The sequence below is a fragment of the Bradyrhizobium sp. Mp19 genome, assembly GCF_029952935.1.
Lineage (GTDB): Bacteria > Pseudomonadota > Alphaproteobacteria > Rhizobiales > Xanthobacteraceae > Bradyrhizobium > Bradyrhizobium elkanii.
Genome location: NZ_JASAUT010000054.1, coordinates 1 through 53166, shown reverse-complemented (window position 1 = coordinate 53166; position 53166 = coordinate 1). Strand labels below are relative to the sequence as shown.

Here is a 53166-nt window from a genome sequence, read left to right as displayed (position 1 = left end):
CTCCTCAACTCAGGCCAGGAGCAAAATAAATGAGGCAACTGATCGCGCCCGGGAGCATCGATATGTGAGGCAATACGTCTTCCCACCCAGATCGTCGCGCTATACCGAGAGCCCGGCCCAACGAACTCAATGGTGATTGGCTCTCTGACCCGGCGATTGCGAATCTCCGCTTCCGCGATCAAGCCTCGGCAACACGCCGCGCTCACGAGAGTCGTTGGCCGTGTCTGTGATCCGCCGCCGCTTGGTCGATGCCCCTCACAATGACCGCCACGAACCTGCCTGTCTGCGATGATCGGTCGAGCCTCGACGCTTAGGTCGCTCTCAGTCCAGCTTCAAAGACGAGGACCGCGAGCACTCGGGGTGCCTGATCCAGTCCAGCCCCTTCGGTGTGACGCTAGCAGCTCCGCGGCAAGATCTGCCCTGTTGGCTAGGGCGCGGTCAGCCCGTGAAGTGGATGAACGCCGTGGTGCTGACGGCAATCGTGCAGACGGCCGCAGATATTGTGTACGAAGTCGGTGAAGGCATCGCCATCTGGACGATTCCATACGTGACGCCGTGCCGGCGTCGGTGGCGGGCTCGACGTAACCTCACGAATACCCTTCGTGACACGGATATCTTATACCGGACAGGGTGAACGCGCGGATGGAACAGTGTGTGATCGCGATTGATTGGCGCGACATTCAAGAGCGACGGCCGCAAAAGGTCACATTTTCTTTAAGAACCAAATGCAATCTGTCGCCTGATCGTCACGGCCGGATGTACGCCGTGGCATCACGGGGCCCCGGCTTTCATGCCGGGGTTTTTCGTTGTGTGCCGAGTATGAGCGACAGCTTGGAGGTGGAAGTCCTCTATCCAGCCTGATGGCGGCGAAGGATTAGCGAAGCGCAAGGGCGTCATCGTGAGGTGGGGTCTGAAGAAAGCGTGGAGCAAAGCCGCGGCCCGATGGACAAACACCGGATAACGAGGCCTACCCGGCCGGACGAGCGAGCAATTGATCGCGAAGTCCAAGGTCATCAAAGGTCGGGGTGGTAAATTCGGCGGGCGTGCGGTGAAGGCGGTCGGTCTTACCTCGGGAGGTCTGCGCTGTGTCTCGGCAACGAGACTGAGACCGTCGCAAGACGGCCTGACCGCAGCGCAGAAGTCAGCCGAGGGCGTAGTAGGCGGCAGCGCGCCGCTGAAGGCCTGAACGGTGGAAGTGGTCAGTAGAGCGGCGATCTCGTGCGAGCCATGCGGCAGAAGAATCAGGTCGAGCTGAACTTGAGCCCCGGAGCGGAGGGTGAAGCCCGAAGCGCCGGCGCCCGAGAGCCTGAAGCGCGTGCGGCGGAAGTCTGTCTCGAACGCCCGGCGGTCGCAGGACCGTCGATGGAAGACGTTGTCGAGAGTGAGAATCTGAAGGCAGCGTTGGCGCAAGTAAAGCGCAACAAGGGCGCGGCGGGCGTCGACGGGATGACCGTCGGCGAGCTGTCAGCCCACCTGAAGGAGCACTGGCCTGCGATCCGAGCCCAGTTGCTTGACGGCACCTACAAGCCACAGCCGGTGCGGCGGGTGGAGATACCGAAGGCGTCGGGCGGCCTGCGGCCGCTCGGCATTCCGACGGTGCTCGACCGCTTGATCCAGCAGGCGGTGATGCAGGTGCTGCAGGCGGATTGGGATAGGACGTTCGCCGAGACGAGCTTCGGCTTTCGGCCGGGGCGCTCGGCACATCGGGCGGTGGAACGGGCGCAGGCGTACATTGCGGCCGGCCACAGCATCGTGGTGGACATCGACCTGGAGAAGTTCTTTGACCGGGTCAACCACGACATCCTGATGGGACTGGTTGCCAAGCGGGTTGCTGACAAGCGCATCCTGAAGCTCATCCGCGCCTTCCTGAATGCGGGTGTGTTGGAAGGAGGGCTGGTCAGTCCGACGGAAGAGGGCACGCCGCAGGGCGGTCCGATGGCTCCCTGAACGCAAAAGATAACTTCCGCTTTGAACGCGTCATCGTCGGCTGGCGTGATAGAGCCGTTGTTGATTTGAGACGCAAAAGGTAATACCGTTATGTCATATGATTCGATCGACGCAAGCGCAGAAAGCCGAGCGGCTGAGGGCGGCGCGACGCTTGCTCGCGAAGAAAATCGGCATGGCGGAGGCGGCCTTGGTGCTGTCGCGCGAAAGCGGCTTGTCGCTGCGGCAGGCCTATCGCTATCTCGAAGTGGCCAAAAGCAGGGAGCGGCTCCTTCCCGCGCCGCAGCCATCAGTGACGCTCTCCCTGAAGATGCCGGCCGATCTTGCCCAAAAACTCCAGACGCATGCGACGGCTTCCAGGCTTTCGGCAAGCGAGGTGATGCGCCGAGCGGTGGCCGCTTATCTCGCGTCTGTCCGCGAAGATGGCTGAGCGGCGAAAAAAACGCGACGTTCGACTCGAATTTGCGTTCGATCGCCTCGTCGCCGTCAAACTTGAACAGGTTTACGAAATTCTCGTTCCAGATCAGGTGCGCTTCGCGCGCGCTGGCGCCGATGTGACGGGAGGCGAAGATGAAGACCGCCGCGATTTACGCCAGAGTGTCGTCGGACAAACAGAAGGAGGAGAACACGATCGCCAGTCAGACGAGCGCGCTGATCGCTTTCGCGCGCGAGCAGAACTGCGACGTGCCGGCGGAATGGGTGATCGAAGACGACGGCTATAGCGGCGCGAGCTTGTTGCGCCCCGGACTTGAACGACTGCGCGACCTCGCCGCAGAAGGGCGGATCCAAGCCGTGCTCGTCTACGCTCCCGATCGGCTGAGCCGGCGCTATGCGCATCAAATCCTTCTTATCGAAGAGTTCGCGCGCGCCGGCGTCGAAGTCTTGTTCATTCGCTCGAGACGGGCAGCGACGCCGGAAGACGAGCTGCTGCTGCAGTTTCAGGGCATGATCGCCGAATATGAACGCGCGCAAATCCTGGAACGGTCGCGGCGAGGGAAGCGCCATCGCGCCCTTCAAGGCCAAGTGAGCGTGCTTTCCGGCGCTCCGTTTGGCTATCGCTACAAGCGCAAGACCGATCACTCTGCCGCCTATTATGAGATCGACGAGCGACAGGCCGGTATCGTGCGCTGGGTCTACGAGCTTTACACCGCAAAAAGCCACAGCATCGGCGCCATCACGCGCCTGCTCAATGAGCGCCAGATTCCGACAGCCAAAGAAACAGGCCGCTGGGAGCGCTCGACGGTCTGGGCGATGCTGCGCAATCCCGCGTATAAAGGAACGGCCTGCTTTGGCAAGACGCGGATCGCGCCGCGCATGCGTGTGACGCGGCCGTTGCGATTGCGCGGCGGCGTCGCTCCTCGCAATAGCGCAAATCATGAGCTTCCTCGCACAGAGTGGATCGAAATCCCTGTGCCGACCATCATCAGCGAAGAGACCTTCGCATTGGCGAACGAGCTTTTGGAAGCCAACAAGAAGCATGCCCCGCGACGCACGATCACGCCGAGCGCCCTGCAAGGATTGTTGAGCTGCGCCAAATGCGGCTATGGGCTCTATCGCACCTCGACCAGGTCGAGCGCTCGAACCATCCATTACTACCGCTGCTTGGGCTCGGATGGCTGGCGCCGGCTCGGCGGGCCGGTCTGCGACAGTCGCCCGACGCGCCAGGATTTGCTGGACGAGGTGGTATGGAAAGAGATCGCGCGTTTACTTGAAGACCGACAGCTCATCGAAGACGAACTTGAGCGCCGGCTCAAGGCGGCGCGCAACTCCGATCCCACACAGCGCCGGGAGGAAACGCTTCGCCGCGATCTTGCGCGCTCCCGGAAAAGCATCGAGCGTCTCCTCACGGCCTATCAAGAGAGCCTTCTCTCACTTGAAGAGCTGCGCAGTCGCATGCCCGATTTGCGTAGCCGCGAACAGGCTTGCTTGTCGGCGCTGCAGGCGATCGAAGACCAATCGCAGGAGCAGGAGGTTTGTCTGCGTCTCGCTGAATCCGTGACTAGCTTCCTCGAGCGCCTCCGCTCGTCCGTCGGCGCGCTCGATATAATCGAACGCCAACGCGTGCTGCGCCTTCTCGTGAAGGAAGTCCTCGTTGGCGACGACAAGATCGTCATCCGCCACTCCATCCCCCTCCCACCCACCCCTCCCGGTGGAAAGGCGCCCGGCGCCGCCAATAGCTCCGTGACCGCTCCCCCACCGCAAAGTTATCTTTTGCGTTCAGGGAACCATCTCGCCGCTGTTGTCGAACCTGATGCTGGATGTGCTGGACAAGGAACTGGAGAAGCGCGGCCACCGCTTCGTGCGTTACGCCGACGACTGCAACATCTACGTGCGCAGTCAGCGGGCGGGCGAACGGGTGCTGGCTGGCGTCGAGAGGTTCCTCGAAAAGCGCCTCAAGCTCAAGATCAACAAAGCGAAGAGCGCGGTTGCCAAACCGAGTGTTCGCAAGTTCCTGGGCTTCAGCTTCACCGGCGGGCAAGAACCGCGGCGGCGCATCGCGCCGCAGGCACTCGCCCGCTTCAAGGCGAAGGTTCGGGAGCTCACGCGACGCACGCGTGGTCGATGCCTCGTGCAGATCGCCAAAGAACTGTCGACCTACCTGATTGGGTGGCACGGCTACTTCGGCTTCTGTCAAACCCCGTCGGTGTTGCGCGTGCTTGACCAGTGGATCAGGCGACGGTTGCGCGCCGTTGCCTGGAAGCAATGGAAGTATGGACCCGCTCGCTTTGCCGAGTTGCGACGCCGCGGCGTCGGCCGGGATCTGGCGGCGCAAACCGCCGGCAGCCCACGTGGCCCTTGGCGGCTCGCGAACAGCCCCGCGCTCACCATTGCTCTGCCAAACGGCTTCTTTGCCTCACTCGGCTTGGCTTCCGTCGCGGCACGGCGACCCGCATAATCCGCTGAACCGCCGGATACGGACCCGTATGTCCGGTGGTGTGGGAGGGGCGGAGCCGCGAGGCTTCCCCCTATCCCGATTTCAGGGAGTTCGAAAGTCTGCCACTGCAAGACATTTTGGATTGGCCGTTGAAATCGAACTCGCCGATGCCAAACGCGCGCTACAAAAGAGCCGCGCTAATTAGTCGTCCGTGAAGAAGGACTAAGCCACTGATCGGGAATCTCGATTTGGGCTAAGGGGCATTTCCAGATTGCAAGGTTTTGATGCTTTGGGCGTCAGAACCTTGCGATTTGGTTTTCGTGGATTCCCTCGAAGCGGGAAGCATGATTCCTTGTCTGCATCGGAGGGAACGATGCGGCCGAAGAAGCACAAGACGACGGGATCGAACGATCTGTTCCGGGCTCGGCTCGACCAGATCATCAATATGAAGCACGAGCTGGTTCTGCTCGCCGGCAAGGTCGATTGGGACTGGATCGACGGCGAGATCGCGCCGCTCTACAGCGAGAACGGCAGGCCCGGGATCGAGACGCGCTTCATGATCGGTCTGCTGTTGCTCAAGCACATTTACGGGCTGTCCGATGAGGAGGTGTGCGAGCGCTGGGTCCATGACCCATACTTCCAGTTCTTCACCGGGGAAGAGTTCTTTCAGCACACGTTCCCGCACGAGCGCTCGGACCTGAGCCATTGGCGCAAGCGGCTTGGCGACAAGCTGGAGTTGCTGCTGGCCGAGAGCTTGCGGGTAGCGCACGAGGCCGGTGCATTACGCAGCCAGGACCTCAAGCGGGTTACGGTCGACACCACGGTGCAGCCGAAGGCCATCACCTTTCCGACCGATGCCAAGCTGCTGCATGCGGCCATCAAGGGGCTCAACCGCCTGGCGATCAGGCACGGCGTCAGGCTGCGGCAATCCTATGCTCGCATCGCCAAGGCCGCCGCGATGATGGCCGGCCGCTACGCCCATGCCAAACAGTTCAGGCGGCATCAGCGGCAGTTGCGTATCCTGCGTAGCCGGCTGGGCCGGATCATCCGCGACATCCGCCGCAAGATCGAAGGCCAGCCAGCACTGGAGCAGGCGTTCGCCCTCCCGCTCGGCCGGGCCACGCAGATCCGCTCGCAGCAGCAGCGCCAGCGCGGCTGGAAGCTCTATTCCTTCCATGCCCCGGAAGTGGAGTGCATCGGCAAGGGCAAGGCCAGCGCGCCTTACGAGTTCGGCGTGAAGGCCTCCATCGTCACCAACAACCGCCGGGCTCCCGGTGGCCTGTTCGTGCTGCACGCCAGCGCACTGCCCGACAACCCCTACGACGGTCACACCTTGCGGGACGTCATTGACCGCACCGAGACACTCACCGGCTGTCCGATCGAGCGGGCCTATGTCGACAAGGGATACCGCGGCCACGACGCACAAAATCCCCGTCGCGTCTTCATCTCCGGCCAGAAGCGCGGCGTTTTCGGTGTCATCAAGCGCGAGCTGCGCCGCCGCTCCGCCATCGAGCCCATCATCGGACACCTGAAGGCGGAAGGCCACCTCGGGCGCTGCTACCTCAAAGGCCGCGCCGGCGATGCCGCCAACGTCGTCCTCTCAGCCGTCGGACACAACTTCCGCCGCATCCTCGCCTGGCTGAGATATCTCTTGTGCCTGTTCCTGGCCCAGCTATGGCGCACGCTCGCCCGGCCAGCCTCGATCAATCCGGCTTCTTAACGGACGACTAATTATGACGAGTTCGCTCCGGCCATCACCCAGAAGAATGCAGCCAATCGCCGGCTTGCGCGCCAGACCCGTTCGCGAAAGCTGCTCACGTAAGCCGAATCCATGGGATAATTCGCGCAAGCGGCCAGGCCGCGTCTTGACGTGGCTGCGATGCGCGCTCCTCTATGCTTAGAGCGCCGAGGCTGCGCGCAGCCAATTGCAACCGACATCCCCGAGGAACGTCACACCATGACCACCGCCACTGAAATCGCCGACGAGATCGCCAAGGCGTACAATCTGCCAAAGGCGCAAGCCAAGGCCATCGTGGACGGTGTCTTCAAGTCTATCGCCGATGCAGCAGCGAGCGACGCTGAAACCAATGTGCCGGGCTTTGGCAAGTTCAAGGTGAAGCACACCCCGGAACGCGAAGGCCGCAATCCCTCGACTGGCGCGACGATCAAGATCGCGGCGGCGAAGAAGCTGACGTTCGCCCCGGCCAAGGCCCTCAAGGATGTGCTGAACGGCTAAAGGCAGGAGCGCAGGCCGGCCCCCTTGTCCGAGGGTTCTCGATGCGAGACGGGCCGTGCCTTGACGTTGAAGGCGAGCGTGCGGATCGGACCGGTCAACTCGTTGTTGCCGGTCTTCCGGAAGATGCTGATGGTCGCCACGGTGTCCTCCATGATCTCTGTTTCCGAGCTCGCACCATCGGCGCTAAAGCCGCGGTTAGCGCAGGCTCGATGATGAAGGCTTGGTGCCAGTCTGGATGCCTGGAGCGGCCCCACCGTCCTACCGATATCAGCCGCGCGTCAAGCGGTGTTTGGCTGGTCCGCCTGCGGCCATTCCGGTGAGTCGGACGAAGGCCGTGATGCTGACGGCAATGGCCCCGACGACCGAGAAAATCGTCTGCGAGGCGGGTGAAGGTATCGCTATCTGGGCGATTCCACGAGGCCCACCGCGATGCCGCCGTGCAGCGCTTAGTGGCGTCCGGGTCAGGGGATGATTGGAGCGATCTCGTCATCCTGTATAGCTATCAGCTCATCGGGCCCAAGCCGAGCCTTTGCAACTGTTCCTCTTCGATCGGGCAGTTTAGGGTTGCAGCCTTGGCGCCGCAGTCTTTCATGGTCAACTTCCCGGCTGCCAACGGATCGGTGGCCGCAACCGCGCAAGTTACGTGCCTGAATTCCTCTTCGTCGTCGTCGCTGCCTTCCTTGAAGATGGCGACCGTCGGATTGAGAGAGACTAGTCGCCGTCAGTCACGATAGGCGCTGCACAGGTGTGTCTGGTTCAAGCTCTTTTGTTCGAGACTGGACACCGAAGCGCAAGCCTCACCTCCTCGCGGTCCGGAGCGCGTGTTTGCGCCTGTTTTCAAGCAAGCGTTGCCCATCTTTGATGGCACGTCGCTTGCTGGAACACGGTGACCGATCCGCCCGACCGTGGCGGTCTCTCCGTCGTCGGCCCAGGGATTTAGATGAGACTTGCTCGACTGATCAGAATAAGTGCAATTGCCGCGACAACGTGGAGTTGGGGGCGGCCCGAACTTTGCCGGGCGCAACGCCGGAGTCGTTGCCGTCATCCAAATTGGCTGACGCTCAAGACGATCGGATCGACCTACCATTCGGCTCAATTAGTCCCGAGCAGGCCCGAACCAGTGTGGCTGGCTGGAGCTGTCATGCGGCATGCGGAGGATCCTGCAGGGGCAATCTCGGCATCGCCCAAGAGGCAAACGAGGTTTGGCGCCCTGCGAAAGTGGCGGCTGCGGAGAAAGGAGCGAAGGGAGGTCGCGCGAAAGCTTCGTGGCTCGGAGCGAATTCGCCGAGACCACCTCCGCTTCCAACACGTCTGTGGGGAGCGCATCATTCTCTCGACGAATGCTCGCGCCCGTCGGCGCCGCCGCGCGCACAATGTTCGCACCGACAGCGACATCCTTACGTCGTCGCCGAACGAACAGAACTGCCATCGCACCTTTGCCTTAACGCAAAATCCTAAGGAGCACGAAAGATGAGTACGCCGACCTATTCCGAGGCCCTGGAATTCGCGATCGACCGCTCGTACGACATCAACATTGACATGTTAAGGTCGCGCAATTTGCACCTCGACACGTTTAACGATTACCTGGTCGGCACATATCCCCCCCTTAAGGCCATGGGGGAGATCAATCCAGACATATTGTTGGATCGCATTGCGCCGTCGATTGACCTCTATTTCCACATCCCCTTCTGTCATCAGAACTGCACCTTTTGCCACTTCGGCAAGGAGATCAATCCTCCTCCCCGACGAGTCGAACGCTACTTGGCGGCCCTGGATAAGGAGATGAGTTGGTCAGACGCGGCGCTGGCCGGCAGCGCAATTGAGACAGCCTTCATTGGAGGCGGCACTCCCTCATTCTTGACGAACAATCAGCTCAAAGCATTGTTCGGTATGATTGGGAAGCGCTTTGACTTGTCCAATTCGGAGGTGAGTTTCGAGTTACATCCGTCTCTTGCCAAGCAGGCAGACGCTGCCGATCGCATATCTACTCTCCTTAAAGGCGGCGTAAACCGCTTCGTGCTGGGTGTTCAGACTCTAGATCGAGATATTTTGCGGATACTCAACCGCGGGCATGGTGTGGACGAGGTGATGCAAACCGTAAAGTTGCTGAAGGGGATGGGTGTCGAGAACCTGTCGCTCGACCTGATGTACGGATTGCCGCAGCAGACGCTCCGGAGCTGGTACGGCTCTCTGATCGGCCTCCTCGATATGGAAGTTGAAAAGTTCAATATATTTCCATTGATGTTCAAATCGACCGACCCCATAGCTCGTCACTTGGCGCGCGGACGATATCAATTCGCCGGGGCGAAGGAGCGCGTCATGATGCATTTTATGGCCGAGCATATGCTCACGAGTCTCGGCTACCGCCATGGACCGATTTTCTATTGGACTAAGATGTCGCAACCGCACTCCTTTCAACAAGCCCGAAAATACGATTCCTGGAACGATAATAATCTGGTCCCGTTTGGGGTCAGCGGATTTGGTTTCATGAGCGAGTGTCAGTTCTACAACGAAGTGGATTTGGATCGCTACTTGTCCAGGGTCGAAGCGGGCGAGAAACCGGTGTGGAAAGGCGTCGTCCTATCGCAGGATGATCTCATGCGCAGGACGTTAATGTTCGCCCTGCGAAGCAGCGGCGTGTTGCTCTCCCGCTTCGAACGGGAATTTGGCGTATCCCTTGAAGTATACTTTGCTCGCGAGCTAAGGGCCTTGAAGGAGGCAGGACTCATCTGCATTTCGAAGGATGGCGTCCTTTCGTTAACTGATGCCGGCACTATCAATTCGGGTGCAGTGTCACTGCTGTTCTTCTCGAATAATGTGCTTGAGCAGGTCGCATACAATGACGGTCGGATAGCAGACAAACGAACGGATCTTATCGAAAAACATGATTACTCGCCGGCGGCGAGATACGGCTCAAGTGTTCAGATGAAAGAGGTCTTTCAATGACATCGGTGGTGCGCCCGACTGCGGTCGATAGTGGTTCGCCAGTCGCCCCTGAACGGTCGCCCAACCGTTCGGAGGACATTTTTTCTCATCTAACTGATAGCATTGATCGAAGTGAACGAAAGCGTCCGCTTGGACCAGTGAGCAACTTTACCGTCGAACAACTGCCGCATTGTGTTGCGGAGATCCAACGTAGTGAACGACCAAATGGAGCGATAAAGGCGTTCGGGCGTAGCGTCAACGCAATGATTGGTGAGGCAGACTACAGCGGGCTGCTGTTGAGGCTGCCGCAGTGCGATTTCGAAATAGCCAAAACAGACATCCAGTATCTCGTCAATTGCACTTATCAGATGTCGGCCTTTGCCGGCCTCGATCCTTCTGACGCCGAATTGACCGTGGGAGCGGAATTAAGCCGCCTGGCGAGCTTGACGTGCCAGCGTCAGCCTAGCGTTGGTGTCCTCTCCTACGAAGACATGATCCTTACGAATCCGGTACAGAGCGACCCCCGCCTGTATTGCCTTGGCGCAGTTGGCGTCGAGGAGCGTGATTTTTGCGCCGGCCATCAACTGATCGAGAGCGAATTGCAGTCAGCAATGGATGCGCTGCTCGACTTGCGAGACTTAGGTGGCGCGGATGCTTCTCGATGTCTTACGCAATGCGTGGCGCGGCTTGAGTCCGCACAAGATGTTTTGACGCGTTTCGAGGACCATATGTCGCCAGAACTGTTCAGCCAGTTTCGCGCGTTCTACGGAAAAAATCCTTATAGGAATACGCTTGGTCCAAGCGGCCGTTTCTCGGCTCGCGTTGTCGCGGTCTCGGTTTTGCTGGTCGGCGAAGAGCTATTTCGTCAAAAACCTCAATTTTATTGGGATCTATATCGGCTGTCCGAATACTATCCGCAGACGAGCATTGGCAAGGTGTTCTGTTGGCTGTCGCCAGACAACAGGGATGCATGGCTCAAGCCAGCCTGGCTCGAAGGGAAAGCGGACTTTCCAAGGTCTGCAACCATTTCGCCCGTGGTCGAGCGCGGCGGCCGTGAAATCGAGAGACTACACGAGGCCTGTGTTTGCGCGCTGGACCGATTTACCCGGATGCATCGTCGTGCGGCCCTGAAGCACACGGTTGAGCCAGGTCGACCACTTGTCGGAGTTGAGGCGTCGGAGAGTATTGAGGTCGTGCTTTGCCAGCGGCTATTGACACTGCCTCCGTAGGCCGAGGATTAGTATCTGCTCGGAAGAACCCGGGATCGTGTCGGAGCACCGGCGTCCGATGCCAAAGGATAAAGTATCATAGATGTCTAAGGACGAAGTGATCTTTCGTCGGTTCGCGCCAGCGGACACCGATAATGTCTGGCATCTGCATACAACCGCGTCGCAGGATGTTGGTGTATGTAGTCCGGAAGGGACATGGGGCGATGATCTACGGAATATCGGGGAGGTCTACATCAAGTCAGGCGGCGACTTCATGGTTGCGCATATCGGTTCCGATTTCGCTGCCATGGGTGGCTTGAAACCGCTTGACAATGACGTCGTAGAATTGAAGCGCATGCGGGTCCATCCCTCCTTTCAACGACGGGGGCTTGGAAGACGGATTCTTCGTGAGTTGGAATCGCGAGCCGTTGCGCTGGAATTCAAGCAGATCGTGCTCGACACGACAACGATCCAGGTAGGGGCTCAAAGACTCTATGAGAGCACTGGCTATGTTCGCCGCAGAGAAGGGATACTGGACGGATATGCGGTGATCTTTTACGAGAAGCGGCTCACCGGTCGGGACGAGTTCTCTATGCCAGGTAAGTAAGGCTGGCAGGCGCGCCGGCCCCCAGTGCTATCGACGGCTTCCTAGCGCAATACTATCATTCGGCCCTTTAATTTGCAGTTCAATGTCAAGCAATCCTTCTGGATTCGCCTGCGGCACGACGGTAGCGCTCGCGCCGTTGGCCGGGGTTGTGGAGATGGTGCGAGCGCAGCTGATACATGATCGTCGGCCAAGCATTGCACGCGCCCTGGACCTGCGGATGCCATCGCTGAGATCATGGTCCTTTCCGAGGTCGCGCAGCACCTCATGATGAGGTCCGGGGCGGACGCCTCAACGTCTGCAGCGGAGTACGGTCGAGCCGCCACCAGCCGAATGAATGAACGAGGTCGTCACAAGCACCGTCCCAGCGGGACATCGCTAGTTCGGCGGACCGTACCAGGAGCTGACAAACCGGGTCAGGCTTCCTTCGCCTGACCCCAGTCGAACGATGTGCCATTGACCCAGATGCAGTGAAGAACTATGGCGATCTTCCGCGCAATGGCGACCTTTGCCTTCCTCATGCCGATCCGCTTTGCGAGCTTCATGCCCCAGGCGTTGAGGGAGGACCATTTCTTCGTTCGATAAAGCAGGACGGCCGCGGCTTCAAACAAGTAGGTTCGGGGAAGCCGGCCACCCCATCGAGAGATCTTGCCAATGGTTGCGCCGGGCTGACTGCGCCGCGGTGTAAGGTCCAGATAAGCGCCGACGGCTGATGCCGATCGAAGGTGGGATGGGTCATCAATCGTATGTCGGATCTTTAAGGCCGTCACCACGCCGACACCAGGAACCGTCATCAGGCGGCGTGCGGTCTCGTCCAGTTTTGCCAGTCCGCGGACTTCGTCGTCGATCTTGTGGATCAACAGCAGCGGGGATATCACGCCGAGCAGTGGATGATCGCCACTCAAGATCTCGCGACCTGATACGCCAGCATCATCTGTAACCTGGAAAGGCACCGGATCGTCACCCTGCTGCCGGATCCAAGCCCGGCTCGCCCTCATCCCACGATCGCGATCGCGGCGGGGGATATGGCGAAGCTGCGGCAAAGGCCCTGCCGCACGCGGTTCAGGTCGCAGATCGTTGATGGAGAACGCCAGTCGAGCCTTCCTCGATGCCGTCCACAAATCGATGCGCCAGATCCGCAGCGCAATCGGGGTCACCGTCTCCGAACACCATAGGCAATTACCGCGGCAAAAAGAGAGCCTCGGATTTGTGAGGCTTGCCCTGATATTATTCAGGAATTGCGATTCTTACGGTAGCTGACTTCCCGCCTACGACTGCAGCCTCGAGGTCGTCACGATTGTGCGAGCCTCAACAAAAACACGCATGCTGCCGGGAGGAGTTGGCTGGAACGACATCCTCCACGAGGCGATCGCACGCGTTCTCGACGGCTCGCGCCCCTGGCCGCCAGACGTACCCATTCTTGCGTTTCTGTCGGGTGTCATGCGCAGTATCTGCAACGACCATTGGCGGCGTGCGCGGCTCGAGCAAAGGCTGCTTGTGAGCCGAGATGATCCGGACCAGAGAAGCTGGCCCGGTGACGAGGCCGATGAGGAGCCCGATCCGGAGCGGATCCTGGCCGCCGCCCAGAAGTTGGCCAACGTCTATCGGCTGTTCGAAGCCGATCCCCGGGCGCTGAAGATCATTGCGGGCATGGCCGATGGCCTGACGGCCAGAGAAATCTGCAAGGTCCATGATATGTCCGAGCTCGACTACGACACGACGCGACGGCGGATGCGGCGCACCCTGCTGCGCCATCAACAAAACTGGAGTAAGTGACACGCTAGCACCCCAGTCTCGATCTGGCCCGCCTGCTCGGAGCGCTGAGCGAGGAAATCCTCGCCGCGAGCGATGAGGAGGTACGGCAGACCTCCGCTCTGCAAGGATGGACAATTACCAACACCGCCCTCGACGTCGGAGAGGTGATCAAGGCCGCGCGCGGGGACGAGAGTGGGGGCCTTGCTCGAAATTGTGATCTGAACGAAGATCCGAGCAAACCCGGTGCAAGGCTGCGGCCGACGCGTCGGGGCCGCAGCTCAAATCGCACAATCAGCCGCATTGAGCGAGCCGCAGGCTTCTAGCCGTTAGTGTTTGCGGCAGCGCTTACGCGCCGCCAAACCTCCAGACCGGGATGCCGAGCTTCTTCGCCTTGTCGGCCAGATTGTCCTGGATACCGGTACCGGGGAAGTGAATCACGCCGATGGGTAGCGTCTCCAGCATCGCATCGTTGCGCTTGAACGGCGCGGCCTTGGCATGCTTCGTCCAGTCGGGCTTGAAGGCGATCTGCGGAACCTTGCGATTGCCGGCCCACTTGGCGGCGATCAACTCGGCGCCCTTGGGGGATCCGCCGTGCAGCAACACCATGTCCGCATGCTTGGCGTGCACCTGGTCCAGCTTGGCCCAGATCAACCGGTGATCGTTGAAGTCGAGACCACCGGTCAGCGCGACTTTCGGTCCGGGCGGCATGAGCACCTGATTGTCGGCGCGCTTCTTCGCGACCAGGAAGTCGCGGCTGTCGATCATCGCGGAGGTCAGATTGCGGTGGTTGACCCTCGACCCGTTGCGCGGCCGCCAGACGGAATGGGTGTGGCGTTCGAACTCGTCGGCGGCCTGGTCGCGCATCAGCTCGAAGGCGTTGCGTCGCTCGATCAGTGTTTGACCTTCCGCCGTCAGGCGCTCCAATTCGACGGATTTCACCTCGCTGCCGTCCTGTTCGCGCTGGGAGCGCTGCTGGGCCAGTTCATTGCCGTCGAGCTCTCGTTCGATCCTGTCGCTGGCGCGGTGGAAGACGTTCACCGTCGACCAGAGCAGGTCCTCGAGGTCGGGCTCAAGACGGGTATCGGACAGCTCCACCACGAGGGCATCGAAGATGTCGACGATGCTGCCGGCGAGGACTCGCGCTTCAGGGAGCCGCCGGGGATCGGGCTCATCGTGGAAGGGACGGTAGCCAAAGAGCTGGAGTTCCTGGAGCACTTGGTCGGTTGGGGATGAGCTTTGGTGCGGCTCGAGATCGTCGTCGTGGTCGGTGGTCATTGCGGCTTTCCCTGGTCGGATCGACCGCGCCCATCGCGGCCTCACATGAGAGTTGTTTGGTCAAGGCAAGAATGAGCGGTGGTGAACTCGAGATTATTGTGGAGTACAAATCGGACGCTTGGTGCCGGTGTAGGAGCCATCTTCGCCGTGATTGAACGTACCGATCTGAGCCATTTTCGTTTCTCCTGACTGTTCCTCGAAGCCACCCGATGCGGTCTCGATGGCGGTCGAGAGGCGATGGACGGCCGGCTTGCACCCGGAGGGCCGCAGCACAGCGGAGGACGGCGATAGCCGAGCTTCTTGTCTCGCGAGGAAGGCGTGGCACACGCCGGGGAAGAAGGTCGGCGAAGCCGTTGCTGGCATAGGCCGGACAGCGCCAGACCAGCCAAGAGAGAGGCCGCACGGTGGCTTCGTCGGCAAGTCTGCCGAGAACGACGCTGGCATTGGGCGCACCTCGATATCGTCGGCGCTGCCCCTTACCGGCCTGCTTCCCGCTCTCGAACCCAAGGTCTGAGCCGATCTGCTGATCCGCGCCAATGCACGTATCAACCTCACATCCGGTCGCCGCGCATGCGGCCGCACCAAAATCCCGCCTACGGCGGCAAAGGCTCAAGAGGACGAGACCATTCTTCGTGACGGCGTGCGAGCCAAGCCGCGATCCGGTCGTCCACCCTGGTTCCGGGCGAGCTGATTAGGCCCGGACCGAACTGGGAAGCGATGTTGTCATGGCCGAACGATGGCGCCTTCGATCACAACTCCGGCGCTAACGTATTTCCACAGAGCCACGATGAGCTTGCGCGCCAATGCCGTGATCATGACTTTCTTGAAGCGGCCGCCATTCTGGGCGACACGCTCGTTGAACCATCGGCTGAGCGCCGAGCCGGGCTGATGACGCAACCAAAGCCAAGCCATCTCCAGCAGTGTGGAGCGCAGGCGCGTGTTTCCGGACTTTCCGATTCCTTGATCCCGGTCGAACTGGCGCTTCATATGCTGCGGGAGATCTCGTCCATCACCGGTTCGCACAGCCTCGAACCGCTCGCGCCGACCACGCCGGAGTGGATCGTAATCGGTGACGCCCTGCGAGAAGAGAAGGCCCTTGATTCGGTTGCTATGCTGGATTCGCTCCTGCATCAGCACCATGCGTTCGCGTGTTATGCGGCGACGGTCCTCGTCGTCGGGCGAGGGCACACGCAGCATCGAGCAAACACGCGGCTCGCCTCGCTCAAAGGCCAGCAAGGCTCGGATGAGGGTCTCTCCATCCAGCCGGTCTGTCTTGATCCGGCGACGACGCCGCGAAACTGCGATCGAGGCGGCGTCAACAATATGGCTCTCGTGCCCTTGGGCCTGCAGAACCCGATGGACCCAAAAGCCGTCGAGTCCAGCTTCTTGAATGACGATGATGGGATAGGATTGGTCGGTTCTGTCCAATGCCTTCTGCTTCAGTCGGGCGAGACGTTCCAAAAGCCCCGCAATGTCACCACCCATCACTGTGTGACGTGACAGCTTCTCCCCCGTTCCCGGCACCAGCGATGTGACGAGCCAAGTCTTCCGGCTCAATTCGACAGAGACGAAGATTGCGTTCAGTACTTTGTTCGTCGTCTTGTTAGCATCTCCATTTAATTTCATCTGATCGCTCCCTTTTCGACGATTGGCAATGCCGATCGTATCGAAACGGACCGCCGTCGCCACTCATAGGATCTTCATGGCGACGAAAGCGGCGGGCGGAACGGACTTGCACCCGCAGCGCAGCGGAGGGCCGGAGCGTTAGCGGAGGAACGAAGGGGGCCGACTATTTTGCCTCGCGATGTAAAGGCGGCTCTGCCGCCGACGGAAAATAGTCGGTCCACGAGGTTGCCGGTCCGGGCCGCTTGCCGCCCGATCGCCCTCTCGGAAGGCCGTGGGGCGGTCCTCTCCGGCGCCGAGGGGAAGCAGGACCACCGGCCTCGCGATAACGAAGCGGCTGCGTCGCACCTCATCCCCGTTCCGGCTATGCCGCCAGCTCGATAAAGCGCGCGACGTCCTGCGCCGCGATCTGCACGCGGCTCGCGGCCCGAAGGGCGTCAAATCCGAGCAGACGAAGATCCTCGTTGAAGTCGCCAAGCCGTGGCGAGATCACGATCGCCTCGATCCCGGCCTCCTGCGCCCGATCGATCAAGGTCGCCATGGCGCCGTCACCGGCAGGATCGTCATCGCGGGCGATGTAGAGCCGGCGGAGCGTGTCCGGGAGAAGGATGGCTGAGAGATGCGCCGCCGATAGGGCCGCGACCATCGGCATGGTCGGCAGCACGCTGCGGAGCGACAGCATCGTCTCGATGCCCTCGCCGGCCGCCATGACCTCACCCGCTAGGCCAAATCGAACGGCGTGACCAAGCAGGTCGCCCATCGCCCGTTTCGGCGTGTCGATCAGCGCCTTGCCGAGCGTCGTCTCGCTGAAGCCTCCGGGGTCAAGCCAGGTGCGATGCGCGCCGGTCAGGTGGCCGCGGAGATCGGTGACGGCGGCGATCATCGCCGGCCAGGTCTCGGTCGCGCTGTGGTCGTCGGGCCTGTAGTAGCAACGTGGGTGAAAGCGCAGACTTCCGGTTTCGTGCAAAGCCGTAATGCCGCGATTGCGGAGATACGCTTCTACGAGTGTGCCTGCGATCGACTGAGACACGCCGAAGAGCCGCCGCGCCGCCTCTGGCGATCCGAGGGGCGCGGGCGACGTTCTCGACCGGAGGCGATTTGGCGCAGGCTCCGGTTCTGGACGCGGCAGGCTCAGAAAGCGTCGTGCCTCATTGGCGACGTCGCGAAAGTTCGTGAAACAGCAGCTCTCGCGGATCACGTCGAGGAGATCGCCATGCTCGGCCGAGGCAGCATCTCGCCAATGCCCAGCGGCGCCGGGTCCGGATTCCGGTCCGCTGAGCCGGACGAACATCGACCGGCCGGGCGTATTGCGGACGTCGCCCACCGTCCAATATCGGCCCTGGCGCCGCCCGTTGGACAGGTAATGGCGGCACACGGCCTCGGCGTCACGCGCAAGACGGCGGGCCAGTTCGGAGGCGTTGTCGCGGGCCATCAGGCGGCCTCCCGCTCGCCGATGCGCACGATCGGATAGTGGTCGAGCACCTTTGCCAACACGGCGGCGCCGGTCGCATCTGATGGCACGAACATGCGCAGCTTCCACGAGATGATTTCGCTGAAGAGGCCGTATGCGCGCAACCGGTCACGCATCACATCTGTAAAGCCGGACAGTTCGAAGCGATGGGCGCCCATCACGCGGACACGACGGAGCTGCAGATCCTCGGCGAGCTCAAGGACGGTGCGCCCCTCCATCAGCGCCGAGAAGGCTTCGTTCGGGGTCAAGCTGCAGGTCGCGGTCATGCAAGCGCTCGCGGCCCAAGCTGGCGAGACCCTGCGACCGATGATGCGCTCGCCAGCATCGGTCTGGAGCCGATAGACGCGCGTCGACTCGTTCGGCAACCGCTTCCAGATCGGCAGCAGCAGACCTGCGACGATGTGGAGCGTGCTCTCAGCGAACTCGGGAACGTCGACGACTTCGCCGTTCCATGCCGCGGCGAATGTCTCGCGATCCGTAGGCTGCCAGTGGCTCTCGTCCATCATCTTCATCGAAGCATGATGGTGCTCCATCGGACGAATCAGCCGCACCCGACTTTCGATCTCGCCGTCATCGAGCATGAAGCTCGGCGCCGGAATCTGCACCGCGGCGCGACCCGAGCGCTCGTTGACCAGCAGCACCGCCCGAGCATCGGCGAGATAATCGAGCGCTTGATCCAGCGTCATGGGACGGTTGCGCCGGCGTTCGGTGATCGTGAGCAGCCGGGTTTCCGCGCCGGTCGCAGGGTGCGTGTAGATCGGATGCCGACCGGTGACGACGAAGCTGTCGGCCTGTAGCGTCTCCAGGCCAATGTCGTAGACGCCGCTAGCAATGGCGCCTTCGACCTTGGCGTTCAGCAATTGCTCGAAGGCCGTGAACAGCAAAGCTTGCAGGCCTATCGTGAGCGCGAGCAGCCGGTTCAGGAACGTCGTGATCGGCGGTAGCTCGTCCTTGATGCCGTTTTCGTCGACGAGCTTCAGGCCCGTGGCGTCCTCGAACATCTCGAGCGAGCAGCCTTCGACCTTGCCGCGCACGAGCAGCAGGTAGAGCTGGCGCAGCGCATCGCGGGCGTAGTGGCTCTCGAGATTGTCCTCAGGCCGAAACAGGCCTTGGCCGCCGGTCTGGCGCTGGCCGCGCGTGATGGCACCCAGCGTGTCGAGCCGGCGCGCGATGGTCGAGAGGAAGCGCTTTTCCGCCTTCACGTCGGTCGCAATGGGGCGGAATAGAGGCGGCTGCGCCTGGTTGGTGCGGTTCGTTCGGCCGAGACCCTGGATCGCGGCATCGGCCTTCCAGCCCGGCTCGAGCAAATAATGGACCCGAAGCCGGCGATTCCGCGCCGAGAGTTCGGCATGGTAGCTGCGGCCTGTGCCGCCAGCCTCCGAGAAGACACGCACGCGCTTCAGGTCATCCATGAAGGCGGCGGTCTCTGCGAGATTGGCGGAAGCTGCACGGTTCTCGACGGTAAGGCGGTCACATCTGCGCACCACGCGCCGCGAACGGCCGGTCACTTCCGCCACGAGGTCCGTGCCGAAGCGCTGCACGATCTGGTCGAGCGCGCCGGGAACAGGCGGAAGCGACGCGAGCCGCTCGATCAGCTCATTGCGGCGGGCGACGGCCTCGCGGCTCTCGACCGGCTGGCCGTCGCGGAAGACGGGCCGCGACGAGAGATTGCCCTCGGTGTCGGTGAAGGGCTCATAGGCCTGCACCGGGAAGGAATGGGCGAGGTAATCCAGCACGTATTCGCGGGGCGTGATGTCCACGCGCACGTCGTTCCATTCCTCAGGTGGAATCTCGGCGAGCCGACGCTCCATCAGCGCCTCGCCGGTCGATACGATCTGGATCACCGCGGCATGGCCCTCGGCCAAGTCCCGCTCGATGGAGCGGACCAGGGTCGGCGTCTTCATGCTGGTGAGCAGATGACCGAAGAATCGCTGCTTGGCCGATTCGAAGGCCGAGCGCGCGGCCGACTTCGCCTGGCGGTTGAGCGTGCCGTTCTCACCGGTAATGTTGGCGGCCTCCATTGCCGCGTCGAGGTGATTGTGGATGACGCTGAAGGCAGCGGCGTAGGCATCATAGATCCGGCGCTGCTCGTCGGAGAGCTGGTGCTCGACCAGTTCATACTCGACGCCGTCGTAGGAAAGCGAGCGGGCGGTGTAGAGACCGAGCGAACGAAGATCGCGAGAGAGCACCTCCATCGCAGCGACCCCGCCCTCCTCGATCGCCTCGACGAACTCGGCGCGGGTGGCGAACGGAAAATCCTCGCCGCCCCACAGCCCGAGGCGCTGGGCGTAGGCGAGATTGTGGACGGTGGTGGCGCCGGTCGCCGAGACATAGACGACGCGGGCATTGGGCAGCGCATGCTGAAGACGCAAGCCTGCACGCCCCTGCTGCGAGGGCGCGACATCGCCCCGCTCGCCCTTGCCGCCACCGGCATTCTGCATGGCATGGCTCTCGTCGAAAATGATGACGCCGTCGAAGTCGGAGCCCAACCATTGAACAATCTGCCGGACGCGCGAAAGCTTCTCGCCGCGGTCGTCGGACCGCAGCGTAGGTTAAAAATAGGACGCCCTCGGCCAACCGGATGTCGTACCCTTGAGGGAAGCGCGAGAGCGGCGTGACCAACAGACGCTCCATGCCGAGCGCCGACCAGTCGCGCTGCGCGTCCTCGAGCAGCTTGTCGGACTTAGAGATCCAGACCGCCTTGCACCGGCCCTGGAGCCAGTTGTCGAGAATGATGCCGGCGGACTGGCGACCCTTGCCGGCGCCGGTCCCGTCACCGAGCATGAAGCCGCGACGGAAGCGGACGGCGTTCGGTGCGTCGTCGCGGGCGGCCGCGACGAGGTCGAAGGTCTCGTCTACCGTCCAGGCGCCAGCGAGATAGTTACCATGCGCCTCGCCAGCATAGATGACCGTCTCAAGCTGGGCGTCGGACAGAATGCCATCGCTGACGAGGTTTGCCGGCAGCCGTGGCCGATAGCTCGGCTTCGGCGGCGCGACCGAGGCCATCGCGGCCGACTGCACCAGCTTGGTCGGATGCGCCTGCGCACCGTGGATCCGGATCGATTGGAGCCGGTATTCTTCGTAGATGGCGTCGCTGAGGCGCGCGCCCTCGGGCGGCGCCCAATCTGTCGCCTCATAAGCGAGGTCGACGGCTTCGGGATCGGCGACCGACGCCTTAACCGGCTGTGCAGCGGCGCTCGCGAGATAGCCGCGCACGGTGCGACGCGCCGGCGAGGCTGACACGGGAAGCACACCGGTCGATGCGACGCTCAGACGAGGTGGAACGTGTTCGCCGATCCAGCGGAGCAGTGTCGCAACGTCGGGCGCCATTCCCGGCGACGCCGGGAACGCGCTCGGATCCGCGGCAGGCACTTTGTCGATGACGGTGAGACGCGTCTCGATCGTGGTGCCGTGCTTGGCATAGACCGCGCCGGCGATCGCCGCAGTGAACACCACGCGGCCGCGTTCCTGCAGTCGGGCGAAGGCGTCATGCCAGGCTGAGGCTTCGGGTGAGACGTTTGCGCCTGATATCGTGACCAGCCGGCCGCCATCGGCGAGACGCGCCAGGGCCGAGGCGATGTGACGGTACGCGGTGTCGGCCATCCGGCCCGAAACGTTTGCCATCGCCGAGAACGGCGGGTTCATCAGCACGAAACTCGGGACCACCGTGGGATCGAGGTGGTCGTCGATTTGGGCCGCGTCGAAGCGCGTGACGGAAACGGCCGGAAAGAGAGAAGAAAGTAACACGGCCCGGGTCTTGGCCAGTTCGTTCAGCACAAGCCCGCTGCCGGCAATCTCGGCGAGGATGGCGAGCAGCCCGGTGCCGGCGGACGGCTCCAGCACGCGATCCGCCGCAGTAATGGCGGCCGCAGTCAGCGCAGCCAGGCCGAGCGGAATCGGGGTCGAGAATTGCTGGAAGATTTCGCTCTCGGCAGAGCGGCGCGTGTGGGTCGGCAGAAGCCTTGCGATCTTTTCCAAAGCGGAAAGTCGTGAAGCCGCAGAATCAGCTTTGCGGAAGAGCGCCTTTCCGTATTTGCGTAAGAACAGGACGGTGGCGACCTCACAAGTGTCATAGGCCATCTTCCAGTCCCAGGCGCCCGTCGCATCGGATGCGCCGGAGGCCACTTCCATTGCGGCGCGGAGAAGCGCGGCGTCGATGCGTCGGCCACGCTCGAGATGCGGAAGGAGATGACTCGCGGCAGCGATGATGATACTGGCGCCCTCGGGAGCGCGAACAGGCGAGATCGGAGCGGCCGGGTCGGCCGCGATCGGGGAATGGTCATTCATGGAGGAAGCCTTCAGGAGAGCGGGAATGGGCGAGCCGATCGGCGCTCTCTCTGACCGCGCCGGCTCAAACCCGTCCCGGCCGTCCTCTCCCTCTCAGCATCAAGGCGGTGCCCGACATGAGAAACGGCGCCCCACCGGGTTGGCGGCGCGCCGTGTACAAAGCGTTCGTCAGTATCCGAACTGCCAGGACGGCTACGCCTGGCCTTCGTCAGCGGCGCCCGCTTCCGCGAGGTAGCTCGCATCGCCTTCGACGACGGTGACGGCGTATTTCGTCACGACGCAGCTCCTTCGATCGGATCATTTTCGCCCGCGAGAATGGCCTCGGCCTTCGCGATGGCGGCGTCTGCCCGCCGGCGCCAAAGCTCGACATCCATTGAGCCTTCCTCCGGAACGTGGATGAGTATTTTGAGCAGACCGAGCAGCAACTCGAAATGGCCGGCCTTGCGCTGGACCTGCTCGCCGAAACGTGAGGGAAACGCCAGGCGTGGGCCGCTATAGGCAGCGTCGCGGCCTTCCCAGGCACCGGTAACATAGGTATCGCCAGACGTTTCAACGTCCGACCTGTTGTCGTCCCAGCCCTCGTCGGCGATCGCAAGATCGCAGGCTTGGTCGAGCGTTTCGGCTTCGTAGGTTCGCTGCCGATAGATCGGCAAATGATAGGTCGTCTCGATGGTGAAGAAGGGCACGATAGCCTCCAGAATGCAAAAGCCCGGCTCGCGCCAGGCTTTGGTGTGAATGGCAGTGAAAAGACGCGGGACGGCCGAAGCCGCCCCGCGTGCTCGAGCTATTCGGCCGCGATCATGCGCGACTCGTCTGCTTCATCGGCCGGAGTTTCCTCGTCGTCGCCGGCGAGGAATTCCGGCAGCGCCTCGCCATCGCCCTCGGGCTCCGCAGCATCGACAGCCGCCGCCAATTGGGCGTCGGGCATCCGCAGGGGCTCGGGCAGCCAGCCGGCCTCGGCGAGGAGGCGCTCGGCCTCCTTGGCCATGTCGCCCTTCTTCAGATGATCGATGAGCTGCGCGGCCCGCTCGCCGGCCCCCTCCCGCACCGCTTCCAGGATGCGGAGCTTCGGGACGCGGCCGAGATAGTTCTCGACGGTCGGGCGCCAACCGGACTCCACCATGTCGAGGTCGACGGCCCGGGCGATGCGATCGGCCTCAGTGATCCGGTGCTCGACGGTGTGCGGCGTGATGCCGCCGCCGTAGCGGTCGCCCTTCTCGTAGAGCGCGTTGATGCCGAATGAGGCGCAGTGCGCGAAGAGCGCCGCCTGCTCGTCGCCGGTGAGGCCGGTCAGCCAATCCCAGAGTTCGGTCTTCTCCTTGGGCAGGCGCTCCTCCCACGTCTTGTGGCGCGCGTCGATCGCCTTGGCCGCTGGCGTGTCCTTCAGCCCTTGCGCTTGCACCGGGAAGCTGACGCTGCGCACCGAGACCTCCATCGCCGTCCCGTAGGAGGAATAGCGGGAGAAGACGTCGAGGCAGAATTTGTGCAGCACCGCCTGGAAGGCGACCGAAGGCGTGATCGCCAGCCTGTCGCGCAGCGCCAAAGTCCGCTCCGCCGTGAGCTCGGTCAGCAGGCGATCGGGGAGCGGCTTCACCGCATCATCATCCTCATCCTCTGCCTCCGCGAGCTGCCCGCCGATGGTGATGACGGCGCGCTGGATTCCCGGCGCTGATGGTTCGGCGCCGTCGAAGGTCGCGGCAGCGGGTTCGCCATCGCTGCCCTGCTCTGGCTCGGCCACGGGTAGCTCGTCCTCAGGGCGGACGTAACCGCGATCAACCAAGAGCGTGCCTTCGGCGTCGATGCCGACGAACACACCCGCGCGGGCGATGTCGGCAAGCTGATAGTTGATGGGTCGATCGTCAAAGACGGCGAGAGCCGTCTCGATTTCGCCAAGTCGCTGGTCAACCTCGTCGGGCAGCTCATCCGCGCCGTCATGCTCGGCTTCCAGCCTGGCAAATTCGGCCTTGAGCGCCTCGATGGTCGCCTGCTCTTCGGCGGTGAGACCGGCGGATACGCTGTCCAGCTCGCGCAAGCCACGCGTGTGGCCGTAGGGGAAGTCGATCGCGACCTCGATCCACTTCCAACCTTCGGCAGCGATCGTTTCTGCCTCCGCCTTCAACTTCTCGGCGACCAGGCGGTCGAGCAGAGCGACGTCCTCGAGCCAACCGCCGTCGTCGGACTGGAACAGGTCGCGCAGCACCACACCGCCAGCCGCCTCGTAGGCGTCGAGGCCGACAAACACGGCCCTCCGGTCGGAGGCGCGCGCCGTCTTCTCCGTCAGCATGCGGCGGATCTGATAGGGCTCCTTCTGCCAGGAGCCGGAGATGGCCTGCCAGACCTGTTCCTGGCGTCCATGATCCGCGGTGACGGTGAAGGCCATCAACTGCTCAAGCGACATGCCGTCCTCGGCATAGATGTCGAGCAACGCGGGCGAGACCGAGGCCAGGCGCAAGCGCTGCTTCACCACATTGACCGAGGTGAAGAAGACCGCAATCGCGATTGCATTGACCTGGAGTTCCACGCGTCAGGCACGCGCGCTCCTGGATGCGGCGATCGAAGCCGGACAGGAGAATGCTCGGTTCGTCGGCAACGTCATGAACGCGATGGACACGTTGCGCCATTTCGGCAGTCACTCCTGGATCAACGAGTGCTTTATGATAAGGGCGCGGGAGGTGCGTGATAACTGGCGAGCCTACGTGTTGCAACGACTGGCCTACATCGCCGTGCTCGGCCTTGCCGTCGCGCTGCAATTTGCGGTCACGCTTCTCCTTCTTATACCTGAATATCACGCCGGCGCGATCACCATTGGCGATATGGTGCTATTCAATACGCTTCTGCTTCAGCTCAATATGCCCTTTGAGACGGTCGCGAGGGCGATCTCTGACGTGGCGCGGTCGCGAGCCGACCTCATCCCTCTAGGTAGACTGTGGGCCGCACCAGAAGAGCGGCAAGCATCTCATGCTCACGATTTCAAGCCCTCCGCTGACCAGCTCTCTTTCGAGAGCATTGGTTATGCCTACGACAACGGTCGCGGCGTTACCGACGTCTCGTTTAAGGCCGGGCGCGGCGGGATTACTTTTCTTGTCGGTGAAACCGGATCGGGGAAGTCCACGATCTTTAAGCTCGCCCTGAAATCGATTGAGCCCGACTACGGCCGAATTCTCGTCGATGGAACGGATATAGCGAGCGTCGATCGCGCGGATTGGTATGCCGCAGTTGCTCTCGTGCCGCAGGAGGTGATGTTGCTCAATGAGCCGCTAGCTGACAACATTTTGTTAGGACGGCCCCGCGACGAGGTACGCCTTCGCGATGCGTCGAAAGAAGCCGCTATTCTCCCGTTGATTGAGGCGCTACCGGAAGGATTTGAAACAACCGTTGGAGAACGCGGCTTGAAGCTTTCCGGCGGGGAGCGACAGCGCGTTGCTATTGCCCGCGCGCTCTATGGACAGCCGGCGATCCTTCTTCTCGACGAGGCTAGCTCCGCGCTCGACGAACGAACCGAACGGGACGTTATGGACCATATACGCACGCTAGCTGAGGATGTGACTGTGCTAGCGATCACTCATCGGAGAGGTGTCATCTCCACGAGCGACGTCGTGGTCGATCTGACCGACTGCGCCTTGTCAGTGACTTAGACGAAGAGTGCCGCAGCCGTTTCGTAAGACGCCCAGTTTCAGGCACCCGGCATGCCCACGAGCACGACCGGCCGCTCGCCGTGCGCTGTCGGATGCGATCATTGTTGTCGTAGTGAATCTGTCTGTAGATTTCAGCGACAAACTCGCCGAGGGAAGAGAAGCGGACCGGAATCGCGAGGTCGATCTTGAATTTGTCGTAGAAACTCTCCCGGTACCCATTCTCCCAGTGACGGTCTTTCTTCGAGCGGGAGATGGCGATATTGAGCGACACAAGGAAGGCGCGGGCGGCTTTCGCGTTGTACTCGGCACCGTTGTCGGGGCGGAAGATCGCGGGACGGCCGTGCGCAAGGAGCGCATTGCCGAGAGCGGGTCGCGCAAGAATTCCTCGATCTGCCGCCGGAGCGCATGAGCGCATGGTCGCGCTCCGGCATCTTGCGTTTGTAGTACAGCGCAGGGGCTGAAACGGCGAGCGATTGCGCGCGCCTCGCGTGCGGCCACGCCGGCGTCTCTCATCTCTTTTTGGGCCTCGTTAAGCTTCAGGGTGACGAGGCGGACCATCCTCAGGAGCTCGTCGTTCTCCCCTCGGAGCTTGGCAATCTCCATGACGGAACGGCCACTTGATACCGTGCCCGCGATTAAAGAACGGGCCACTCATCGAGCTAGGCTCGAAAGGTGAAGCAGTAAAGAACGCGCAAAGGGCGTTGATTGAGCGTAAGCACGATTTTCCTCGCACGTTGACGCGCGGGCTTTTGACGGATGGCGTTCGTATCTGGCGATACTGGGCTGTTCAGGCCGTGGCGGCTTTGGGGCTCAGCCGGCAACCTGATATTGCCGCACCGGATGGCGGACCATCGCATCGATATCGATGCCGTCAAGGATCGAGTGCAATTGCTCGGTCGTCAGCGTGACGACCGCCTCTTGGCGGCGCGGCCATCGGAACTTGTCCTCGGTTAGCCGCTTCAGGACCAGCACAAAGCCGGACCGATCGAAGAACAGCAGCTTCATCCGGTCGCAACGGCGATTGCAGAACGCAAAAACCGCAAGAGCGAACGGATCGAGCGCCATCGTCTCCTGGACCAGAACCGCAAGGCTGTTGATGCCAGCCCGGAAGTCGATCGGCTCACGGTGCAGATAGACCTGAAGCTCACCGCCCAGTCTGAACATGGCCCAGTGCTCCGATGATCGCCGTCATGCATCCACATCGCCGCATTCCAGCGCAAGCTTCACGCCGTTCGGCAGGGACGCGCTCACTTGGGCTAGATTTGGTCTCTCAGGAGGTTGTCCATCTGGTCTGAACCGAGGAAGCTGAGGTTGCGAAGCTTCAGTGTTCCAAGGCAGATGAACGTCCACAAGAATGCGCCTTTGACGCTCAAAGGTCGAGAGGCGATGGTGCGAGGCGTGGTCGAGGGCGGGCTGAGCCAGGCTGATGCGGCAAATCAGTTCAACACGACACCGAAAACCGTGGCCAAATGGGTCAAGCGGTTCCGCGCAGAAGGCGTGGATGGTTTGCGCGACCGCTCGTCGCGACCTCGTTCATCGCCGAGCCAAACCCCGCCGGCCACGTGCGCCGCCGTCGAGACGTTGCGCCGGCAGCGCCACACCGGCAAGCAGATTGCTGCCGAGGTCGAGGTGTCACCGGCCACCGTCAGCCGTATCCTTCGCCGCTTGGGATTAAGCCGGATACGCGATCTGGAGCCCGCCGAGCCGGTGCGCCGGTACGAGCGCGAGCACCCCGGCGAGCTCATCCATATCGACATCAAGAAGCTCGGCAGGTTCGTAAGACCAGGCCACCGCATCACACACGATCGCCAGAAAGGCGAAGCCGCGGCGCCGGCCACGAGTTCGTCCACGTGGCCATCGACGATGCATCGCGCTTGGCCTTCTCCCAGATCCGGCGGGATCAGAAAAAGGAGAGCGCCATCGCCTTCCTCAAGGAGGCCGTCACTTACTACCGCAGCCTCGGCATGAAGGTCACCGGCATCATGACCGACAACGGCTCCTGCTACCGCGCCAAGGCCTTCGCCAGAGCGTGCAGGAAGCTCGGCCTCAAGCACATCTTCACCAGACCCTACAGACCGCAAACAAACGGCAAGGCCGAACGCTTCATCCAGACAGTGCTGCGCGAATGGGCCTACGCTCGCGCCTATGACACCTCAGACCAGCGCGCCAAAAACCTGCCAATCTGGCTTCATCACTACAACTGGCATCGCCCGCACGGCAGCCTGCAGGCCAAACCACCCATCAGCCGCCTCGGCCTCCCGAAGGACGACCTGTTGAGATTCCACAGCTAGAGAACAAAAAGCTGTAGTCCCCTTGGGTTCCGACCCGCGCACTTCATCGCAAGTCGCCGGCAAATCAACCGTCGCCACGCTGTCTTGTCGCGACAGGGCTCGATCGGCGGTCTCCTCAAGCTGAACCCGGATGAACGCCGATGGTGAAGATGGCGGCAGAGACCTGGTCGCGGTGTGCTTCTTGATCCACTTCCGAAGCAGGTTCGCGTTGACCCCGTGTTCGAGCGCAAGTCTCGATACCGAAACCCCAGGCTCAAGACAGGTCGCGACAAGACGCTCCTTCGATGCCGCCTCGTAGCGCCGGCGACCGTTCCGGCCAACAAGCCTCACTCGCAATTTCTGATCATCGTCTGCCATCACAAGGTGCCCACCTATTTTGGTGGACACCTCATGCATCAGAGTACTCAAAAGCAAAAGGTGGAGGGAAATTCGCGCTTACTGTCGATCAGCATGCTTCGACGCAGCAAGTATTTTTTCGCCGCTCTACGCCCGCTTCCTACGACGCCTGAATACTTGTTGAACTAACCCGTTTCCTGCCTTTTCTATCCATCCCCGTTGCTGATCGCTTTCCGCGATTGGTACTCGACGGGGGACGATCGTGGCGGGCACTTCACTCCATTCGGAAGCCTTCTCGCGTGGCGCGCGCATGCTGCGCACCGCGCTTGGTCCCGCGATCGCCACCTTCCTGGAAGACCCCTCGATCGTCGAGGTGATGCTCAACCCCGATGGTCGGCTCTGGGTCGACCGGCTGTCCGGCGGGCTGGAGGATAGCGGACGAACGATGTCCGCCGCCGACGGCGAGCGGATCGTGCGCCTGGTCGCGCACCATGTCGGCGCTGAGGTGCATGCCGAAAAGCCCCGCGTCTCGGCCGAGCTTCCCGAGACGGGGGAGAGGTTCGAGGGGCTTCTCCCGCCTGTCGTTGCGGCGCCGGCCTTTGCGATCCGCAAGCCTGCGGTGGCTGTTTTCACCCTGGATGACTACGCGGCGGCCGGCATCATGACGGCCGGGCAGGCGGGCATGCTCCGCGAAGCCGTCGCGGCCCGCAAGAACATCCTGGTCGCCGGCGGCACGTCGACCGGCAAGACCACCCTGACAAACGCGCTGCTGGCGGAGATCGCCGGCACCACCGATCGCGTGGTCCTGATCGAGGACACGCGTGAACTGCAGTGCCGCGCGCCGAATCTGGTCGCGCTGCGCACCAAGGACGGCGTGGCGTCCCTGTCGGATCTGGTTCGGTCTTCCCTCCGCCTACGCCCCGACCGGATTCCGATCGGCGAGGTACGGGGCAGCGAAGCCCTGGAGCTCCTCAAAGCCTGGGGCACGGGCCACCCCGGTGGGATCGGAACGATTCACGCCGGCACGGCTCTGGGCGCGCTTCGCCGCCTCGAGCAGCTCATCCAGGAAGCCGTCCTCACTGTTCCCAAGGCGCTGATCGCCGAGACCATCGATCTCGTCGCGGTTCTGCGCGGCCGCGGCAGCGAACGCCGCCTCGCTGAACTTGCTCTCGTCGCCGGCCTCGATCCCGCCACCGGCGACTACCGCGTCAACTCTGCCGCGGCGGGCGGCCCATCCTCACTTCCCGGAGACCCCTCATGATCCAGTTTCCTCCCGCGATCCGTCGCGTGCGACTCCGCTTCACGGGCCTCGCCGCAATTGCCGTCATCTCCATTGCAATCGCGCCCGCGGCCTACGCCTCCGGCTCGTCGATGCCGTGGGAGACGCCGCTCAATCAGATCCTGGAGTCGGTGCAAGGGCCGGTCGCGAAGATCATGTCGGTCATCATCATCACCGTGACCGGCCTGACGCTTGCGTTCGGCGATAGTTCCGGTGGCTTCCGCCGGCTGATCCAGATTGTCTTCGGTCTGTCGATCGCCTTCGCCGCGTCGAGCTTCTTCCTGACCTTCTTCAGCTTCTCCGGCGGAGCGCTGGTGTGATGGCCGGCATCATCGATCTAGACGTGCCGGGCTTCTTCGCGCCGGTTCATCGCGCGCTCACCGAGGCAATCCTGATGGGCGGCGCGCCCCGCACGGTTGCGATCGCCAACGGCACGTTGGCCGCGGCAATAGCGCTCGGCCTCCACCTCTGGATCCCCGGCGCGCTGATTTGGGCCGTGGGCCATGCCGCGGCGGTCTGGGCGGCCAAGCGCGACCCGCAGTTCGTGGACGTCGTTCGACGCCACCTCCGCTATCCTTCTTACCTCGGCGTGTGAGACTTCCATGCTGAACCTCGCCGAATACCGCAACCGGCCCCACAGTCTTGCCGACTTCCTGCCCTGGGCCGCTTTGGTCGAGAAGGGCGTCGTCCTCAACAAGGACGGCGCGTTCCAGCGCACGGCGCGCTTCCGCGGGCCGGATCTCGACAGCGCGACGCCTGCCGAACTGGTCGGCGTAACGGCCCGACTCAACAACGCGCTCCGCCGTCTCGGCTCAGGTTGGGCGATCTTCGTCGAGGCCCAGCGCATCGCCGCCCAGACTTATCCGCACAATACTTTTCCTGACGCCGCATCAGCGCTGGTCGATTTGGAGCGGCGGGACGCTTTCGAGGAGGCGGGCGCGCATTTCGAGAGCCGCTATTTCCTGACCTTCGTCTGGCTCCCGCCGGCTGAGGACGCCTCGCGGATCGAAGGCTGGCTCTATGAGGGCCGCGCGCAGAGCGGCGTCGATCCCCACGAGCTGCTGCGTGGTTTTGTTGATCGGACCAACCGCGTCCTGCAACTTGTCGAAGGGTTCATGCCTGAGGTGGCGTGGCTCGATGATGGCGAGACGCTGACCTACCTGCATTCGACGATCTCGACCCGGCAACAGCGCGTGCGCGTCCCCGAGACGCCGATGCATCTCGACGCGCTGCTCGCGGACGAACCGCTTGCCGGTGGCCTCGAGCCGCGGCTCGGCAACCATCATCTTCGTACACTCACGGTGGTCGGCTTTCCGACCGCGACCTATCCCGGAATCCTCGACGAGCTGAACCGGCTTGCCTTTCCTTACCGCTGGTCGACCCGCGCGATCCTCCTCGACAAGACCGAGGCGGTGAAACTCTTGACCAAGATCCGCCGGCAGTGGTTCGCCAAGCGCAAGTCGATTGCAGCCATCGTCAAGGAGGTGATGACCAACGAGGCCTCGACACTGGTCGATAGCGATGCGGCGAATAAGGCCACTGACGCCGATCTCGCCTTGCAGGAACTGGGCACCGACGACGTCGGTCAAGCCTACATCACCGCGACCGTCACCGTCTGGGACGAGGACCCCGGTCTCGCCACTGAGAAGCTTCGCCTCGTCGAGAAGGTGATCCAGGGGCGCGACTTCACCTGCATGCCGGAAGGGGTGAACGCGCTCGAAGCCTGGCTCGGCTCTCTGCCGGGTCACGCCTACGCCAACGTTCGCCAACCGCCGCTCTCGACACTGAACCTCGCTCACCTGATTCCGCTTTCAGCGGTCTGGGCCGGGTCAGATCGGGATGAGCATTTCCGCAGCTCCCCGCTCTTCTTCGGTAAGACCGAAGGCTCGACGCCGTTCCGGTTTTCGCTGCATGTCGGCGACGTCGGCCACACCCTGATCGTCGGCCCGACCGGCGCCGGCAAATCCGTGCTGCTGGCGCTGATGGCGATCCAGTTCCGGCGCTACCGGAAAAGCCAGATCTTCGCCTTCGATTTTGGTGGCTCGATCCGCACGGCGGCCCTTGCCATGGGCGGCGACTGGCACGACCTCGGCGGAAGTCTGTCCAACAGCGCCGAAGATTCAGTCTCCCTTCAACCCCTCGCACGTATCGGCGATGCGGCCGAGCGCGCCTGGGCGGCCGAATGGGTGACGGCAATCCTCGCCAAGGAGGGCGTCACCATCGATCCGACCGTGAAGGAGCACGTCTGGTCGGCATTGACGTCACTGGCGTCCTCACCGGCCGAGGAACGCACGATCACCGGTTTGACGGTTCTGTTGCAATCGACCGCACTCAAGCAGGCGCTGCAACCTTATTGCGTCGGCGGCTCCTCCGGCCGTTTGCTCGACGCGGAGGCCGAGCAGCTCGGCTTTGCGTCGGTGCAGGCGTTCGAGACCGAGGGCTTGATCGGCGCAGGCGCGGCGCCTGCCGTCCTCACCTACCTCTTCCATCGCATCGAGGGCCGGCTCGACGGCCGGCCGACCCTCCTCATCATCGACGAGGGGTGGCTCGTCCTCGACGATCCAGCCTTCGCGCAACAGCTCAGGGAATGGTTGAAGACCCTGCGGAAGAAGAACGCTTCCGTCGTCTTCGCCACTCAATCGCTTTCCGACATCGATGGCAGCAACATCGCGCCAGCGATCGTCGAGAGCTGCCCGACGCGGATATTCCTGCCGAACGAGCGCGCGATCGAACCGCAGATCACCGCCATCTACCAGCGGTTCGGCTTGAACGACCGCCAGATCGAGATCATCGCGCGGGCGACGCCGAAGCGCGACTACTATTGCCAGTCTCGTCGCGGCAATCGGCTGTTCGAGCTCGGCCTTGGGCCAGTTGCGCTCGCCTTCTGCGCCGCCTCCTCCAAGACCGACCATGCCGCAATCGAACGGCTGCTTGCCGAGCACGGCCGTGACGACTTCACGGCCGCCTGGCTCGCCGATCACGAACTGCTGTGGGCCGCCGATCTCATCCCTGACCTGACAAACCTGGAGGTGCAATCATGACCGCTCTCGAAGTGCGGCGCGCTGGCTTGGCCGCTGCGACGGCTCTCTCGCTCGCCTTTTCGATCTCGCCGCTTTCGACGACCTCGGTCCTTGCGCAGTGGATCGTCTACGACCCCACCAACTTCAGCCAGAACGTGCTGACCGCGGCGCGCGAGCTGCAGCAGATCAACAATCAGATCCAGATGCTGACCAATCAGGCCCAAAGCCTGGTGAATCAGGGAAAGAACCTCGCCAACCTGCCGTTGTCGACGCTGACCCAGCTTCAGTCATCGATTGCCAAGACCCAGTCACTGCTGAGCCAGGCCCAGAACATCGCCTTCAACGTCGAGCGCGTCCAGACGATGTATTCCAGCACCTACGGCACGGCGGCGGCGACGGGCTCCAATGCAACAATGTTTGCCGCGGCTCAAAGTCGTTGGCAGAACTCGGTGGGCGCTTTCGAAGACTCGCTGAAGGTGCAGGCCGGCGTCGTCGGCAATATCTCGACCAACTCCAGCGCAATGAGTACGCTGGTTACCGCCAGTCAGTCGGCAAGTGGCGCTTTGCAAGCCGCTCAAGCCGGCAACCAACTCCTCGCGCTGCAATCCCAGCAGCTATCCGATCTCGTCGCGGTGCTCGCCGCGAAGGGACGGGCGGATGCGCTGGAGCAGGCGCGCGTAACGGCGACCGAGTCGCAGGGCCAGCAGCAATACAAAATCTTCTCGACACGCAGCGGCTATCAGCCGGGCAACGTCACCATGTTCAGCGGCAACTGAGGCACCGATCATGGAGCGCTCGGATATCTTTCGCGCAGGCGCGATGATCGTCGTGTTCGTGATTTTCCTCGCCGCGCTGCACGTCATCCATCGGCGTCCAGCCGAGCGGCCGGTATCCGACGCCCCCTCTGTCTCCGCTCCCGATGACCTCTCGGCCGAGCTGCTCCGCTGCGCCGAGCTTGGACCCCAGGATGCCGAAGATCCGCACTGCCAGGCGGTTTGGAAGGAGAACCGCGCGCGCTTCTTCGGCAGGCCGGCGCGGCCACGTCTGCCGCAAGCCGCGCCGGCCACTCAGCCGATGACGGCTGTTCCAAAGGGAGAGAAGCCGTGAACAACGTCGGCGTCATCGACACCTTTCTCAATACTTTCACGACCTACATTGATTCGGGTTTCGGCCTGATCAAGGGCGAGGTCACGTATTTGTCGTCGACGTTGATCGTCATCGACATCACGCTCGCGGGCCTGTTCTGGGCTTGGGGCGCAGACGAAGACATTCTCCAGCGACTGGTGAAGAAGACCCTCTACATCGGCTTCTTTGCCTTCATCATCACTAACTTCACCAAGCTCTCAGGCATCATCTTCAACAGCTTCGCAGGCCTCGGCCTGAAGGCCGGCGGCTCGTCGATCTCGACGGCGGACTTCCTGCGGCCCGGCCGGCTTGCGCAGGTCGGCCTCGACGCCGGGCAGCCGTTGCTCGACTCCGCAAGCCAAATGATGGGCTTCACCAGCTTCTTTTCCAACTTTGTACAAATTGCCGTGCTGATGGTGTCCTGGCTGCTGGTGCTGATCGCCTTCTTCATTCTGGCGGTGCAGCTCTTCGTCACGCTGATCGAGTTCAAGCTGACGACGCTCGCCGGCTTCATCCTCATTCCGTTCGCGCTCTTCAACAAGACCGCCTTTCTCGCGGAGAAGGTGCTGGGCAATGTCGTTGCCTCCGGCGTGAAGGTCATGGTGCTCGCCGTCATCGTCGGCATCGGCACCGGGCTCTTTTCGCAGTTCACCACCGCCTATGCCGGCGGCCAGCCGACGATCGAGCAGGCGCTCTCTGTCGTGCTCGCGGCGCTCGCTATGCTGGGCCTCGGCATCTTCGGGCCCGGCATCGCGACCGGGCTTGTTTCCGGCGCGCCGCAGCTTGGTGCGGGCGCTACCGTCGGCACGGGTCTGGCTGTTGCCGGTACAGCGATGGTCGGCGGCGCGGCGCTCGGTTTGGCCGGAAGGGGAGCGATGGCAGCCAGCTCTGGTGCTGCGGCTGCCGCGCGCGGCGGTGCGGCGATGGCGGGCGGCATGTCCTCCGCCTACAGCCTCGCATCAGCCGGTCGGTCCGGCGCCGGCGGCGTCGCGTCCGGTCTCGGCGGTGCAGGCCGTGCGGCGGCTAGTCACGCGGCAGCTCCCGTCAGACGCGCCGCTGCGCAAGCGGCAGGGACAATGACGGAGAGCTTCACTTCTGGCGCCCGTGCCGGCGTCGCCAACACGGGTGGCTCCTCGACGATGGGGACCATTCGGAGCGGCGCGGCCGCAAACGATGGAGCCGCATCTCAAGTGCCGAGCGAGAGCGGTCCGCCCGCCTGGGCCCAACGCGTCAAGCGCAATCAGACCGTCATTCACGGCGCTCAGACCACCGCGCAAGCCCTCAAATCCGGCGACAGCCATGGCGGCGGCCACTCCGTCGACCTCTCGGGAGGAGAATAACGAATGTCAGTCTTCCGGCGATCGTCGGTTCGTTACGGCCGCACGCCCGAACCAGAAACCCCCTACCAGCGCGCAGCGCAAGTTTGGGATGAGCGCATTGGATCCGCCCGGGTGCAGGCCAGGAACTGGCGGCTGATGGCCTTCGGTTCGCTGATGCTGTCCTGCGGCCTTGCCGGTGGACTCGTCTGGCAATCCACGCACGGCACTGTCGTTCCCTGGGTGGTGCAGGTCGACAAGCTCGGCGAAGCGCAAGTCATGGCGCCCGCTACCGCCGACTACAGGCCGAACGACCCACAGATCGCCTGGTATCTCGCCCACTTCATTCAGATCGTTCGCTCGCTTCCGGCCGACCCGATCATCGTGCGGCACAACTGGCTGCAGGCCTATGATTTCACAACCACGGCGGGCGCGGCGGCGCTGAACGACTACGCCCGCGCCAACGACCCCTTCGCCAATCTCGGCAAGCAGCAGGTCGCGATCGACGTCTCCAGCGTCATCCGCGCCTCGCCCGACAGTTTTCGCGTGGCCTGGGTTGAGCACCGCTTTCAGGACGGGGCGCTCGCCGGCACCACGCGTTGGACCGCGATCCTCACCATCGCGATTCAGCCGCCCACCGACGCCGATCGGCTGCGCAAGAATCCACTCGGCATCTACGTCAACGCCATCAACTGGTCAAAGGAGCTGGGACAATGACCCCGCCGATTTTCGCAAAAGCCGGCGGTCCGGCTTCGCGTTTTTCCATCGTTCATCAAAACCGGAAGGACGGCGATACGTCTTTCCGTAAATCCGCTTTGACGGCTTTGCTGATATCCGTCTCAGCCCTTGGCGGCTGCGCGCACAATTTCATCCCACCCGACATCAGCTACGACACTGCGGAGCCTGCGACGCTCACCGTCGACCCGGCGCCGCCCGTCAAAATCGTGGAGTTGCCCCAGCCGCTGCCACTGCCCGGGCAGTTGAAGCCGCTCGCCGCCGGCAAACGCGTCCCGGAAGCCGCCGATCCAAAGGTTCGCGTCAAACAGGCCAACGCCGCGGCACGGGTGCAGCCGGTCCGCAATGGTTTCATCAACGCAGTACAGGTCTATCCGTTCTCCGGCGGAGCCCTCTACCAGGTCTACACGGCGCCCGGCCAGATCACAGATGTCGCCCTCCAGGAGGGTGAGCAACTCGTCGGCTCCGGTCCGGTTGCCGCCGGTGACACTGTGCGCTGGATCATCGGCGATACCGAGAGCGGCGCGGGCGCGACCAAGAAGATTCATATCCTCGTCAAGCCGACGCGGCCGGATTTGGTCACCAATCTCGTGATCAACACCGATCGGCGGACCTATCTCCTCGAGCTGTGCTCGACGGAAAAGACCTATATGGCCTCGGTCTCCTGGCAGTATCCCGAGGACCAGCTGATTGCGCTTCGGCGGCAGAATGCGGCCGCTGAAACTGCGGCGCCAATTGCGGCTGGCGTCGATCTCGCCTCGATCAACTTCCGCTACTCTATTGAGGGCGACGACCCGGCCTGGCGTCCGCTGCGCGCCTTTGATGACGGCAACAAGGTCTACATCGAGTTCCCAAGCGGTATCGCCCAGGGTGAAATGCCGCCGCTGTTCGTGATAGGTCCAGCCGGCGGCTCCGAACTGGTGAACTACCGAGCAAACCGTAACTACTACATCGTCGACCGCTTGTTCGCCGCCGCCGAATTGCGTCTTGGCGACAAGGATAGTGAGCGGCGCGTGCGCATCGTCCGCACCGACGGAAGGCCGCGCGCATGGCGATAGACAGCGAAGACGAACGTCAGGGCGACATTCCGCCCGTCGCGCCGCCGGACCTGCGGCTCCGAGGCGAGCGGCCCCGTGTCACACGGCTCTCGCGCAAGGTCCTTGTCGGCCTCGGCGCGCTGTCTGCCCTCGCGGTCGCGGGCGCGCTCGGCTACGCGCTCCAGACCGGCAACAAGGCGCAGAGCGGCCAAGAACTGCTCAGCACCCAGAACCGGCCTTCGGCCGAGGGTCTGGCCGGGTTGCCGAAAGACTATACCGGCCTGCCGCGTCAAGCACCGCCGCTCGGGCCGCCGCTGCCCGGCGATCTCGGCAAGCCGATCCTCAACACCGGCGCTGCACCGAACACGATGGCGGCGACGTCAGATCCCGAGACGCAGCGCAGGGGCCAGGAAATCGAGGCGGCGCGGGTCAGCCGCCTCTTTGCCCAAACTGCTCAGCAACCGCAGAGCGTCGGCCAACTCATCCCGAATGCCTCCGCTGGCGCCACGGCCACTCCGGCCGCGACACCGCCCGTCGATGCCGGATCTGCCCAGAACATGCAGGACCGCAAGACGGCCTTCCTCACTGCTCCGACAGACAAGCGCACGGTCAGTCCGGAACGGCTCGAAGCCAAGGCCTCACCTTACGTCGTGCAGGCGGGCACCGTGATTCCGGCTGCGCTCATCACGGGCATTCGTTCCGATCTGCCCGGCCAAGTCACCGCACAGGTGACCGAGGCGGTCTGGGACAGTCCGTCTGGCAAATATCTTCTGATCCCGCAGGGTGCCAAACTGATAGGTCAGTACGATAGCTCCGTCGCGTTCGGCCAGTCCCGCATCCTCCTGGTCTGGACCCGCATCATCATGCCGGATGGCAACTCGATCGTGCTAGAGCGCCAGCCCGGCGCCGACACCGGTGGTTATGCCGGTCTCGAGGATGAGGTCGACAACCACTGGGGCATGCTGTTCAAGGCTGCCGTCCTCTCGACCATGCTCAGCGTCGGAGGCGAGGCGGGCACGAGCCAGAATGAGAACAACCTCGTTCAAGCGATCCGTAGCGGCGCGTCCAACAGCATCAGCCAGACCGGCCAGCAGATCGTGCAGCGCCAGCTCAACATCCAGCCGACGCTGACCATCCGGCCAGGTTTCCCGGTGCGGGTCATCGTTACGCGGGATTTGGTGTTGGCTCCCTACCGCCAGGAGGCAAGCCGATGAGCAAGCTGAAGCTCGGAACCATCCTCGACGATAAGCCGGTGAAGATCGCCGTCGAGTTGCCGGCTGCCGTCCATCGCAATCTCCTCGCCTATGCCGAGGCGATCGCGCGCGAGAGCGGACAGCCGGCACCCGATCCCGCCAAGCTCATCGCTCCGATGATCCAAAGATTCATGGCAACAGACAAGGGGTTTTCAAAGGTGAAACGCGCGGCAACAAATTGATAAGGGGACGATCGTTCAGCGTTGCCTTGCAGAAACGGCCGGGACGAAAGCCCATCAAGTCAAATCCGGTCATAGACCAGCATTTTGCTCACGTAGACGCGTTCAGGTGAACAGGAAGTCAGATGCCATATATCGATGCCACGGGTGTGAAGCTTTATTTTGAGGAAGCCGGGGAAGGTCATCCGATCATTTTCCTGCACGAGTTCGGCTCAGATAGCCGCGGATGGAAAACCCAGGTTCGCTACTTTTCTCGTGCCTATCGCTGCATCACTTTCAACGCTCGCGGATATGCCCCCAGCGACGTTCCTGACGATCCGACGCTATATGGCTGGGAGCTCGCTGTGAACGACATCGCCGCCGTCATGCGTGGCCTCGCTGTCGAACACGCACACCTGGTCGGATTGAGCATGTGCGGATATGCCGCCTTGCAGTTCGGATTACGCTATCCGAAGAGAGCCAGCGCGATTGTCGCGGCCGGTGTGGGATCCGGATCGGCTCCTTCCCAGCAGGACGCCTGGTCGAGAGAAACCTCCATTCTCGCGCGGGCTTTCATCGAGCGCGGGATGGACGCGATGGCCCGGAGAATGGCGCATGGTCAGACTCGTATTCAACTCAAATACAAGGACACACGGAGCTGGGAAGAGTTCCAGGAACGCCTGCGTCACCACTCACCGCTAGGTATGTCGAATACGATGGCGCGCTGTCAGGGGGTGCGACCGCCATTGCATGATCTGGCCGATCAGTTCTCAACGATGCGAACACCGGTATTGCTGGCCCTGGGCGATGAAGACGCGCCCTGCCTTGAGACTAACCTGATGCTGAAAGCAGTGCTTCCCAACGCCGGTCTTTGGATCTGTCCCAACACCGGCCACACCATCAATCTGGAAGAGCCGACAGCATTCAATGCTCAGCTCGACAGCTTTCTAGCCGCCGTCGAGCGTGGGAGCTGGCGCCGCGGGCATCCGGAAATTGAGGCTGAATCCGATCTGAAACTTGAGATGACGTGCGATACACGCACGAAGGCAGTGGCCCGTTACTGCAACACTCCAGGCGCTTCACAGTGAGTCCTCTCATGAAATCCCGGACCGGCGTTCATCTCAGCGAATCCATGTCAACGCGGTTGACCGCCGCGGCTACACGCACGGGAGTCACAAAGTCAGAACTTATTGAAGCCGCGCTCGATAGCTTTCTCGAATCCGATAACGCTGCTGAACATTTCGCGATCGTGGCAGGCCGCCTCACTGAGTTGAACGATCAGATCGGGCGTCTCGGTGCCGATCTCAAGATGGTGAATGAGGCCGTCGCCCTTCACGCGCGCTTTCACTTGGCTGTTACGCCCTCGTTATCGGCGGCAGAGCAGCATATGGCGACTGTGGTGGGCTCAGAACGCTTCGATGAGTTCGCTGCGCAAGTAGGACGTCGTGTTGAGCGGGGGACATCCCTCCTCCGGGAGACGATGAACCGGCGCCTCGTGACGAATAAGAACCGCTGGGCGAGCCACCTTGCGGCAAGCGCGGATCGCCGCACGAATTGCAGGTCTTCAGAACCAGACCGTCGTCTGTCCGACACGGTTGATGGCGGGTCAGAGCCGAATGCTGCCGTGCGGGAGGGCGGCAGCATTCGAACCTTTCCAGACCGGACCAACATCCCGCTACAGCGAGAGATCTAACGGCGCTGAAACCACGCCTTATTCGCGGCCGCCTAGCCCAAGCCGCACCTACGTGCCGCGACGATCAGTTGCAGACGTGATGGGTGTCTCCGCACTTGTCATGCGGGTGTTTCTACCTTTTGCTGTCGGTTATTACCTCTCGTACCTCTTCAGGACAATCAACGCTTTGATCGCCGCTCCCCTGACATCGGAATTGGGGCTCGACGCTGGTGATCTTGGCTTGCTGACTTCGGTCTATTTTCTCACCTTCGCGGTAGCGCAGATACCCGTCGGCATCCTTCTGGATCGATATGGTCCGCGGCTGATCCAGAGCGTGCTGCTGGTTGCTGCTGCGGTCGGCGCCGCATTGTTTGCTACGTCAGACAATTTGCTCATGCTGCTTCTAGGCCGGGCGCTACTCGGTCTCGGCGTCGCCGCGAGCCTGACCGCCGGATTGAAAGCCCTCGTTCTCTGGTTTCCGAAGGACCGTCTTCCGTTTCTCAACGGCCTGATGGTCATGCTCGGTGCATTGGGAGCAGTCACCACGACCTCGCCGGCGCAGTGGTTGCTGGCTTGGGTTGGGTGGAGGACGCTCTTCGCATTGTTAGCTGTCTTCACGGCCGGCTGTTCGGCGATGATCTATCTCGATGATCTATCTCTTGGTGCCGGAGAGTGCATCGGCAACGCCGGTCCTGCGTGGAACAGCCGTGGCCAGCTTGAAGAAGATTTATACCGATCCGCATTTCTGGCGTCTGGCGCCGCTATCAGCGACTTCCGTCGGCACCGCCTGGGCGCTGCAGGGACTTTGGGCAGCGCAGTGGTTCACTGACGTCGAGGGACTTGATCGCGCTGCTTTGGTGCAACATTTGCTTGTCATGACCGTCGCGCTCAGCCTGGGTGCGCTCCTGCTAGGCGTTCTGGCTGATCGGCTGCGTCGCTATGGCATTGGAACAGAGGCGCTCCTCGCGGTCGTCGGCCTTATGTTCATTGCCGTGCAATTCGCGATTATCCTGCGATGGCCGTTGTCATCATACGTCCTGTGGGCCGCTGTGGCCGCCGTCGGCGCAGCTACGGTGCTTAGCTATGCGATCCTGGCTAGTTATTTCCCGAAAGAGCTTGCCGGACGGGCCAATGCTGCGCTGAACGTGTTCCATATCGGTGGAGCGTTTGTCCTGCAATATGCCACTGGCGTCGTCCTTGAACATTGGACGCCTCAGGCGGGGCATTATCCGGAGATCGCGTACCAGATAGCCTTTTTCCTCAATCTTGTCCTTCAGATCATCGCATGGGTCTGGTTCGCTTTCCCGTGGGTGCTTCGGCCGTCGACGAGCGCTAGGTTCAGCGATTAGGGGCGCGAGTCGGCGGCAGCCAAGGTTCAGCCTGCCGGGACTGTGAGCGATCACAGCAAGCACCGGCGAATGTTCGACACCGCGACGCACCTCGTCCAGGAAATGCCGCCCCCCAGGGGTGATCGTGACACCCCGATGCCGATGCTCGAACAGATGCTGCAGTCTTCAGGGATCTCAAAGCTATGCCGATTCTGACGCGTAGCGGCGGCGCGACGACGCCGACCAAGGCTGCCAAGTTGATCGCCAATGGTTGGGCGCTTTATCGCAACCGACCGCGCCTTTGCGAAGGCCCGACGAAATGCTGTTCAGCTCGCATCTGGGGCAGCGGAAATATCAGGATAGCGCTCCCGAAGCAGGTCGAGCAACGGACGCAGCGATGGATTAGCGTTGTCCTGCCGCCAATAAGCGCGCAAGCTCAGCCGCGTCGGCCCCTCGGCATCATGCACCTCGCGGAAGGTGACACCCGGATAGACTGCGCCCGTCGCACTTTCCAATACCAGTAGAATGCCCCAGTCCACGCCGACCAAGGAGAGAAGACGGTCGAGCACCACATCATGGCGAACCAGCGGGCAAGGATCGGAAGACCCCAATTTGCTGTCAAGGAGCTTCAGGAATTCCGGTCCCGGGCCTCGCTGCGACATCAAAAGCGATTCGTGCCTCAGTTCGCCCCAGTGAATTACGTCACGACCTGTCAGCGGATGGTTCGCGGGGAGGGCGGCAACGACACGCTCGCTCCAGAGCAACAATGACCTGTCGCTCCACCTTGGACTGAGGCCGGCCACAAAGGCGACGTCAATCGCGGAGCTGGCGAGATCCGAAATCAGATGGTCGCTCGCTCCGTCAACCAGTTGTCTGTCGACATCGGGGAAGCGGTGCCGGTGCTCGATGAGAGTGGCCCGGAGATTGCCGGCTGACAGGGAAGTGTGGATGCCGATGGTCAATCGGCCGCTCTCACCACGCGAGCGGTTCTTGCCACGAACCGTGATTGCTTCCGTCTCATCAACGAAACGCCGGGCAGCTTCGAGGAATTCCTGCCCTTCAACGGTAGGTCGTGTGCCGCCATTGGTACGCTTAAACAGAGTGACGCCCAACCTGTATTCGAGATTGCGCAGGCCGCGACTAAGAGTGGGTTGCTTGATTCTGAGCGCCTCTGCCGCTTGGCGGAGGCTTCGGTGCTTGGACGCGACGATCGCCCAGCGCAGGTCTCGAAATTCCACAGGCACGGTCGAAACCCTAGGGTAAGTTGCCGGTGACCAATTGACCAATTTTTGTCTTGAATGGCGCACGCCATTTGCTTGCGCTGCTTCTGGATCTTCCAATTTGGCAAGCGCAAAAATGGGCGAGGCTGGAGCCAAAAAAGTTTGGCAAGTTTGCCTTTCATTTGCTTGCGCTGCTTCAACCCGCCAATTCGGCCTCGAAAGGGCCATCAAAAGACATCCGCCCTCCGGGCCGGTTAAGACCCTGCCGCCATTTGCTCAGTACCTAGGCTCGCTGGAGGCACGAGAAGCGCAAGCTCTTCTAACTTCATGTTTCGGGTAAACTGCTATGATTCCAAATGACAGTGAACCAATCGCCAACCCAACCCGATCATGAAAAAGCCTCCCGAACGACCCGAGAAGCAGTCTTTTCGATTGAAATGGGTAGAACGGGGAAAATCCGTTTTTGTGACCGAGCGTGTGATCCTACACGAGGTAATTTTGCGACAGGGCAACAGAAACCGACTGAGCTTCAGGTCAGCTTGGTTGTCCGCCTAAATGCTGTCCGCCAACGGCGCGCAACTGAGGATCGAAGTCGACAGGTTTTTGACGACAGTTCAGGCGGCCTGAGCGAACTAGAAGTATAACTGAATCATCGGGATGAAAGCCTCCCACCTATCCAAGTTAAGGCCTAGCTGCCCGCCTTGCCTTTCTTCTAATCCGCAATTCCTTTTCTGCTACCGATTTTCGGGGTAACTCAATCTTACCCAACTTCAGCGTGAAAGGGCGCTTGAGACCAAAAAATGGCGATTAGCCTTTCAGTACTACGGCCCCTGGAAGAGGAGGGGCGCGCGGATTACGGGTCGAAGAGCCCAGGAGGGATTAATGCCAAGGACGCACGCCGTTTTTCGCGGCTATTCGATGAATCTTGCCCGAAACGCTCTCATCTGCTCCACCCTTCTGGCGCGAACGGTTGGATACAGCGACTGGGGCGGTGTCATCCCCGCTAGGGATTGTCCCGGAAGCATGACGCTGGCAGCAATTACAAGCGCGCCAGAACCATAGACGAGATAGTTGTTGGAGGAGTTTGAACTGAGCGTGGTCGTGCCTGAAGAAACAAGATTGGTTGTCACGGCTTGCTCCAAATAGATTACGGAAACTTGGACGAGCTTAATTAGTCAAATTCGGTATCGGTCCTCGCCTGCCGGATCGGCCCAGCAAGGCCACCTTGGATCCTCTGATTGTATTCCCCAACCGCGGCATGCGTGCGCAGCACGCTGTTCACCATCTCGAACATGTCGTGCATGCGCTGCTCGGAGACCGGGCTCTCGACCACGACGACGAGCTCGGGCTTGTTCGAGGACGCGCGCACCAGGCCCCAGCTGCCGTCCTCGACCGTGACGCGTCCGCCGTTGACGGTGACGAGATCGCGGATCGCCTGGCCGCCGATCCTGGCGCCCTTGGCCTGCAAGCCTTCAAAATGCTTCACCACCTGGTCGATGACGCCGTACTTGGTCTCGTCGGCGCAATGCGGCGACATGGTCGGCGACGACCAGGTTTTCGGCAGCGCGTTCTTCAAATCGGCCATCGACTTGCCCGGCGCGCGGTCGAGCATGTCGCAGATCGCGAGCGCCGACACCAGGCCGTCGTCATAGCCGCGCCCATACGGCTTGTTGAAGAAGAAGTGGCCGGACTTCTCGAAGCCCGCGAGCGCACCCGTCTCGTGGGTGCGGCGCTTCATGTAGGAATGGCCGGTCTTCCAATAAGCGACCTTGGCGCCCTGCTTCTGCAGCACGGGATCGGTGACGAACAGGCCGGTCGACTTCACGTCGACGATGAACTGCGCGTCCTTGTGGATCGCCGACATGTCGCGGGCGAGCATCACGCCGACCTTGTCGGCGAAGATTTCCTCGCCGGTGTTGTCGACGACGCCGCAGCGATCGCCGTCACCGTCGAAGCCGAGACCGACATCGGCCTTGTGATGCAGCACCGCATCGCGGATCGCGTGCAGCATCTCCATGTCTTCCGGATTCGGATTGTATTTCGGGAAGGTGTGGTCGAGCTCGGTGTCGAGCGGGATCACCTCGCAGCCGATCGCCTCCAGCACCTGCGGCGCGAACGCGCCGGCCGTGCCATTGCCGCGGGCCGCGACGACCTTGAGCTTGCGGGTCAGCTTCGGACGGCTGGTGAGGTCGGCGATGTAGCGCGCCGGATAGTTCTCGTGGAACTGGTAGGAGCCGCCGGCCTTGTTCTTGAATTCGGCGTTGAGCACGATTTCCTTCAGCCGCGTCATCTCGTCGGGGACGAAGGTCAGCGGGCGGTTGGCGCCCATCTTCACGCCGGTCCAGCCATTGTCGTTGTGCGAGGCCGTGACCATGGCGCAGCAGGGCACGTCGAGGTCGAACTGCGCGAAATAGGCCATCGGCGTCACCGCGAGCCCGATGTCGTGCACCTTGCAGCCCGCAGCCATCAGGCCGGAAATCAGCGCATATTTGATCGAGGCCGAATAGCCGCGGAAATCATGGCCGGTGACGATCTCCTGCTTGACGCCGAGCTCCGCAATCAGCGCGCCCAGCCCCATGCCGAGCGCCTGGATCCCCATCAGGTTGATTTCCTTCTGGAACAACCAGCGCGCGTCGTATTCGCGAAAACCCGTGGCCTTCACCATCGGCTCGGATTCGAAGGCATAGGTGTTGGGCAACAAGACGGATTTCGGCTTGGGGAACATTGAGACAATCTCAGAAATGCGAGGAATTGACCGCCGCCATAGCGAATGCCCAGGCCGAGGTATCGCGGGCATCACACAATGGACAAGGTAGGCTTGTTGGCTAAGTCTTGGTCAGCTTTCCGTCATCGAAAACCAGGAAACGTTGACCTGCACAGCGAGAAGAATGCAGCCGGCCGGCCAGTTTGGATGGGCGGGGTTATAGAAGCCGGGACAATAGCGAGACTAGCTCAGCTTGCCGCCTGGTCCCGGTTCGCAAAAAGACAGCTTTCAGATGGTTTCGCGCTGTCCCCGACGAAATGTTCATATAAAATGCAATTTCTTCCAGCGACTTTCCCTCCACCAGCAGCGATGCGAGACGAGCCTGCGCGGGAGTCAATCCAAAGATCTCCATGACAGAGCTCTGCGAGACGCGAGGTATTTCATTCAGATCAGTCAGGATCAGAAGGGCGCCCATGTCCGGGAGGAGGGGATCGCCTGCACTTTCCCAGTCCTGAACGATGGCATCAATGACAATCGGCCGGCGCTGACTCCGGGTGACAACTGTTTGCAAGGTGCTACGGCCCGGTTTGCCAGACAAAAAGCGGACCTGAGTGATCAGTCGGTCCAGCCTCAGTCGTGACTGAGCATCCGCTGCAAACAGACGCCGTCCCTTCACCGATAGATCGTCATCGAAAAGCTTCGACGCGTTGTCGTTGACAGCCGCCACGAAGCCATTCTGATCGATCAAAATCGCAGGCCGGCCCAATAGATCAAGCGTACCAATCATACTGGGCCGTTCCCCACGAGCGATGCGCAATTCACTCGGGCAAAACAAAGCTCCTTTCGGACCTGCCCCCGTTCTCTCGTCACCCTCAAGCATAGCAACAGTTCAAAAAATGGTTCGCATAACTAATGCTGAAAACGCCATCGTCCCATGTCTCAACTTATAGCTGCGTGCGTCAAAGTGGACAGTCCCATTTGAGATATGTTTCGCACTAATTTCTAGAGTTTCAGACTGAGTCCGTAGGCTACGGACCTTTCGGGCGCGCGATGAATAAGCGCTCGCTGCGTTTGCCCGTTCGAATTCAGCGCTTCTTCGCCGGCATTCGAGCTGCGCGATCGATGCAAAAGTGAAAATCTAACTAGTCATAGGAAGAAGCCGCTGATCTTCGCAGTCCTGCCTGCACAAATCCGGCGAACTTTCCCATTTTTGTGCTGAATTTGATCACGGCAGGCTCTCTTGAACGCGCCTCCTGATTTTGCCTCGCGCCGCGAACCCTCTAACGCAGAGCGGGCTTCACCCTGAGTGGCTCCGGGCTCTGGTACGCCACTGCTTTCGATCTCCCTAGGAGGCGTAGATGCCTTTGGGAACTTGAAAACCAAGGGAAAAATAGCCGAGACTAGCGCGTCGAGAGCACATCGCTCCTCGGACAGACGTCTTTCGACATACTGGCGGTCAAGCCCCGCGACCTCTGTTTCAAGCAAACGGCGATAGCGGTGGATGCGGTTACGGTGGGTTCGCATGGCGGCGAGCGTTTCGCTGATCATCGGCAGAATCTCATTCGAAATCAAATCCTCTCCTCCTTAACCGCGTGCCTGCGGTGGAGCATAGCTGACTCCGCGGAGCGCTGTGATTTGATGTCCTTTCTCTAGGGACAGCCCTGAAGGGTCAATTGGGTTCGTAACGCGCCGCTTCTGTACGTAACGTACAATGAATCCAGCGGGCGCCGTCCGGACAGTGAATATGGCAAGCCAGATGTTGCGCCCTGTTCTGCCGAAAGCAAGACATTCTGAGGGGCGCGCAAAGCCCGATCGCTAGCTGAGAGCTGTTCGTTTGCCCGAGGCACTCACGGGCCCTGCTCGTCATCGTCGCCGCTAGCCGATGAAGCTGAAGCCGACCTTGCTGACCTGTACGACGAGCGCGGCGACCTCAAGCCCATAGACGCTTGGCCGGAAATTTGGCGGCAAGGCCTCGTTGCCGGTGTCGAGATCGACGCGCTATACGAAGGGGCGGGCGAGGAGCGTAGGCAAGTCGGTCACGTCAAGAAGATCAGGTTGAGTGATCGACTGCGCCGCCTGGAGCTGATCGGCAAGCATGTTCGCGTCAATGCGTTCCAGGAGCGGGTTGAGTTTAGCCTGTTGGAAGGACTGGGAGAGCGCATCGATCGCGCCAAGGCTCGCGCAGCATCTCTTCCAGCGCTTCCGGCTCCGCCGATCGTGAAGGTCGCGTCTGCTCCTCTCCCTTCGCGTGTAGAGCAGCCAGCGCCAGCCGCACCACCTGCGCCGCCGTCACCACCACCGCCGCTGCCGAAGCCGGCTTACAAGCCGATCATGCCCGCGCCTGAACCCGCAGCACCGTGGCCGTCGTTCGGCGGCTTCGCTGCGACCGACTACGATCCCACCTAGCAAAAAACGAAATGCTCCATCATGGCAACAATCGCTGCCAACATCGCCACCATCCAAGCCCAAGCCGCCGTTCTCGACACGCTAATTGGGCAATTTGCCGCCGCCAAAGCGTTGATCGACGCGGCCGAACTCGACATTCGCAGTCAGCAAGCCTAAGCGTGGACTTGCACAGGTTTCGCTGCGCTGTCTGCAATCACGCACTTACGACATTCGCAGCGCATGAAGATTCCATGCATTCCAATGGCCGGTGGCTTCAAGGCGATTTGCGCCCACCGAAGTAAGCCGCGCTGCAAGTCGTGACCGAAGGCGAGACGCCGCGGCTGCCGGAAGGTTTCAGGGTCGAGCTCGACAAGGACGGTTGGCGGCACTGATTCGCGCGAAGCGCCGATGGCCTCAATGCATCTGCCGCTCTGACTGATCTTCACTAATCCGCCAGCCGCGTAGGGCATGACCATGTCCGATGACTGGACCAAACGAGCGACGAACATCCTTCGAGAACTTCATGCTGCCGAGACGGAGCTAATCGGCAGGGGGGCTATCCTGACCGACGGTAAGGCGGGGACGGTTGATCACGTCTTCCTTGACGAGGTGCACGGGCTCCGGATCTCGATCGGTGGCCACGACGGCAAGTGGCCGATTTCGACTCTGAAGCTTCTAGACTCCGGTTTCGCCAGATAGCGCAGGCGGTGTCAGCCCGTGGCAATGACCGATCAAGGCTGGGGCGCCCGTTCGAGGATGATCCGATCGAGGTAGACGGGCGCAAGCTGGGGGGTGGCATCATGTGGGCCTTGCACCTCGGAGGGCCGACACCAGATGGCGGGCCACTGCGCAAGAAGGGCAAACCGTGCAGGGTGATCCGATGAGCCAAATAAACCAGACCGGCCGTAGGATTATCTACGTCATGATGGTGGTCGTGGTGCTGGTGGTCATCTGGCAGATTCTCACGCCGCTTTGAGAAGGCCCGCCAGATAGCTTGTCCGCCCGGTCACCGTCCGCGGTGATCACTCGGTGACCGGGCGCCCAGCGCGGTGCGCGGCAGCGAGGCGGAGCCTGGCCGAGTAAGCCAGTCACAGTTTACCTGGAGTGGCAGCCATGATGCAGAACGTTGTAGCCGGATGCGTCGCAGTGGCTTTGATTATCCTGGCCTTGATTGGCTTCGCCCAAACGCACCGTGAATGTTGGCACGGGCACGTGCTCCTAACCCATGAGCCCTGCGGATCCGTCAGCCCTTCAATATAGGAACAACCATTTTCCGCTGATCTGGGCGCGGGACCGAAGCCCCGCGCTCTCGTCGTTCACCGCCTCGGCCGGCGGGCGCAAAACCGCTGTCGATCGCAGTGAGCGCTTTTCCACACCCACGACGCGCAGTAGCTCGCGCGCGGTCCGAGCCACTAGTAATCGATAATTTGACTGTCGCCCGCGCAGCGGTTGGATCTCGGCATGCCTCACCCTGCCCGCCGCCACACGCCCACGCACGCCGAGGGTCGGCCAATCAAGATCACCTTTGGCGAGATGCGCGAGATGGGCTTGCGCGGCGTCCTCATGTATTGCCCCTGCGGCCGTCACGTTGCGCTCGGCACCGATCGCTGGCCCGACGATGTTCGGCTGTCAGATGTCGAGCCGCGCTTCGTCTGCACCGCCTGCGCCGGGCGCGGCGCAGACGTACGACCGGATTTCAACTGGAACGCAAAAGGGCCGATCGGCGACATGGGCTATCGGTAGCCACCTTAAAAACGGCCCCGGCCATGGGGGCTTTTGAAGTGTGGAGGCCGGGGCCGTTGGAGGTGACCTTGGCGGTAATGGGGTCGCCAGGTGGTGACGAGCATAGGAAAAACCGGCAATCAGTTCTGTCCACTTGTGCCCAAAGCGGTATAGTTCCTCATCGGGAACGGAACCGGTCGCAATGAAGGACATGCAGGCTCAGTTAGAAAAGCTCCGCACGGATGCTGCCGAGTGCGCCTTGATCCGCGATCTTGCTACTGAACCCAAGAAGCGAGATGTTCACAAGGCTGGCCGAGCATCTGACAGTTCTGGCCGACGAGGTTGAACGCGCCATTGCTGCCGCGAGACCTGAGCTGAAGCGGAAGGAATGACGGAACGAGGCTGGGGTCGGCGTTTCGAGGATCCGATCACGATCGGCGATCGCATACTGGTGACGCAGCTCGACGCCGGCGAGTACATCGCCGCGTCGCCGAAGAAAGAGCACGCCGCATCGGAATGGCAAGCCGCGATGAAGGTGGAGGCCCGAGTATGTTTGCCAGCATCGGGGTCATGCGGGCATTGAACCGCCACCACGTCCCGGAGTTTAACCCGAAGGGCAAAGAGCCTCACTGGGGCCGGCGCAAGCTGAAGAGGGACCAATAAGGCGCCGCCAACTGAGGCGGCCTTACTCTCTCACAGGATGCAAGTCGGACGGCTGTACGGCGAGCCGATAAGCAATCTCCCGGGAGCCGTCGAAGACCTCTAGGACGCGCTCACAGATCAGGCACTTGTAGTGCCCGGCGTTGCCCTTGCGGGATTCAAGTTCGATCCGGCGAGATCCCGCCGAACAATCAGGGCACGTCACGTCGCCTTTCTTCATGTGACAGTTATGATGCAGGCTACCGCAGGGGTCAAAGGTTAGTGTTTGCCCGACGGAACGCAGCTGGGACCAGTACGCCCCGAATGGGAAAAGCCGCAGCGTGGTTCCAGCCCCACTGCGGCATTCCCGGAATAACAAAAAAATTAGTGCTCAAATCGCGCCGGTGTTCCTTCAGTAGAACACCCCGTTCCGAAAATGGAGTCCGGACAACTACCGGACTTCGGTTTTCTACGTATTGTCACTTGGAGGGCCGACATGGCTGGGCATGGCAATTCCAGCCCCAATGCTCCCGGTTGCCGATCCAATTGCGGATTTGAGCGCCGGGAGTGCTAGGCCCACCAGCGTGAACCGGCGCCCACCGTAAATTTCCCAAGGTCAAAAAAAAGAACCGCCGACCTTGGTAACTAAGGCCATCAGCTGAGGCTGCTTACCTCTGCTCGTTCCTCGCACGGGAAGCCAGTCTATCCAGCTGGCCAGCCAAACCCACGAAACTTCGGGCGATGTTTTTCAGGGCGGCGGCGCGATCCTTGGAAATGCCGCTCACGCCAGAAAGTCTCTTGTAGTGGTTAGCCTGCTCGCGGCACTCAGCAATGTTGATCAATGGCTCAGCCTTCCTGTTGCCCGCGCGGGACGTGGGATCGCCTTTCCCCGCTGGCTTGCCTTCTACCATGTTAGGCCCTTAAATCAGGTTCGGACACTGGGTTAGATACGGACAGCGCCGGCTCGAGTTTTGAAAAGGAACACAACGGTGGGCGTCTATGTGAACACCGCCAAGCAGGTCGGCGACGTCGATCACATCAAGTCTTCGCGACGGTGGACGCCGCGGAACGATGGTTCGAGGAGAACGACCCGGAGGGCGTCGCCTTCGAATACGATGTGATCGAGTGATGTGGAGCGGATAATCAGCGCCACATCGTTGGTGGGTTCAAGGCCTTGCGACCCGCCGCTTTCAACGCGTCGGTTGAGAGCTGTCCATGTGCCGCAGCATCGAGCAGCTTCGAAGCAACGTACGCTCTGGCGCCCGTTTCGCTTACAGGAATATTTTCGCAAACTTCGTCGAGCACCGCCCTGAGCAGCGCAGTCATTTCAGCATCAAACACGCCGAACTCCCGAAATTGAGAGGATCCTGAACGCTGCACAAGCGGAATATATTCGCTTGGCAGCGTTCGCCGCGTATTCCGGTCTGGGCTCCGAAATCCCAGCGCCTACAAAATTGGCACCTGTACGTCAAAGTAATGTGACAGCTTCCTCGGCCACATCAACGGGCGTTTGCAGGGCCTCCCCAAAGGCCCTTACCAAGGAGGATAGAGCGCGACGAACAGCCCGAGGCCGGCAAGAAGTATTGCCCACGCGACGGCCTGACGATTGCGAAGCGAGCCACGGTTCATTTGCGAGCCTTCTTACGAGACTTTCGCGTAACCGAGGCCGCAGGATTTGACCCGTCGAACACAATGACGTCGAAGAGCGTCTTCGCGTCATCGGATAGGATCCCCAACCAACATCGCTTCTAATTCGGCGGCTGTCGTTGGGACAATCCCACCATTCGGCCGAACAGGCATAGTCGACACTTCATCTCAGAAAAAACCAAATAGCCTCCCATAGGCCCGGGCGACGGGCTCGGTGCCAGGCGTCGTGCGTCGCTCGCTGTCGGGGCGTCATCGCGGCCAGGCGCTCGGCGCGCTGTTTGGCATATCTCTGTTGCTGCCGAACCTTGCGGTTGAACCGCGTCGCGCCGGCAGGTGTTGAGGCGTCCCCGTACTGTGGCAGATGCCAAGCCTTTCCGATCCGAAACGACAGATACGCATGCCCCTTGACGACGTTGCGCTCGACGTTTGGTGGCAGTTTGCGAGGCATGGCCTACCTCTCCCAACCAACATCGGCGTCAACGCCGGTCGCGTGCTCTTCCCCGTGGTGAGGCAGAGCGTCGATCGCGCTCGAGTTCGCGAACGTCCCAAGCCAGTCGTCTCGTACCCGGAATGACCCGCGGCTTGGGCATGCTTCCCGCCGTCACGAGAAGGTCAAACGTGTTCGGGCTAACCGAGGCATATGCTGCGGAGGCCTCACGATCGATTAGGCGCGGCGGCAGAGTTGGCGGCAATGCAGCTTGACGTGCCACTACCGCTTCTCCCCATCCTCCATTTCGAGAGCGACTGCCCCAACTCGGAGATCGGCTGCTTTTAATGGCGGCATTCCGCCGCTTCGCGGCGCTGACGACAGAAAGAGCATTGCGGTCATCATGCCAATGATGTGCAAACAGGTGTGTAATATGAATGGCCCTCTGGGGCTATCTAGCTGATTTTATTGTATTATTTTCTTTAAATGGCGCTCCCTAGCGGAATGTAACCACAGGTAATGATGAGATTTCCTATTATATTTCAATATGTTAAAATCTTGCCGTTTCGACGTGTATCTACGCGGTGTATCTACTTTTTGGGTCGGTAGCCGACTCGGCTACCGAAACTAACGAGTCGATGAGGGGCGGTAGAGCGCAAACCCATAACTATACAACTTGTAACAAAACTTGATTTGACTTTTCGTATTGCGGTTGAGGTCCCGTTCTGCTATGTACCACTCATGGCGACGTTGCGCGATTCGAGGGCGCGCCCGTGACTGCCTGACGGACACCTTGTCCGTCATCGGCTCATAGCCGAGGTAATGCAGCCGCTCAGCGGCAACGCTAACCGAAAATTCCCACACCCATGACCACTTTAAATGCGTCTGCGGTTACCGCTGATCGCCTTGACGCGGCCCTCGACCTCAGAGCTGGCCCCGGTTGTTTGGACAGCGCCGCGCTGGATTTAAGTGGATTCCTGCCGGGTTATGCTGAACGCGGGGCTTTACGATTTTGTCGTTGCGTCGGGAGGGCG

Annotated in this window: 45 protein-coding genes and 8 pseudogenes; 36 read left to right on the top strand and 17 right to left on the bottom strand. The window is 61.7% G+C overall.

Annotated features, from left to right (window positions below; genetic code table 11):
- The first annotated feature begins 1227 nt into the window (after nucleotides 1-1227).
- The 6 genes and pseudogenes from QJT82_RS36445 (at nucleotide 1228) to QJT82_RS36420 (ending at nucleotide 7055) form a co-directional block, all read left to right on the top strand.
- Nucleotides 1228-1947 carry a reverse transcriptase domain-containing protein gene (locus tag QJT82_RS36445; RefSeq protein WP_167520831.1) on the top strand — a complete coding sequence of 240 codons (720 nt, stop codon included), beginning with the start codon at nucleotides 1228-1230 and terminating at the stop codon, nucleotides 1945-1947.
- A gap of 151 nt (nucleotides 1948-2098) precedes the next feature.
- Nucleotides 2099-2374 (top strand): ribbon-helix-helix protein, CopG family, encoded by a 276-nt coding sequence (locus QJT82_RS36440; RefSeq protein WP_231088522.1) that lies wholly within the window; start codon nucleotides 2099-2101, stop codon nucleotides 2372-2374.
- A 140-nt stretch (nucleotides 2375-2514) separates the two neighbouring features.
- A pseudogene (locus QJT82_RS36435) lies at nucleotides 2515-3630 on the top strand (recombinase family protein); the annotation flags it as partial.
- A 565-nt stretch (nucleotides 3631-4195) separates the two neighbouring features.
- Nucleotides 4196-4840 carry a group II intron maturase-specific domain-containing protein gene (locus QJT82_RS36430; RefSeq protein WP_197982510.1) on the top strand — a complete coding sequence of 215 codons (645 nt, stop codon included), beginning with the start codon at nucleotides 4196-4198 and terminating at the stop codon, nucleotides 4838-4840.
- A 352-nt stretch (nucleotides 4841-5192) separates the two neighbouring features.
- Nucleotides 5193-6539: an IS5-like element ISBj5_B family transposase gene (locus tag QJT82_RS36425; protein ID WP_011084757.1), complete on the top strand. Its 1347-nt coding sequence runs from the start codon at nucleotides 5193-5195 to the stop codon at nucleotides 6537-6539.
- A gap of 237 nt (nucleotides 6540-6776) precedes the next feature.
- The gene (locus tag QJT82_RS36420; protein ID WP_011091019.1) at nucleotides 6777-7055 is read left to right on the top strand and encodes an HU family DNA-binding protein; all 279 of its coding nucleotides are present in this window, start codon (nucleotides 6777-6779) and stop codon (nucleotides 7053-7055) included.
- On the opposite strand, the gene QJT82_RS36415 is transcribed toward QJT82_RS36420, so the two are convergent.
- The gene (locus tag QJT82_RS36415) at nucleotides 7052-7207 is read right to left on the bottom strand and encodes a hypothetical protein (RefSeq protein WP_018646329.1); all 156 of its coding nucleotides are present in this window, start codon (nucleotides 7205-7207) and stop codon (nucleotides 7052-7054) included. The genes QJT82_RS36420 and QJT82_RS36415 overlap by 4 nt on opposite strands.
- Before the next feature lie 1318 nt (nucleotides 7208-8525).
- On the opposite strand from QJT82_RS36415, the gene QJT82_RS36410 reads away from it, so the two are divergent.
- From QJT82_RS36410 to QJT82_RS36400, 3 genes are all read left to right on the top strand, one after another.
- On the top strand, nucleotides 8526-10001 hold the full coding sequence (locus tag QJT82_RS36410) for a coproporphyrinogen-III oxidase family protein (protein WP_016842696.1): 1476 nt from the start codon (nucleotides 8526-8528) through the stop codon (nucleotides 9999-10001).
- Nucleotides 9998-11209, top strand: a complete 1212-nt coding sequence (locus tag QJT82_RS36405; RefSeq protein WP_011091015.1) for a hypothetical protein — start codon at nucleotides 9998-10000, stop codon at nucleotides 11207-11209. The genes QJT82_RS36410 and QJT82_RS36405 overlap by 4 nt, the downstream gene beginning before the upstream one ends.
- A gap of 82 nt (nucleotides 11210-11291) precedes the next feature.
- Complete coding sequence (locus QJT82_RS36400; RefSeq protein WP_011091014.1) at nucleotides 11292-11795, top strand: GNAT family N-acetyltransferase; 504 nt, start codon at nucleotides 11292-11294, stop codon at nucleotides 11793-11795.
- 413 nt (nucleotides 11796-12208) lie between these two features.
- Here QJT82_RS36400 and QJT82_RS36395 read toward each other — a convergent pair whose 3' ends face one another.
- Nucleotides 12209-12586, bottom strand: a complete 378-nt coding sequence (locus tag QJT82_RS36395) for a transposase (RefSeq protein ID WP_223154118.1) — start codon at nucleotides 12584-12586, stop codon at nucleotides 12209-12211.
- Between the two features lie 126 nt (nucleotides 12587-12712).
- On the opposite strand from QJT82_RS36395, the pseudogene QJT82_RS36390 reads away from it, so the two are divergent.
- Together QJT82_RS36390 and QJT82_RS36385 are read left to right on the top strand one after the other, a co-directional pair.
- Nucleotides 12713-12944: pseudogene (locus QJT82_RS36390) on the top strand (ISL3 family transposase); the annotation flags it as partial.
- Between the two features lie 171 nt (nucleotides 12945-13115).
- Entirely contained in the window at nucleotides 13116-13568 is a 453-nt protein-coding gene (locus QJT82_RS36385; protein WP_018646330.1) for a hypothetical protein, read from the top strand.
- 324 nt (nucleotides 13569-13892) lie between these two features.
- Here the strand turns inward: QJT82_RS36385 and QJT82_RS36380 are convergent, their stop codons facing one another.
- From QJT82_RS36380 to QJT82_RS36355, 6 genes and pseudogenes are all read right to left on the bottom strand, one after another.
- Nucleotides 13893-14822, bottom strand: a complete 930-nt coding sequence (locus QJT82_RS36380) for a DUF2493 domain-containing protein (RefSeq protein WP_011091010.1) — start codon at nucleotides 14820-14822, stop codon at nucleotides 13893-13895.
- 723 nt (nucleotides 14823-15545) lie between these two features.
- Entirely contained in the window at nucleotides 15546-16448 is a 903-nt protein-coding gene (locus tag QJT82_RS36375) for a transposase (RefSeq protein WP_018646331.1), read from the bottom strand.
- Between the two features lie 361 nt (nucleotides 16449-16809).
- Entirely contained in the window at nucleotides 16810-17877 is a 1068-nt protein-coding gene (locus QJT82_RS36370) for a toprim domain-containing protein (RefSeq protein WP_011091007.1), read from the bottom strand.
- A pseudogene (locus QJT82_RS36365) lies at nucleotides 17877-22203 on the bottom strand (strawberry notch-like NTP hydrolase domain-containing protein). Before QJT82_RS36365 ends, QJT82_RS36370 begins: the two are co-directional and overlap by 1 nt.
- A 272-nt stretch (nucleotides 22204-22475) precedes the next feature.
- Nucleotides 22476-22889: a hypothetical protein gene (locus tag QJT82_RS36360; RefSeq protein WP_011091004.1), complete on the bottom strand. Its 414-nt coding sequence runs from the start codon at nucleotides 22887-22889 to the stop codon at nucleotides 22476-22478.
- Nucleotides 22890-22987: 98 nt separating this feature from the next.
- Nucleotides 22988-24724: a hypothetical protein gene (locus QJT82_RS36355; RefSeq protein ID WP_011091003.1), complete on the bottom strand. Its 1737-nt coding sequence runs from the start codon at nucleotides 24722-24724 to the stop codon at nucleotides 22988-22990.
- On the opposite strand from QJT82_RS36355, the gene QJT82_RS36350 reads away from it, so the two are divergent.
- The gene (locus tag QJT82_RS36350) at nucleotides 24681-25838 is read left to right on the top strand and encodes an ABC transporter ATP-binding protein (protein ID WP_223153799.1); all 1158 of its coding nucleotides are present in this window, start codon (nucleotides 24681-24683) and stop codon (nucleotides 25836-25838) included. The genes QJT82_RS36355 and QJT82_RS36350 overlap by 44 nt on opposite strands.
- A gap of 7 nt (nucleotides 25839-25845) precedes the next feature.
- Nucleotides 25846-26247: a hypothetical protein gene (locus tag QJT82_RS36345; protein WP_011091001.1), complete on the top strand. Its 402-nt coding sequence runs from the start codon at nucleotides 25846-25848 to the stop codon at nucleotides 26245-26247.
- 401 nt (nucleotides 26248-26648) lie between these two features.
- Here QJT82_RS36345 and tnpB read toward each other — a convergent pair whose 3' ends face one another.
- Nucleotides 26649-27002, bottom strand: a complete 354-nt coding sequence (gene tnpB / locus QJT82_RS36340) for an IS66 family insertion sequence element accessory protein TnpB (protein ID WP_011091000.1) — start codon at nucleotides 27000-27002, stop codon at nucleotides 26649-26651.
- A pseudogene (locus tag QJT82_RS36335) lies at nucleotides 26983-27098 on the bottom strand (IS66 family insertion sequence element accessory protein TnpB); the annotation flags it as partial. The gene tnpB and the pseudogene QJT82_RS36335, both read right to left, overlap by 20 nt.
- 78 nt (nucleotides 27099-27176) lie before the next feature.
- Here QJT82_RS36335 and QJT82_RS36330 point away from each other — a divergent pair.
- Nucleotides 27177-28129: pseudogene (locus tag QJT82_RS36330) on the top strand (IS481 family transposase).
- A gap of 117 nt (nucleotides 28130-28246) precedes the next feature.
- Here QJT82_RS36330 and QJT82_RS36325 read toward each other — a convergent pair.
- Nucleotides 28247-28486: pseudogene (locus QJT82_RS36325) on the bottom strand (transposase); the annotation flags it as partial.
- Nucleotides 28487-28775: 289 nt separating this feature from the next.
- Here QJT82_RS36325 and trbB point away from each other — a divergent pair.
- The 16 genes and pseudogenes from trbB (at nucleotide 28776) to QJT82_RS45655 (ending at nucleotide 41751) form a co-directional block, all read left to right on the top strand.
- Complete coding sequence (trbB, locus tag QJT82_RS36320; RefSeq protein WP_049801881.1) at nucleotides 28776-29726, top strand: P-type conjugative transfer ATPase TrbB; 951 nt, start codon at nucleotides 28776-28778, stop codon at nucleotides 29724-29726.
- Nucleotides 29723-30064 carry a TrbC/VirB2 family protein gene (locus tag QJT82_RS36315; RefSeq protein WP_011090995.1) on the top strand — a complete coding sequence of 114 codons (342 nt, stop codon included), beginning with the start codon at nucleotides 29723-29725 and terminating at the stop codon, nucleotides 30062-30064. The genes trbB and QJT82_RS36315 overlap by 4 nt, the downstream gene beginning before the upstream one ends.
- On the top strand, nucleotides 30064-30339 hold the full coding sequence (locus QJT82_RS36310; protein WP_026312513.1) for a VirB3 family type IV secretion system protein: 276 nt from the start codon (nucleotides 30064-30066) through the stop codon (nucleotides 30337-30339). Before QJT82_RS36315 ends, QJT82_RS36310 begins: the two co-directional genes overlap by 1 nt.
- 7 nt (nucleotides 30340-30346) lie before the next feature.
- Nucleotides 30347-32785 carry a conjugal transfer protein TrbE gene (gene trbE, locus QJT82_RS36305; protein ID WP_011090993.1) on the top strand — a complete coding sequence of 813 codons (2439 nt, stop codon included), beginning with the start codon at nucleotides 30347-30349 and terminating at the stop codon, nucleotides 32783-32785.
- Complete coding sequence (gene trbJ, locus QJT82_RS36300; protein WP_011090992.1) at nucleotides 32782-33540, top strand: P-type conjugative transfer protein TrbJ; 759 nt, start codon at nucleotides 32782-32784, stop codon at nucleotides 33538-33540. The genes trbE and trbJ overlap by 4 nt, the downstream gene beginning before the upstream one ends.
- Before the next feature lie 10 nt (nucleotides 33541-33550).
- Nucleotides 33551-33871: a putative entry exclusion protein TrbK-alt gene (gene trbK-alt, locus QJT82_RS36295; protein ID WP_011090991.1), complete on the top strand. Its 321-nt coding sequence runs from the start codon at nucleotides 33551-33553 to the stop codon at nucleotides 33869-33871.
- On the top strand, nucleotides 33868-35229 hold the full coding sequence (trbL, locus tag QJT82_RS36290; protein ID WP_011090990.1) for a P-type conjugative transfer protein TrbL: 1362 nt from the start codon (nucleotides 33868-33870) through the stop codon (nucleotides 35227-35229). The genes trbK-alt and trbL overlap by 4 nt, the downstream gene beginning before the upstream one ends.
- A gap of 3 nt (nucleotides 35230-35232) precedes the next feature.
- Nucleotides 35233-35922, top strand: a complete 690-nt coding sequence (trbF, locus tag QJT82_RS36285) for a conjugal transfer protein TrbF (protein WP_011090989.1) — start codon at nucleotides 35233-35235, stop codon at nucleotides 35920-35922.
- On the top strand, nucleotides 35919-36998 hold the full coding sequence (gene trbG / locus QJT82_RS36280) for a P-type conjugative transfer protein TrbG (protein WP_011090988.1): 1080 nt from the start codon (nucleotides 35919-35921) through the stop codon (nucleotides 36996-36998). Before trbF ends, trbG begins: the two co-directional genes overlap by 4 nt.
- On the top strand, nucleotides 36989-38191 hold the full coding sequence (locus QJT82_RS36275; protein ID WP_011090987.1) for a TrbI/VirB10 family protein: 1203 nt from the start codon (nucleotides 36989-36991) through the stop codon (nucleotides 38189-38191). The genes trbG and QJT82_RS36275 overlap by 10 nt, the downstream gene beginning before the upstream one ends.
- Nucleotides 38188-38412, top strand: a complete 225-nt coding sequence (locus QJT82_RS36270) for a DUF2274 domain-containing protein (protein WP_011090986.1) — start codon at nucleotides 38188-38190, stop codon at nucleotides 38410-38412. The genes QJT82_RS36275 and QJT82_RS36270 overlap by 4 nt, the downstream gene beginning before the upstream one ends.
- Nucleotides 38413-38534: 122 nt before the next feature.
- Nucleotides 38535-39476, top strand: coding sequence for an alpha/beta hydrolase (locus tag QJT82_RS36265; protein ID WP_011090985.1), 942 nt, complete (start codon nucleotides 38535-38537; stop codon nucleotides 39474-39476).
- A gap of 8 nt (nucleotides 39477-39484) precedes the next feature.
- A complete protein-coding gene (locus QJT82_RS36260; RefSeq protein ID WP_161170741.1) occupies nucleotides 39485-40081 on the top strand; it encodes a ribbon-helix-helix domain-containing protein in 597 nt (198 codons plus the stop codon).
- Nucleotides 39987-40646, top strand: a pseudogene (locus tag QJT82_RS36255) (MFS transporter); the annotation flags it as partial. The gene QJT82_RS36260 and the pseudogene QJT82_RS36255, both read left to right, overlap by 95 nt.
- Nucleotides 40647-40767: 121 nt before the next feature.
- Nucleotides 40768-41409 carry a hypothetical protein gene (locus QJT82_RS36250; RefSeq protein ID WP_323670425.1) on the top strand — a complete coding sequence of 214 codons (642 nt, stop codon included), beginning with the start codon at nucleotides 40768-40770 and terminating at the stop codon, nucleotides 41407-41409.
- Between the two features lie 246 nt (nucleotides 41410-41655).
- A complete protein-coding gene (locus QJT82_RS45655; RefSeq protein WP_301309069.1) occupies nucleotides 41656-41751 on the top strand; it encodes a hypothetical protein in 96 nt (31 codons plus the stop codon).
- Here QJT82_RS45655 and QJT82_RS36245 read toward each other — a convergent pair.
- The 5 genes from QJT82_RS36245 to QJT82_RS36225 form a co-directional block, all read right to left on the bottom strand.
- Complete coding sequence (locus tag QJT82_RS36245; protein ID WP_011090981.1) at nucleotides 41715-42836, bottom strand: LysR substrate-binding domain-containing protein; 1122 nt, start codon at nucleotides 42834-42836, stop codon at nucleotides 41715-41717. The genes QJT82_RS45655 and QJT82_RS36245 overlap by 37 nt on opposite strands.
- Before the next feature lie 683 nt (nucleotides 42837-43519).
- Entirely contained in the window at nucleotides 43520-43738 is a 219-nt protein-coding gene (locus QJT82_RS36240) for a hypothetical protein (RefSeq protein ID WP_125459388.1), read from the bottom strand.
- Nucleotides 43739-43779: 41 nt separating this feature from the next.
- Complete coding sequence (locus QJT82_RS36235) at nucleotides 43780-45333, bottom strand: phosphomannomutase/phosphoglucomutase (protein ID WP_049801880.1); 1554 nt, start codon at nucleotides 45331-45333, stop codon at nucleotides 43780-43782.
- A gap of 196 nt (nucleotides 45334-45529) precedes the next feature.
- On the bottom strand, nucleotides 45530-46099 hold the full coding sequence (locus QJT82_RS36230; protein ID WP_016848068.1) for a helix-turn-helix transcriptional regulator: 570 nt from the start codon (nucleotides 46097-46099) through the stop codon (nucleotides 45530-45532).
- A gap of 359 nt (nucleotides 46100-46458) precedes the next feature.
- Nucleotides 46459-46884, bottom strand: coding sequence for a hypothetical protein (locus QJT82_RS36225; protein WP_223153798.1), 426 nt, complete (start codon nucleotides 46882-46884; stop codon nucleotides 46459-46461).
- 483 nt (nucleotides 46885-47367) lie between these two features.
- Between QJT82_RS36225 and QJT82_RS36220 the strand changes: the two genes are divergently transcribed.
- The 6 genes and pseudogenes from QJT82_RS36220 to QJT82_RS36195 all read left to right on the top strand — a co-directional run bounded on the left by QJT82_RS36220 (nucleotide 47368) and on the right by QJT82_RS36195 (nucleotide 50002).
- A complete protein-coding gene (locus QJT82_RS36220) occupies nucleotides 47368-47718 on the top strand; it encodes a hypothetical protein (RefSeq protein ID WP_161170744.1) in 351 nt (116 codons plus the stop codon).
- A 21-nt stretch (nucleotides 47719-47739) separates the two neighbouring features.
- Nucleotides 47740-47874: a hypothetical protein gene (locus tag QJT82_RS36215; RefSeq protein ID WP_016847164.1), complete on the top strand. Its 135-nt coding sequence runs from the start codon at nucleotides 47740-47742 to the stop codon at nucleotides 47872-47874.
- A gap of 291 nt (nucleotides 47875-48165) precedes the next feature.
- Nucleotides 48166-48396: a hypothetical protein gene (locus QJT82_RS36210; RefSeq protein WP_016847165.1), complete on the top strand. Its 231-nt coding sequence runs from the start codon at nucleotides 48166-48168 to the stop codon at nucleotides 48394-48396.
- 762 nt (nucleotides 48397-49158) lie between these two features.
- The gene (locus QJT82_RS36205) at nucleotides 49159-49440 is read left to right on the top strand and encodes a hypothetical protein (protein ID WP_011090974.1); all 282 of its coding nucleotides are present in this window, start codon (nucleotides 49159-49161) and stop codon (nucleotides 49438-49440) included.
- A gap of 181 nt (nucleotides 49441-49621) precedes the next feature.
- A pseudogene (locus QJT82_RS36200) lies at nucleotides 49622-49811 on the top strand (hypothetical protein).
- Nucleotides 49808-50002: a hypothetical protein gene (locus tag QJT82_RS36195; RefSeq protein WP_011090973.1), complete on the top strand. Its 195-nt coding sequence runs from the start codon at nucleotides 49808-49810 to the stop codon at nucleotides 50000-50002. Before QJT82_RS36200 ends, QJT82_RS36195 begins: the two are co-directional and overlap by 4 nt.
- Before the next feature lie 1199 nt (nucleotides 50003-51201).
- Here QJT82_RS36195 and QJT82_RS36190 read toward each other — a convergent pair.
- On the bottom strand, nucleotides 51202-51399 hold the full coding sequence (locus tag QJT82_RS36190; RefSeq protein WP_028144135.1) for a hypothetical protein: 198 nt from the start codon (nucleotides 51397-51399) through the stop codon (nucleotides 51202-51204).
- Between the last annotated feature and the right edge of the window lie 1767 nt (nucleotides 51400-53166).

Bases quoted from the DNA above. Each gene is read 5' to 3' on its own strand.
- QJT82_RS36445 (WP_167520831.1), top strand. From the start codon at position 1,228: ATGCGGCAGAAGAATCAGGTCGAGCTGAACTTGAGCCCCGGAGCGGAG.
- QJT82_RS36430 (WP_197982510.1), top strand. From the start codon at position 4,196: ATGCTGGATGTGCTGGACAAGGAACTGGAGAAGCGCGGCCACCGCTTC.
- QJT82_RS36425 (WP_011084757.1), top strand. From the start codon at position 5,193: ATGCGGCCGAAGAAGCACAAGACGACGGGATCGAACGATCTGTTCCGG.
- QJT82_RS36420 (WP_011091019.1), top strand. From the start codon at position 6,777: ATGACCACCGCCACTGAAATCGCCGACGAGATCGCCAAGGCGTACAAT.
- QJT82_RS36415 (WP_018646329.1), bottom strand. From the start codon at position 7,207: ATGGAGGACACCGTGGCGACCATCAGCATCTTCCGGAAGACCGGCAAC.
- QJT82_RS36410 (WP_016842696.1), top strand. From the start codon at position 8,526: ATGAGTACGCCGACCTATTCCGAGGCCCTGGAATTCGCGATCGACCGC.
- QJT82_RS36405 (WP_011091015.1), top strand. From the start codon at position 9,998: ATGACATCGGTGGTGCGCCCGACTGCGGTCGATAGTGGTTCGCCAGTC.
- QJT82_RS36400 (WP_011091014.1), top strand. From the start codon at position 11,292: ATGTCTAAGGACGAAGTGATCTTTCGTCGGTTCGCGCCAGCGGACACC.
- QJT82_RS36395 (WP_223154118.1), bottom strand. From the start codon at position 12,586: ATGACGGTTCCTGGTGTCGGCGTGGTGACGGCCTTAAAGATCCGACAT.
- QJT82_RS36385 (WP_018646330.1), top strand. From the start codon at position 13,116: ATGCTGCCGGGAGGAGTTGGCTGGAACGACATCCTCCACGAGGCGATC.
- QJT82_RS36380 (WP_011091010.1), bottom strand. From the start codon at position 14,822: ATGACCACCGACCACGACGACGATCTCGAGCCGCACCAAAGCTCATCC.
- QJT82_RS36375 (WP_018646331.1), bottom strand. From the start codon at position 16,448: ATGAAATTAAATGGAGATGCTAACAAGACGACGAACAAAGTACTGAAC.
- QJT82_RS36370 (WP_011091007.1), bottom strand. From the start codon at position 17,877: ATGGCCCGCGACAACGCCTCCGAACTGGCCCGCCGTCTTGCGCGTGAC.
- tnpB (WP_011091000.1), bottom strand. From the start codon at position 27,002: ATGTTCAGACTGGGCGGTGAGCTTCAGGTCTATCTGCACCGTGAGCCG.
- trbB (WP_049801881.1), top strand. From the start codon at position 28,776: ATGCTGCGCACCGCGCTTGGTCCCGCGATCGCCACCTTCCTGGAAGAC.
- QJT82_RS36315 (WP_011090995.1), top strand. From the start codon at position 29,723: ATGATCCAGTTTCCTCCCGCGATCCGTCGCGTGCGACTCCGCTTCACG.
- QJT82_RS36310 (WP_026312513.1), top strand. From the start codon at position 30,064: ATGGCCGGCATCATCGATCTAGACGTGCCGGGCTTCTTCGCGCCGGTT.
- trbE (WP_011090993.1), top strand. From the start codon at position 30,347: ATGCTGAACCTCGCCGAATACCGCAACCGGCCCCACAGTCTTGCCGAC.
- trbJ (WP_011090992.1), top strand. From the start codon at position 32,782: ATGACCGCTCTCGAAGTGCGGCGCGCTGGCTTGGCCGCTGCGACGGCT.
- trbK-alt (WP_011090991.1), top strand. From the start codon at position 33,551: ATGGAGCGCTCGGATATCTTTCGCGCAGGCGCGATGATCGTCGTGTTC.
- trbF (WP_011090989.1), top strand. From the start codon at position 35,233: ATGTCAGTCTTCCGGCGATCGTCGGTTCGTTACGGCCGCACGCCCGAA.
- trbG (WP_011090988.1), top strand. From the start codon at position 35,919: ATGACCCCGCCGATTTTCGCAAAAGCCGGCGGTCCGGCTTCGCGTTTT.
- QJT82_RS36275 (WP_011090987.1), top strand. From the start codon at position 36,989: ATGGCGATAGACAGCGAAGACGAACGTCAGGGCGACATTCCGCCCGTC.
- QJT82_RS36270 (WP_011090986.1), top strand. From the start codon at position 38,188: ATGAGCAAGCTGAAGCTCGGAACCATCCTCGACGATAAGCCGGTGAAG.
- QJT82_RS36265 (WP_011090985.1), top strand. From the start codon at position 38,535: ATGCCATATATCGATGCCACGGGTGTGAAGCTTTATTTTGAGGAAGCC.
- QJT82_RS36260 (WP_161170741.1), top strand. From the start codon at position 39,485: ATGAAATCCCGGACCGGCGTTCATCTCAGCGAATCCATGTCAACGCGG.
- QJT82_RS45655 (WP_301309069.1), top strand. From the start codon at position 41,656: ATGGTTGGGCGCTTTATCGCAACCGACCGCGCCTTTGCGAAGGCCCGA.
- QJT82_RS36245 (WP_011090981.1), bottom strand. From the start codon at position 42,836: ATGGCCCTTTCGAGGCCGAATTGGCGGGTTGAAGCAGCGCAAGCAAAT.
- QJT82_RS36235 (WP_049801880.1), bottom strand. From the start codon at position 45,333: ATGTTCCCCAAGCCGAAATCCGTCTTGTTGCCCAACACCTATGCCTTC.
- QJT82_RS36230 (WP_016848068.1), bottom strand. From the start codon at position 46,099: ATGATTGGTACGCTTGATCTATTGGGCCGGCCTGCGATTTTGATCGAT.
- QJT82_RS36215 (WP_016847164.1), top strand. From the start codon at position 47,740: ATGGCAACAATCGCTGCCAACATCGCCACCATCCAAGCCCAAGCCGCC.
- QJT82_RS36210 (WP_016847165.1), top strand. From the start codon at position 48,166: ATGACCATGTCCGATGACTGGACCAAACGAGCGACGAACATCCTTCGA.
- QJT82_RS36205 (WP_011090974.1), top strand. From the start codon at position 49,159: ATGCCTCACCCTGCCCGCCGCCACACGCCCACGCACGCCGAGGGTCGG.
- QJT82_RS36195 (WP_011090973.1), top strand. From the start codon at position 49,808: ATGACGGAACGAGGCTGGGGTCGGCGTTTCGAGGATCCGATCACGATC.